We start from the raw sequence: 57,671 nt of genomic DNA on the forward strand, positions 1-57,671 counted from the left end.
TCAGTCGTTGAAAAATGTTCTTTTAAATTATGCTATTTACTACGCGCAATCAGAGATTGCTTGCGGCAGCCTACAAAAGGGTCTGTGCCCCCTCGTCCGTCAGGTTTTCGACCTCGGTGGAAGCCCGGGGTATCCGCTGCATGAAGAAAGCGTTAAAAGACAAATAGATATCAGCGATAATCATTTTTATTTGTCTTAGCTTTCGAGAGCTGAGCGGGTCGGGTTGGAGACGCAGTCTTGATCTTTTGTTTCGTTTTGCATCAAGGCAAAATGAAAAACAAAGCCGGGAGGCTGCGTTAGAAAATAGATGAACTTGAAAGCATAATTGAAAAGAACGTTTTATCAATCTAACTACTGATTGACATAATTTATAAAAAAGGTAACAAAAGTTACATCAAAATAACTCTTCTCGCATGGAACTTTTTTCTCTCATTCTGAACCTTTTCTCTATAGATAAAAAAGGATGCCAGTCCTCAAAGATAGCGAAATATTTATTTTAAGTTTCGTACCTTTGTTATGAAACAAACTATAACTCATAGCAATGGTTACAATCACTATAGAAGAACGGGAATTTATCGAGAAAACAATCAGGGAATGTAAAGAATGCTTTGCCGGTATGATTGATACCGAAGGGCTGCCCTATGTCATACCCATGAATTTCGGATACAAAGATGATGTGGTTTATCTTCATTCGGGACCTGAGGGGAATGCCGTGAGGTCTTTGACTGCTAATCCCGATATTTGTATCACATTCTGTACCGACTCGGTAATTACTCATCAGAACGAGGAGGTTGCATGTAGTTACAGGGTACAGGGCAGCAGTGTTATTTGTAGGGGGAGGGTAGAGTTTGTCGAAGATTTTGATGAAAAGGTCGAAGCTTTAAATATATTGATGGAGCAGTATACCGAACGCCCTTTTAAATATTCTGATCCTGCTGTCAGAAATGTAAAAATCTGGAAAATAAAAATAGATCGTATATCCGGAAAAATATTTGGTGTTCCATATAAAAAATCCCATGAATACAAATGAAAAAGATAGGTCTGCTTTCTGATACCCACGGATATTGGGATGATAAATTCAAAATTCATTTTGCTGAATGTGATGAGGTCTGGCATGCCGGAGATATTGGATCATTGAGTCTTACTGCTAAGTTTGAAGCCTTTAAGCCATTCAGGGCAGTATATGGCAATATAGACGGGGCAGATGTGCGCGCGGCTTTTCCCGAATTTCTGAGATTCTACATTGAGGGGGTTGATGTCCTGATTACTCATATCGGAGGATATCCCGGAAAATACGATCCTCGTGTTCGGGCGATTCTACAAACAAAACCTCCTAAATTGTTTATTTGCGGACATTCTCACATACTGAAGGTAATGTATGATAAGAAATTCGGATGTCTGGACATGAACCCCGGAGCTGCCGGTAAGTATGGATTCCACAAAGTGAGGACTTTACTTCGGTTCGTCATTGATGCGGGGAATATAAGAGATCTGGAAGTGATAGAATTATCCGATTAAGGTCTCAGAACAGAAATTAGGGGGAGAGGTTTTACTTCTCCCCTTTAGTATGAGGTAGAGTTGAATCCTATTTCTGAAGAAAATCACAAACCAGATCAAATGTTTTAACGAATTGCCGTGTTACTTCTTCTTTTATATTTTCGAGAGCCGGAAACGGGTCTTCATGTGTATATTTGTACGGAAACTCCAATGTATCTACACGGATAGGAATATCGCGGTTTGTACCTTGCAGGGTATTGATAACTTCATAAGCCGGAACTACAGTATCTTCACTTAGAGTAATAGCATATATCCGTTCACTCATTTCCCTGAACTTTTGTTCCCGATAGCGGGTCAGAGTTTTGTAATTGAGCATACTTCTGAAGTTAACACCTTCGGGATGTATTTCGCTCAGATAGTGGCGCAAAACTTCGTCCCGCTTCATATGGCTTTCGAGATGTTCAACCACATAAGAATATAAACTCACATTAGCTTCACTGTCGAGTATAAACTTAGATACGGGCGAAAGTCGATTAAAAACAGCACCTCCGCAAAATGAGATAAATCGGGAATTAGAAAAGTAAGCATCTTTGTTCGTCATCATCAGAATCTCAGATAGAAAACTTCCGATAGAATAAGAGAATATATCGAAACCGGCATTCTTGTCGATGTATGGATGCTTATCGTCTTTAATTTCAGTAACCAGATCTATTACATCATAATAAGTTTGCAATCCCGACCATATAAAACGCTGTGGTTTATTGTGCAGGCGGGTACTTATCGCAACATTCGAAAGACTTGATCCGATAACATCCGGATGCCTTTTCTTGCGTTGCTGGCTTATAGTGTACATTTCACGGGTGTCACTCCATATGGCAGGAGCACGATTCATGTGGAATGCTATAGGAAATAAGATAACCGATTTTCCGGTTTTCTCGACTATGTAACGAGCCCACGGAAGATACTTATTCCAATGTTTTTCATTAAACCCATGAAACATAAGCACCACACCCTTGGTTTTGGCTTCGGACTTAGGCATAATCATGTGATACCTGAATTTGATATTTTCAAGTATTTCCGCATCCCTTTTGTTCAGCATCTCCTGAATAATATCAGGTTCGCAATCTGGTTCAGCACCTAATGGGTATTCGTATTCGTCCAGATTACCTGCTCCGCCTGGAAGGATAAAACGGTATTTGGACTCGAAATTGAAGTTTCTTAATATTGTTTTATCGTCAATATCGACCTCGTTTTCATCATATGATTCGATGTCTTTGAGGTGTTTATATAAATCAATGTATTCCATTTTTAATATGTTACTAATATCAATGAGTAGGTCTGAGACCTTATAACTTTATTCTGTAAGTATCATATACAATACCTCTGGCTCCGAACCCTTCTTTTTGAGAGATTAATCCTTCGTTCAGAATTGTTCCTCCATGCTCTGTGGAAGTTCCGAAATCGAAGTGTTTACATGCCGATTGAGCTTTTTGGATCAAGTGGTCAAACAGATAATCTAAAGCACCCTGCTGTCTTCCCTCTTCGGATGCCGATATATACTGGATATGTACAACTCTATCTGTATCGAAAGCCACACATCCTCCAATCGTCTGGTCTCCGTTCTTAACCTCAAACAGTCTGATCTGAGCCGGAAATTTTGATTTGAGATATTCTATTTCAGCCAGAGAATGTACAGGCTCTGCATTATGCCTCTGCATAAGATTAGTCTCGAGTATCTGCCAGAACATAGCAAAGTTATCACTTTCCGAGATAGACAGACCCTTATTTTGTGCCTTTTTTATTCCTCTTTTTCTTAGTTGTGCATAACTGATTGAGGTATCATAGTATATACACGATGAGATGTTTCTGCTTATAAGTTCGGCTTGGTTTCTATAGAGAGCGTATAAGTCTTCTTCCGAAGGTATCCGGTGATATATATGTGGAATAGGTTTGTATATAAACTCTTTAAATCCCTGCTCGGAAAGAAAAGCTTTTAGTGTACCGAAAAGGTCTAGCATAAGTGATGCCGACATACTTTCGTTAGTAATTATGCCCCCATAGGTTAATCCTTGATGCGAGTATATTGAATCGTGATTTATACTGTTTGCCGGAAGTAATCCTATTATCTTACCTTTTATTGTGAAAATCAGAGAGAAATCAGTTATTCTATCTTTATGGTATTCGATAAAGTCTCTGTGCATGAGGAATGTGGCATTTTTCGAAGATTTTACGAATAGATCCCACTGTATAGATGATTCTTTATTATAGATTGCTGGTTTTATTTCCATAAAGCTGCTTATAATCACTGTATTTGCGAATATAATCCTCTTCTGTATATCTTTCTGATGCAAGGACAAGGCAAATTGCTCCCGAAGAGTAATTAAATTCTTTAGACCATATACCCGGCAATATATGAATTCCTTCTGTAGGACGGTTCATATTTACTTTCTTTTTTTTATTTCCATCATCAATTTCGATGTCGAAACTGCCCGATGCAGCTATGATAAACTGATGGCAGTGCCTATGTGCATGTATTCCTCTCTTTTTTCCATAAGGAATATCATATACAAAAAAGATGCGTTTGACATCAAAGGGAATATCTACCGAATTGTGAATCGGAGTAAGGCTACCCGCTCTATTGTGCTGTATAACAGGCAGACTGATCGTATTACAGTCTTCGACCGAACTGTATTGAATATCGGCAGGTATAATCACTGACTGATGAGGTTGAGGGATTATAGCCGGATTCGGAATATCATTCTTAAGGTATTGTTTGAATTGCTTAAAATTGCGTATGTATTCGTCCGGATCATAACTTCCGGATGAGATTACGAGACATACCGAGTTTGTAGAGAAGTTGTCTATATGTCTCCACATCAATGGAGGCACATACAGTGCTTTGTATGACCTGTTGAGGGTGTATCTGCGTTCTTCCTTTCCGTCATTTAAAACTATATCGAAACTGCCCGAAAGGGCAATGATTATCTCATGCTGTGTTTTGAAAGCATGGCTTCCCCGCTTTCGTCCTCCCGGAACGTCATATATCCAATATATACGGGCAATACTGAAGGGGATATCTCCTCCTTCTTCAAGAAAAGAGAGATTACCTCTTGCGTCTTCAATTTTGGGTAGATCGAACAGGTATTCCGTATGTTTTATTTTCTGAGCCATGGTTCGGGATTCAATTTGGTTGTTCCCTGCCAAAGCTGGAAGTGCAGCTGTGCACTGCCTGTATCCGAATCGGTATAAATCTGACCGAGAGCCTGTCCTGCTGTAACCTTTTGCCCTTGTCTTACGCTTATCTGTTGTATGTTTCCGTAGAACGTGTAGTACCCGCCATGCCTTACGATGATACAATTATTATATCCGGGAAATGCCACAATACGGGTAACTTCGCCATTGAATACAGCTCTGGCCTGCGCTCCGGGCTGTGCTTGTATATCAATACCTCCGTTGTTGGTGGTTACTCTGAAGCGGCTATGTTGATGGGTTCCGAAACGTCCGATAATACTGTATCTTCCGGTTACCGGCATAGGCAGTTTTCCTTTATTAGATGCAAAATTAGACGAAAGGGTAAAATTTTCTTTTGTCACTACCGTTTTGGCTGTACTCAGTTCTTCCACCTCAGGTATGTCTGTATCTTTATCCGGCTCCGGTTCTGTTTTGGTCTCGGTTTTTTCTTCCGTTTTTGTGGTTTTATTTGCTCTTTTTGCCGCCTCGGCTTTTCGTTTGGCTTCCTGTTCGGCCCGGCGTTTTGCAGCAGCTTCTCTTTTCGCTTTTTCCTGAGCCAGACGGCGTGCTTCACGCTCCTGTCTTTCTACTTCCTGTGCAATAAGCTTTTCGATCTGGGCATTCAGATTATTTGCCTGTTTTTGTTTGGTGGTCAGTATATCCTGTAGTTCTTTTTGTTTTTTTCCGGCGTCGTCTACTTCTTTCTTATGAGTTTCTTCTTCTTTTTGCAGATTTGTTTGTTCTTTTTCTCTCGAAGACATCAGAGAGAGTTTATCGGCTTTTGATTTTTCGAGGGCTTCTCTTTTTTCCTGAAGGATTCGCTGTTTTTCCCTTATATCTATGATTTGCTGGTTTCGCCAATCTGAGTAGTCTCTCAGGTATTTCATACGGCGAAGAGATTCTCCCAATGATTTTCCCGAAAGGACAAATAGCAATTTATTCATGCCTTGCTTTCTCAAGACAATACTCTCAAGAGCCTTAGCGTATGATTTCTGCTGATCTTTTAATTTTAATTCAAGGTCTTTTATTTCAGCCTGTGTGATAGCCTGCTGCCTGCTTATTGCGTTTACTTCATCACCGAGAAGAGATATTACCTTCTGGCGGGAATTGATTTGTTCGCTCAGCATATTTATTCTGTTTAGCAGAGTCGACGTGCTTTTTTTCGTTTGGTTTAGGAGTAATGTTGTATTCTCTATCTCACGTAATGCCAACTTTCGCTTATTCTCCAAATCTTTTATTTTATTCGTTTGGGAAAAAGCCGATAGTACCGAAAATACTAATATTGCAGATAGAGTTAAAAATGATTTCATTTTTATTTATATAGGTCTATGCCCTTACTTTATGTAATTCTTTAAAATATCCAGAACCGAAACTTTCTCGTATTTGCTTGGCAGGCTGTTGTCTATAGTTAATTCCTTATCGAACTCTAAAGACGAAAACGCCATATTTAGTTTCACGCGTTTCTTTTTTACCGTAACATCTGCCTGCATCAGTGATGGATAAGTATATCCTGATTCTTTGATAAAATCTTTGTAATTCCAAAGCAAAGCATATTCATTGGATGTTCCGCTAATATTAGTAGATGTTACTCTGTCGTTTGCATCTATAGAGAAGTGGTACTGTATGCCTTTCTTATCTTTAGTCAACAGATAAAATAGTCCGCCTTGCATTGTTATGCTGAAAGAGTCATAATCTTTTTTTTCAACAGTATTTTTTCCGGGAACGAACAGTGCATTTGTAAATAATGCCTGCATATTATTGAAATTGAATTGTATGCCTTTTTGCTTGCCCAATTCTCCTATATTTTCTGCCGCATATTTTTTTGATAAACGGTCTATTACAAATACTGAATCGGGGGTAATATTCAATCTGAATACTTCCGAATTGATAAAAGGAGCACGCAGAGATAATTGAATTTCCTGATCTTTAATCAATTTCAGTTGACTGTTTACTTTCATGCCCGAAGTCTGGTCACCTCTCATTAGTTCGAGGGAGACTTTGCCGCTGATTGTTTTATAATTGATTTGTGCAGCCAATGCGTCATCGAGGAGCTGCTCCTGCGATTTCGCAGCCACAGAACCGTCTGTAGATATAATATTCTTTTTGCTTCCGCAACCGCTAAATGCAATAGCTAGTAGTATTGCAAATAGAGCCTTATGTATAAATATTCTGTTAGATGTTCTCATCTTTTGTAAAATACGTTCTTACTTTGTGGATTCGGCAATATATGTTTTCGTCTCGATTTTTTTCTCTAATGTTTTGGACTCGGATCCTTTTTCTTTTGCTTTTTGCCAATATTCAAGAGCTTTCTCTTTTTCGTCGGTCATATATAATACATCTCCGTAGTGTTCAAGTACTTCGGCTGAGATTTCTTTTTCTTTTTCAAGACTGTATTTAACCGCACTTTCAAGATAAATTTTGGCAGTTGTGTATGCTCCCTGAACGAATAAAACCCATCCGTAAGTATCAAGATATGTAGGGTTTGTCGGCTCAGCCTTGATCGTTATACTGCTCATGCTCTCAGCTTTAGTCAGATCTTTTCTTTTCAGCGAAAGATAGTAGCTGTAATTATTCAATACTCCCAGATTCTGAGGATTGTATTTAAGAGCCATTTCGTAATCGATAAAAGTGCTGTCTTCGTTATTCAGCTCATGATATATATTGCCTCTCTGGCTGTAAAATTCCGAAAGCAGATTGGCATTAGATGGATCGGCAAACTCTATTCCTTTGTTTATTGTGCTGAGTGCTTGCCGGTATTCTTTTTTCTGGAATTCGCCGATAGACTGATAGAAGTAGAAAAGTGCTTCTTCAGGAAGATATGATATAGCCGATTTGCAGACACTGATAAGCTCATCTATGCTGTCCATATCTGTCGATTGGAGCAGCTGCTCCCAACCCATTGGATTTGTGGGGTCAGACTCGGCATATATACGGTATTGGAAGTTGGCTTCTTTCTTTTTGTTCTGAACCATCAGCAAATTTCCGTATAGCAAATTGAATTTAGCTTCCTGCGGATATTCAATCATCAGAGAATCCAACAGTTTATTTGCTGGCTCCAGATCTTGTTTATTTTGTTGCAGGATACCGATATATTGAGTGAGCACGTTGATCTTGGTATCGGCATCGGTCTTCGAGTTAAAAAGTGAAGCTCGAAGTTCTTTCTCTGCGGCTGGCTGGTCTCCTATGGCCTGATAATAGTTAGCCATCGAAGTTATAAGGAATGTATCGTTCGGATCTATCGCTTTAGCCTTGTTGAATGATGCCAGAGCTTCTTTATTTTTACCGTCTTGCAGGTATAAGTTACCCAATAGGATATAGTAACGGATATCTCCCGGATTTTTATCGATATACTTTTGTACTTCGGCGTAAGCCTTTTTCTTATCGTTCAGAGCCGAGTATAGTTTAAATTTCTGGATGGTAATTTTTTCATTCATTCCCATTGTCCGTTCCAAGTCATTGAGGGCTTCAATAGATTTTGTGAAATCTCCGTCCAGACGATATACTTCCGATAGATACATATACAGTTCTACCTTCATCGGATTTTCATTAATCAGTTTCTGATAAATGGCAGCTGCTGTCTTGAAATCCTGTTGTTCGATAGAGCTGCCCGCATACGCCATATTGTAAAAATAATTGTCGGGGCTGTATTGTACGGCTTTTTTATAGAAATGGTAAGATTGGTCTTTATCCTTGAGAGAATTATAAAAATTACCCATCTCGAACAATACATTTGCATTGGTCGAGTCTATTTTCATGCAATATTGCAGATAGTCATATGCTGAGGTATATTGCTCCAGAGATTTGGCGTTCATCGCATCGTAAAAGAAGTTGTCGAACTTGCGTCGGTCTTCTGTTGATAATTTGTCCTCACCGGGAGCTGTATTTACTTTTTGGGCAAAAACAAAAGAAATCCCCATCAAGCAGGCTATAAAGAAAGATACCGAAATTTTAATCTTTTGCATAAAGTAAACATTAAGGTCTCAGACCTCTTTTATTAATTAATCAAGTATAAACAAATATAAATGTATCGATAGCTATTACTCTCAAAAGCGCATCATTAAATATCTGCTTTTACCTGCAAAATTTATAGTTGTGTGTAGTATAGCTCTTTATATGTGAATGGAGCACTTACTTTCCGGTATGGCCGAAACCTCCTGCTCCTCTTTCTGTTTCATCGAGATTGTCTGTTTCAACCCATTCCACCCGTGCATGTGCGGCTACGACCATTTGACAGATCCGTTCTCCGTCTTTAATAACAAAAGGATCGTTAGAAAGGTTGACCAGAATGACACGAATTTCGCCACGGTAGTCAGCATCTATTGTTCCGGGAGAGTTTAGTACGGTCAGTCCATGTTTTAAAGCCAATCCGCTGCGGGGTCTTATTTGGGCTTCGTATCCTTGCGGGAGTTCAATATACAATCCTGTCGGGATTAATGCCCGTTCAAGGGGTTGCAATGTTACATCACTCTCGATATTTGCTTTCAAATCTAATCCTGCCGAATATTCAGTTGCATATTCAGGTAGTGTATGGCGTGACTTATTTATAATTCTGACTTTCATCGACGATAACTTTATTTTTATATTAAGATTTCAGACCCTTTTATTCAATTACATCGGTCGTTTATCGCGATTCGGCAAAGTTCAAGTAAACTTGACTCTGCTCTCACTGCTTTAAACGTTGCTTTGGTAAGCAAAACGACCAAAGTGCGTCCTGTATAGAAATATATCATTAAATACTTTCTATTACTTATACTTAATTAATTAGACCTGTCGCCTTAATTTCTATTGCGAAATTAATTAATTCTTTATCAAAGATAACCGAATTTGGTAAAATCTTAACGTTTAATGAGATTTTGACGGCTTAAGATAAGAAATATTCATTATTACTACTGCTAAAAGTATCAGGATGATACCCAAAAGCTGAGAGATATTTATCTGTTCGCCTAATACTATCCGTGCCATAGTTACTGATACAGGTAATTCGATGGAAGCCAGAATGCTGCCCAATCCTATACCGATAACAGGGATTCCTTTTGTAAATAGCAGGGGAGGAAGTACCGTTCCGAATAATGCGATGGGGATTCCCCATTTCCACAATACGCTGGGATCAAACTGATTGAATAACGAATATCCCCAAATAAGTGTAACCACAGTAGCCGATCCGGCAATGATATATAGAGAACGGCTTAAAGGAGGATATCCCGTTGCCACATTGTTCGATACAAGCAGACTGACCGAATACGATAAGGCAGCCATCAGTCCCCAGAATATTCCGCGCCAGTCTATGTCAATGTCTGACGAAAAAAGATTGGTTGCCAGTATTGTCCCTGCCAATACTATTATGATTGCGATGATTTTATTGGGTGTCGGTTTGTTTTTATTGATGACAAAATCTATGACAGAACCAATCCAAACCGACTGCATAAGCATGACAATACAAACCGAAACCGATGTATATGTTAATGACAAGTAGTAGAATGAGCTTGTGAGACCAAATGGAATACCGCCCAGCATCAATTTCCATTTTTGAGCAACCGGTATTTTTCGTTGTTCAACCTGAGGTTTTGCAACATTGCGTCCCATATTAAAAAATAACAAAAGAAGTAAGCCTATAAACGATTGAGAAAAAGTTAATTCTCCTGTAGAGTATCCATCTTGTCCACCAAGTTTTACCATTACTGCAAGCACTCCGTACGAGGCTGCTCCCATTGATACAATAAATATCCCTTTTATAATTTTAGTATTCATCTAATATTTTGGTTTTCCTTTAAATAACTATATAAACCTTCGCAGGCATCTTCAAGTAAATCGAGAACTAATTCAAAGCCATCAGCACCCATATAATAAGGGTCGGGGATATGGTCATATCCGTATTCCTTTGAAAAATCGACCATTCGATGGACTTTTTTCTGTGATTCCAGATCAGGGCTTAGCTTCATGATGTTATCATAATTGTTGTCATCCATTGCTATGATCAGGTCGAAATCATCGAAATCGTCTGCTGTAAATTTCCGTGATATAGAATCGAACTTATACCCCCTGCGGTTTCCGTGACTACGCATCCTCCTATCGGGTAGATCCCCGTCATGGTATCCTGATGTTCCTGCAGAATCGACAGCAATAAAATCGGTCTGATTATTCTCTTCTATTATCTTTTTCATAATACCTTCTCCGGCCGGAGAACGACATATATTTCCAAGGCAGACGAAGAGTATTTTATATTTGTTTGACTTCATGCTTTTTTGACAATTTGTTAGTAAAGTAACGACAAAGATACAATTTATTAAGAAAATAAAGTCGGTTTTCCTTGTTGCTCGAAATATCTGTCGACAAGACGTGATATTGCATAGTCTCCGACAGAAGAAGTTGAGGTCTTGATATATTTATCTTTTAGCTCGGTATCGTCTGTAATTTCTATTCTGTAAAATCGGGCGTAAATAATACGGTGAGACAGTACGTGTTTCATCGAAAAACTCATAGGGTGGATCGAAATTGTTCCTACATTTTGTAAAATAGCATGAAAAGTTTCAGTATTCTGAAGTTCTTCTATTGTAATATCCTTGTCAGTCTCAATCAGTGGCAATTCGTAGAGGTTTTTCCATATATCGTTACCTGTCCGTTTGTGGAGATAGGTATTTGGACCGAAATGAATATCCAGATAATTGAAGAATCGCTCTTTTACCTTTGTTTTTCCTTGTTTGACAGGGTATAATGATACTTGTTTATGAGACAGAGCCAAGCATCTGTCGGCAAGAGGGCAGATAGTGCAATCGGGGGATACCGGAACGCATTGTATAGCCCCGAAATCCATAATAGACTGATTGTATTCTCCGGGTTGTTCCTTGTCTAGTAATTCATTTGCAAGATCTGTGAATAATCTTTTTCCGGCAGATGTATCTATTGGAGTGTTAATTGCGAATAGCCGTGATAGCACGCGGAACACATTTCCATCGACAACAGCATAGGGGAGGTCAAATGCAAAAGATGCAATAGCTGCGGCTGTATAATCACCGACACCTTTCAATGAAAGGATATCTTCGTATCTGTCGGGGAATTTCCCTCCAAAATTATCTCTTACCTGCTTGGCTGCTGTGTGAAGGTTACGGGCTCGGCTGTAATAACCTAATCCCTGCCACAATTTAAGAATTGTATCTTCGTCAGCATTAGCTAATTGAACAATGTCCGGAAATGTTTCAATAAATCGTACATAGTAGTCGTATCCCTGAGCAACACGGGTTTGCTGCAAGATAATTTCGGAAATCCATATTTTAAAAGGATTTTTTGTTTCTCGCCAAGCCAGCTCTCTCTTGTTCAGGTTATACCATTCGATTAAGGTTTGGCTGATAAATAGTGAATGCTGATCCATAGATAGTTACTCTTTTTCTCTTTTAGTTGAGATATACAAAGATACTTATAAGATATGGATGTTTTATAGAATTTATTTATTAATGTGATGTTTGTGATAAGTATTTTTTTATAGAAAGGTTATTTTAAATAAATATTTTGTTTTACTTTTGTGCTACCAAAAACAAAAGACTCCGTAGCTCAGTTGGTAGAGCAAATGACTCTTAATCATTGGGTCGAGAGTTCGAGCCTCTCCGGGGTCACTTGGAAAAAGCAATTACAGAAATGTGATTGCTTTTTTTGTTTTCATTCTATTCATAGAATAGATGTATGATATTGTCTTAAGTAATAAGGCTCTACTTAGCAGAAAGACTTCGAATAGGCACTTACTCTATTGAAAATAGAGTCATACAAAAGAAGATCCTAACATTCTGGAACGTATTGGTTTTATCCGAAAAATAACATATATTTACAAAGCAATCTAATTTTACAAAACATTAAAGACATACACTAGACCGATTAATCATTATTTTCAATCATAAAACATCGTTTAGACTTGATTCATTGGAGTAGTCACAATGAACAAAACTATAAATACAAACTTGAAAACAACTAAAATATACAGTATATGGAGTTTCGCTTTACTGCTATTCTGTTATTGTCCATTCCGCTGACAATAACAGCGCAAATCGTACAACGTTATAACAGTCCCCGTTCCGGCGATGAAATAATAAAACAGCAGGTCGAATTTAAAGATCCCGGAAGAGAAGGAGAAAATGTCATCTGGGATTTTGGAAAACTCAAATCCATTAATAACCGGTACTCTCTGACTTATTCTTCTCCTGATCTATTGGACAATCCTACTATATATTGGGACGTGACACCATACAAGCTAATAATGATTCTGTCCGGTATCTGATCGGAACAGAGCACAGCACCATGTATTATCTACAGGTAAAAGATAACAGCCTGTATGTTCTGGGTCATGAAAATGCGACGACTTCCCTGAAGTATACACCTTCACTATTATCGATGGCATATCCTACTAATTATAACGAACCGCATCAAAAGCAATACCAGTCAAAAGGACTATATTCATGTCGTATCCCTTTCGAATCACAAGGAGAAATTAAACAGACAGCTGATGCTTACGGTGTAATGATTCTTCCGTCAGGAGATACTCTGAAGAATGTCATGCGGGTAAAAACCATACAGACCATCAAGGAGACCATTTATGATGTCAATAACAATATAAACACAGTCTTGAATATGAATGTCGAGAACTATAAGTGGTTTTCGAAAGGGTATCGTTATCCTATATTTGAAACGATAAAGACAATCCCTCAGGATTCTACTGCTAATGAATTTTTGACGGCTTTTTTCTTTCCTCCTCAGGAACATTTTTATTTGGATACAGATCCTGATAATCTGGCAGTGTTGGATAGTTTATGGAATATCGATCATAAAATACCGGATGTGACAGATCCAACCGAAGAACAGCCCAATGCAAATCTGTCTTACAATTTCTATCCCAATCCGGTCGAAACCACGCTTACCGTAGAGTATTACATGGAAAAACCGTCCTCTGTTACTATTTCATTGTATAGTCTTGAAGGTCGGCTTATAAAAACTATAGTTAAACCTATTTCATCCAGTGGAGTATATAGTGAACAGATCGATTGTTCATCCTTAGCTAAGGGTACTTATATTATAAGTATAGGTACGGGTTATAAAGTGTATTCTGATAAAATGATTAAGAAATAGAGTGTTTTTATTATGAAAAAGTATTTATTAGTTAGTTACATCTTATTGTTGTTTAATATTATGTATTTACTATCTTCAATGGGCAGCAGTCTTAAAGCCGACAATTATACTGTTGAAAGTCCAAAAGTGATTCCTCCAACGCCCGAAACTGCTAGCTTATTTAGATATTTAGAGAATTCTCTAGACCATTCTAGAGGAGCATTGACTATTGATATACCTGTATATGAAATTCAGTATGGAAATTTGAGATTGCCTATAACACTAAATTATGATGGCAGTGGAAGACATACTTCGGATATGACTGGTGCTATTGGAATAGGATGGTCTTTAGGTACAGGCGGTGCCATATCTTGTATGATTAAAGGTAAACCAGATTGGGTTTGTCCTGTAGATTCAGGGAGAGTCAAAAAATTAATAGATTATAAGACTAAAGATAAACCTCTGGTTTATTCCGAATTAATCAAAGAACTGTACTCCGAAAATAGCAATTATGATACAGAGTATGATATATTTAACTATTCAATAGCTGGGTTCTCTGGAAGTTTTATACTCTCTAATTTTGATATTTTAAAGATGGATAATAATCCAATTTCTATTTACCGGAGAAATACTGATTTTGTGATTGTTGATGACAAAGGGATTCAATATAAGTTTATTGCAACAGAGCATACACATATGTCGAAATATGGAATTCAACCTGTAGGATGGTATCTTGCAAACATTACATCTGCTGATGGTATATATTCTATATCGTTTAAACTGAAGAGTGGTAAAGCTAATATTAAAGCAATAAGTCCTGTTGAAACTTTAGAGATTGTCGACCAAATAGAAGATCCTAGAATTTCAGGAGCTTATAATACCATGATGACACCTGTTGTAAGCCGTTCTAATATTGAATATGAAAGGAAAATCATAGAAGAGATTCAATTTGGAGATAAATCTCTATTTTTTGAAAGTAATGATTCCAATATCGTCAAAAAAATTGTGGTTAAGGATAATAGCTCTGTAGTAAAGCAATTAAGTTTAAAACATTCAGTTTTGGATCAATTGTATTTTGATGGTTTTTTACAAATAAATTATAAATTAGATGAGGTCATATGGCAAGATTCTAAAGGGAAAGACATTGAAAAGTATAGACTTGAATATAATCCGTCTTCTTCTTTTTTTGGTTCAAATATAGATTGGTGGGGATTTCGCAATGGCTCAAATAGTCAGAGTGTATTTCCTCCTATGAATATCAAACGAATATCTTTTAATACGGGTACAACTAGTACTATTAATACTATAATAGGAAATAGTAATCGTAAGCCATCTTATCAGGAGTGCTTAAAGGGAAGTTTAAAGAAAATTATATATCCCACAGGAGGATTCTCTGAATTTGAATATGAACCTAATTTGTACAGCCGAATAGGATATGGCCAACCTACTGTTGATAAAGAAGGAGGAGGTATTCGTCTGAAAAAAATTGTTACATCCGATCAAAATTTGAATCAAATAACTAAAACATATGACTATGATTCCGGCATAATTAAATATGATCCAAATCGATTAGTAGATAATATGAGTGAGTCTTTTAGTATTAATTACGAGGATAAATCTAGCCAAAGTTTTGTCGTATCATATGCATTTCGTCGTCGCATATTTTCGTCCGAATTTGGTTCGGAATTATCCTATTTTGGAAACCTACCAGTATTTTATGAGTCGGTTACTGAATATACGAATATCTCTAAAGATCAGAAATTTAAAACAAAATATACATATACTAATAAAGATGCCAATACAAGTACAAGTGAATGGCCTATTCCTAGTTATCCAAATCAAGGAGACAGTTCCCCTTATTTTAAGGGACTAAGATACTATCCTTTCAGTCATGGGACTAACCAGAAATCATACGGCTCTTATTATGATTATTTCTGGAAGCAGAATTATTTAGTTAGTCAGGAAGATTTTGGAGTTAATGAACTAGGAGAATATAAACTGATAAAAAGAACATCCTATAATTATAATTACACTCCGGAAGCCTATTTTCATTGTGCAATATTAACATTAAATGTAGAGCTACCTTATGCTAGCTATGAAACTCAGTCTTTAGAGTATGCTTGGCAAAATATTTTGCTAGATTCATATGGCAAATTTCCACTATTTATCCATCCTAGTTATATTTTAGTAAAAGGAAAGACCGAATTAAAATCAGTATCAGAAATAACATATCAGGATGGAGGAAACATTACATCTAGCAAGAATTATACTTATAATGAACAGTCTTTACCTGCTAAAATAGAAATAACCAATAGCGGGGGCCGTACTTTTACTGAGACTATGTTATATCCTATTGATTTTAAATCAATATCTCCTTACAAAGAAATGGTAACTCAAAATATATTGTCTTCGGTTATTAAACAGACTAAAAAAAATAGTCTAGAAGAATTGGTTTCAATAGAAAAGGCATATCGACAAGAAGGATCAATGTTTCTCTTAGATAAAGTTGCTTCCGGAAAAAATAACGCTTTAGAAACTCGCCTTATTTACCACAATTACGATCTCTTCGGCAACCCTCTTTACATTTCTAAAGGTGATGCGGATAAAATAGTTTATCTGTGGTCTTATTCCGGTCAGTACCCCATTGCCGAGATAAAGAATGCCAGTTATGCCGATGTATTAGCAGTTGTGAAGACCGTTTTTGGTGTATCTGATATTGATGCACTATCTAAGCTAGTAGTCCCCAATGAGAAGACTTTAAAAGGAGATAATCTCCAAAAAGCCTTACCTAATGCTCTCATTACCACCTACACCTACAAACCCTTAGTGGGCATGACTTCCATGACTGATCCTCGGGGGGGAACCACTACTTATGAGTATGATTCATTCGGACGATTATCCAAAGTAAAAGATGCCAATGGCAAAGTAATCAATACATATGATTATCATTACCAAAGACCATTATCATTAACACCAATAATCAATCCTTGATTTATGAAAAAACAATTAATCATATATACAGCGTTATTGAGCAGCCTGTTTGTTTATTCGCAAGGAGAGGTCACATTATCCTCTGCTTATACCGGAGGGTCAGTAACAGCCTGCAGCAAGATCAGTCTTAAACCGGGTTTCTCTTATAAAGCCACTTCCGGTAAAAATATCAGTTTGAAGGTGTCCCCTTCTACCTGTGACCCATTCGAAGGGAAAGATATAGATGCCATGGCTGCCAAAGAGCAGAATTATATCCGAACTAAAACTTACCTCAAAGAAGATCAGAGCCGTTACCTGGACGAAATCCAATATTTTGATGGTTTGGGACGTCCCATTCAGGTTGTACAGCGAGGTATTACTCCCGGTGCAAAAGATTTGGCTACATATCAAAAGTATGATGAAGTCGGACGCGAATCTATCGCTTGGTTACCGGGTATGATAGATGGGAATAATGGAAAATTTGTTGTAGAATCGATTGTTGCAGACAAATCGAAGATAACCAATGCAGATACCCGCCCTTATACAGAGCCGGTTTATGAAGCATCTCCACTGAACCGTATAACAGCGCAATTTGGTCCCGGGGAGGCATGGAAGAGCAACCCTGCGAAAACCGAATATCTGGCTAATGACCAGACAGCCTTATTGTCGTGTCTGCTCTACACGGTAACAGGTACACGTCAAGCTCCCACCCTTAGTTCACCTACAAAATATGCAACAGGAGAACTTTATGTTATAAAAGTAACAGATGAAGATAATAATCCATCGTACGAATTTAAAGACAAACTAGGGCAGGTTGTATTGACCAGGCAAGTTGCCGCAGGAGTCAATTACGATACCTACTATGTATACGACGATTACGGAAATCTATGCTTTGTAATACCTCCGCTGGCTGCCGGAAAAAACGATGCTGCTACTCTTAACTTATATGCTTATCAATATAAATTTAATGATCGTAACCTGTGTATCAGTAAAAAACTGCCCGGATGCGACTGGATTTACTATGTCTATGATAAAGCAGACCGATTAATTCTGACTCAAGATGGAGAACAAAGAGGATCTAACAAATGGAGTTTTACCAAATATGATGATTTCGGGCGGATTATCCTGACAGGTATAGCGGCTATCTCCGGTCAAACCCATGCATCATTACAAACAACATATAAAAGTGTAGTAGTAAAAGAGACGCCTAATATAAATCAATCATATGGATATACATGGAGTACTTTAAGTGAGGTAACCTCTAGCTCGGTATTGACAGCCAATTATTACGATGATATAGAGCGAATACTAAGTCGTAGTACAGACTTTAAAACCAAGCTATCCTATTCTGCTCAATCTGGATACGGAACAAAGCACTCTTCCGATAAGGGTTTATTGGTTGGAACACGGGTAATGTATACCGATGAAACAGGGAATGTTGCCGGAGAAATAACAACGGCGATGTATTACGATATAAAAGGGCAGCTTATTCAAACTCAAAGTATCAATCATAAAAACGGAACAGAATCGGAATATATAGCCTATAACTTCACGGGTCAGCCTACCCAAAAGAAACATATTCACAAATATCCGGGATTAGATGATCAGACCGAAACTTATACTTATGAATACGACCATGCAGGACGTCTTCTGACTACTACACACAAACTAAATACAGGAGCAGCGGTTATTTTAGCTCAAAATACGTATGATGACCTTGGTCGGTTGAGTTCGACAACAGCAAATAATCAGACTGCTCTCAAAACAAACTATACTTACAATGTCCGTTCATGGACAAAATCGATCAGCAACCCGCTATTTAGCCAGACCTTGTATTATAACGACCAAGTGAAAGCCCATTCCTACGGTGATTACCAGCCATCGTATACCGGTAATATTTCGGGCGAAGAATGGAGTATACAGGGCGAAGCCAAACGAAGCCACCGTTTTAAATACGACGGACTGTCTCGCTTGATTCATTCCGCATACAATGGAGTCGTTTCCGGAGGAACTTATAATACCGCATACACTTATGACAAGCATGGCAATGTACTGACATTGGTTCGCAATTCGGGAACCAAAGGTGCTATTGATAATCTGACCTTCAAATACGATGGTATGGGAAATCAGGTTAAATTTATAACTGATGCTTATACAGGATCGTCATACTCTAATATAGCAGATTTTAAATACAATAAAAATAATACAGCTCCGTATGCCTACAATAAAAATGGGGCAATGAGTTATGATCCCAATAAAGGGATGACCGTTGTTTACAATCCGTTGAATCTTCCTCAGGAGTTACTAATCAACAACGAAACAGCGAGGGGTAAAAACTATTATAGCTATACCGCAACAGGAGTAAAATTGAAGGTGAGACATCTATCGGATCCTACACTACAGACTGTACCTGTTACCGGAACGTCTGCCGACAGCAAGTATCAAGTAAAAAATACAACCGACTATATCGGCAATAAGATTTACGAAAATGAAGTCTTAAACAAAACTCTGATTGACAATGGATACATAGAAGGAAATAATTACTATTTTTACATCAAAGACCACTTGGGTAATAATCGTATAGTGGCAAGTGCTGGTGGCACGGTTGTTCAGCGGAACAACTATTACCCTTTCGGTATGTCATTCGGAGAAGAAACCGATGCAGAACAGGGAAAGCAGAACTTTAAGTATAACGGCAAGGAGCTGGATAAAGAGCATGGCTTGAATCAGTATGATTATGCGGCGAGGTTTATGGATCCGAGTATAATAAGGTTTACAAGTGTGGATCCCCATGCTGAGAATTACTTTAGTTGGAGTCCGTATGTGTATGTGGGGAATAATCCGATGAAGTTTATTGATCCTGATGGAAAAGATTGGAGAGATTTCTTGAATGGTATTATTGATGGAGCAAAACAAAGAGTTGATAACATTGTATCTGCTGTAAGTAATCCTGGAAAAACTCTTGAAAATACTCTTAAACCAGCCGGATCTGTAGATCAAGTGATCTTAAATGCAGCAGATAACGCCTCAATGGGTACTGTATCTACTGTTATAAATACAGGTCAAGCGATGTATTCCGATATAAATGGGGGAGACGGTTCTGCAACAGGTCAGTTAATTGGTAGAACTGCTGTTGATGCGGGCGTTGCTGTAGCGGCCGGGAAAGCGGGGGAAGTTGTTGGAAAAGGAGTGTCTGCTTTGAGTAAGGGAGCGCAAGGAATGACACAAGAGGTTAATACAATAACAAAAAATGCTACATCTACAGTTTCTAAAAGTGGAAATGGAATCTTTACTGTAACTAAAGAAGGCGTCATTTTACCTAAGGGTACCAATATACCGGCAGGACTTGTTGAAAATGTAAATCGGAGTGGCAGTTATGGGACAATGCAAAATGGTAAATTTGTAGAAAAACTGAGGATTGATCCTGCGACAGCTCCTGGAACGAAAGGGCCAAATGTTAGTCACTTTCATATAGATGGTGGAAGCAAACACATATTCGATATTAGTAAATGGCCTAAATAAAGATAATAATATATTGTATGAAATTTGAAGATTATAATTGGCATGATAGTATTATAAAACTTATTAACATTGACAGGACTACTCCTGGTATAAAGGATGTAATAATTTTTGAAATAGAAAATTTAGATGGAAATAAGGATCTGCTAGAGTTTGAAGATGTATATTGGGCAAATCTAAATCTAAATTGGGGAATAGTCTCGGAAGATAGTGTATTAAGAGCTAATGTTTTAGATGAAAATAATTCGGATTTAATTGATTTTTATTTAAGATGGAAAGGATTGATGAATGACGTGGATTTGAGAACTTATCTAATAGAATTAAATTCTACAGGAAGTCTGATAAAAATAATTGCAAAAAATTTTAAAATATCACCAATTCTTTAGTTTTTTCTCGTCCCCTCGGATGGCATATCCGAGGGCTTGTAAACAAGGATTTGCAATCCTTCCTTTGGTCATAATTACATTTCATTTATCTATACATAAAGCGTTCTTTAAATAACGAAGCAACATTTTAATAAAGGAAAAGTAGACAACAGCAGAAATGCAATTTTCGTGTAACCTTTGTTACCTTTTGTGGTTGTTTAGCGGAATAACTATTATCCTTTCGGTATGTCTTTTGGTGAAGAGACGGACTTAGAGCAGGGCAAGCAGAACTTCAAGTACAACGGTAAGGAACTGGATAAAACACACGGTCTGGATCAGTATGATTATGCGGCTCGTTTTATGGATCCGGGGATGATAAGGTTTACGACGGTCGATCCCCATGCTGAAAATTACTTTAGCTGGAGTCCGTATGTGTATGTGGGGAATAACCCGATGAGGTTGGTGGATCCGGATGGGAAGGATTGGTGGAGTACGAATGATCCTAAAGAGATAAATAAAATTTGGACTATTCTTGCAAGTAACAGAGTGTCTAATAATGAATTTTCGACATTAGGTGAAAATTTTAATACATCATTATGGGATCATGTTTCCGATCAAAATTTTGTTGCTGGATTATCGATTAATGATGAGAATCAGACATTTTTCACGAGCTATGTATCCAAGGAAGGAAATGATTATGTTGTAAATGGAATCTCTATTTCAGCGACAAGTTTTAATGAAAACTCAGCTTATGTTGAATCAGATTTATATAAATCGTATAAAAAATCTTCAGGTCGAATAGATCCCATAAATATAGAATTTGCAATAGCAATGCCTTTAACAAGTTCTGGATGGAAGGCTGTCGAAGGTTTAGTTAAATTCCTTTGGAATACAATGTCTGGAGGTTATAATACAACTAATGCTTTTGATGCAGGAAAAAGCGGTTTTGCTTTTAAAGGAGGTAAGCAATCAGCTCGAGATGCATCCATAAAGCAATATCCTACTGCATTTCAGAGGTAGTATCATAAGTTCGACAAAGAAGGAAAGGTTGACGCCACAAGAGAAGAGCTAAAAGAATTATACGATGTATGGATGAGCCTTGGAAAACCAACTGTAAAATAATATATTATGAATAACTATTCAGAACACGAAAAACTATTAGATGATATTATCGAATATAAAGAAAATGCAATAAACAAATTATTGACTATTTTGTCAACTGAGGATGATCCTTGTCTTCTTAATAAAGTAGCTTTTGTCCTAGTTGACCACTTCAAAGATGACAATATAGCTACAACTCTCGAAAAAAGGATAAAATCTCAAAATCTTAGAAATAAGAATGGAACTTTATTGTATTTATTAGGAGAATACACAAATGATAAGAAATATCTTATATTCTTACTGGATTTAATCCTCGAGAATAATAATGACGGAGAAATCTTTATGTCGGCCTATAGTATGATTATAAATTTGCATCCACCTCTTGATATAGAAGATATCCTAAATGCATTACACCGTTTAAGGCAAGAAAAATCAAATCTAGATAATAGTCCAGAAAGGATGTTGTTAATACATTCACTTTTAAATTATTTTGAGGGACAAAAAGGTATAGCCGAATTTTATCAGCAATTTAATGCAGACTAATCTATGTGTTCCTCGGGATTTATAATTTTTCTAATATATATTAAAAATAATAAAGATGACATGTTAATTTTATCTGTCTAAAGGGTTCCGATGAAATTTATTGATCCGACGGGAATGCGGATTAATGATTCTTTTAGTGAAGAAGGAAAGTTTTTTGGAAGTGAGAACTCTAAATATTCTAATAAAGTTTTCGTCCCCTCAGATATGCCATCCTTTCTTTGGTACATAATTACATTTTATTTATTTATACCCAAAGCGTTCTTTAAATAGTAAAAAAAGCGATTCAATCAAAATAAAATCATAATCGAATATTTCTATAAAAAGCCCCTCTGGAATCAATCCAGAGGGGCTTTTTATAGAGAGTTGGAATTAATCTTCTTAGTAATTCGTATTAATTACCAACGGTAGGACCATTCACACTAAGGACACCATCCTTATCGATTGTTATTTTATCGATAAATACTACCCGTTGATTACCGCTGTCTCTTGTTCGGGCATGATACACACATAATTTTTGCTTATCAGGTAGTGTGAGTACCATATTATGACCTGTTCCTGTAACATTTCCTCTTTTTGAAGAGTTTTTTTGTAAAACAGGATTATTAGCAGCTTTCGCAAAAGGTCCCATCGGATGTTTTGAAGTAGCATAGCCAACCGCGTAATTCTGTCCTCCGAAATAATTTGCCGAATACATCATGTAATAAGTATCCTTGTTTTTAAAGAGAAACGAGCCTTCGGTCCATCTTCGGTTTACTTCCCGGCTGGTTACCGAACGACTTTCCCATTCGGCTTGTAAGTCGTTCATCTTCGATGGAGGCTGGAGCAGCAACTGAGGCTCTCCGATTATTGCAGAAAAGTCTGGCTTGACTTCTACTCCGTAAATCCAGCTTTCTTCTACATTGTCGAACCAGCCTTTTTCTTTAGCCCAGATTGATATTTCACTTTCAACAGGGTGTTTATAGCAGCATCTCGAATAATAGAGATATACTTTACCTGATTCGTCATCGAAATAAAGGTTAGCATCGATAACCGGATAACCCGGATCGAATACTGGATGATCGTACAGATCTCTGAAAGGCCCTGTTGGGCTGTCAGAGACAGCTACACCAATGCGGAAGTTCTCATCTTCATTGTTGGGGTTATGCTTCCAGTTGGCACTGTACCATAAGTAAAACTTGCCGTTGCGTTCGTATACCTCAGGAGCCCAGAAACAATCTGTTCCCCACGAGATTGCTTGTGTATTGTCGTAGATAATACCTTTATCGACCCAATGCAGCAGATCTTTTGATGCATATGTTTTAAATCCCTTTAACTTACCGGATGTTCCATACATATAGAATGTTGTATCCGAAGTATTGTATAATATAAATGGATCTCCAAATGAGATGGGTAAGGGATTGGATATCTGAACTTCGGTTTTATCTCCTGTTTTGCATGCAAACCCAAGACAAATAAAAAGGCTGTAAATCAATAGTTGTTTCATCATTTTTATTGATTTAAGGTTTTTCCGAAGAATCAATGTATTTACTTCTGATAGTCTCTTCCAATAAATCAACTTTGATTTCATACAATCCAAGTTTTTCTGCATCCACTGACCATTTGTTATCTCCCGGCAGATTCTCATAGATATATTCGAACTCGGGCAGTTTCTTTTTGGGTGTTTTAGAATGAAATGATATGGGGCCCCATTCGGGTTGACCTAGAAGTTTAAACATATTCCTGTCATTGCCAGACCCGTATTCTCCCAACACACCGGAAAAAACGAACAGGTTCGGATTATTCAAGTCTTTCTTTAAACGGATAGAGCGGCCTGAATCCCAACCAGATTTAGTTGCACCGCCTACGATAAACAAATCATCTCTGGCATTAAATATCTCACCGCTTAGCGTATTGGCTATCACATTGATCTTTATTTTGTAATAGTTGTCGGCTATACTTACGTGCCAGCCGGGAATATCTGTTCTGTCCGTAACGGAAATAAGAGAAGTGCCCGTAGCATTTTCTTCTTCTGATGCCGGAACGTAATACTTGGTATTTGGTTGTACTGTAGGTGTATTGATCATTTTGAATTCTCCCGGCTGAAGTTTTCCATGATAACCGAAGTACCCCGGTGATTGCACCGGATCTTCGGTTAATATTGCCACATTACCAGGAATTGCAGAACCTGTTATCCACAGATTAGAACCGTCCCAATCGTACCCCGGAACTAATTTTTTATAAGAATTACCTAAATCGGGATTCGGTACTTTCTTATCCTCGAGTATAAAATTTTTCCATGCTCTGATTTCGTCAACAGGTGCGTTGCCTATAGCAGACAGTTGATCGAAAGCTGTACCTAATTTTGTTTCGAAGTATTGCAATTCAGCTGTCATATTAAGCGGATTTTCACCGATCCGGTTTCTTGTTTCCACAAGTTTGGTGAAGAGTACGGGCATCTGACTGCCGATCTTTAACTTCAACGAATCATTACATTGTACCAACCGGGATAACTGACCCATCTTTCCGACAATCAGATTCTTAGATCCGGATTGGTTTGCATCATAATCAACAAGAACCTGTGTTTTAATTTTACAATTTTTCTGAGGAATATTAATGCAAACTGCCAGTTGTTTACTGTCATATGTCCAATATCCTTGCTTGGGGAGTTTCGAATAATTATATACTTTTCCGTCAACAATAATTCGCTTTGGAGGAAGTATCGATAGTAGTTTCAGTTCGTAACTTCTTTTCACAGGCATGTTATCAAAAGCTCCTTCACGGGCGTGTATTGTATAAACTCCCTCAAGGACATTTGTTTGCTGCGTAATTTTAGTTGTAGTATATTTTTCGTACTTGTATTTTTCGTTATCGCCTTCGTCTTCATAAAAGGAGAATGAACCGGATTCACCCGGAATAAACTGAATGACGAGAGTATCGGGTCTTTGTTTCAGGTGTTTGATGTTATCGGGATACATCGGTATGACAGATCCTTCTTTATAATAAAAAGGAATCTCATTTTGCGCAAAGCTCCTTAAATACTTTCTGTTCCCGTCTAGAATATTTCCCGTTTCGGCTTCCATCCATCGGCCCTCAGGCAGCCAGAAGTATTTATCGGATGTTCCTATAGCATCTTCGGATGCAGTAACTATAGGGGATACCAGAATTTCATCGCCAAACATATAAGATGTTTCTTGCTTATATGCTTCGTTTTCTTGTGGCGAATCATAATAAAGAGGTCGGCAGATAGACTCTCCCGTATCGTATGCTTTGCGTGCATATGTATATATATAAGGTATCAGCGCATATCTGAGTTTCAAAGCATCTCTCATAGAACTGAAATTAGGATATTTCCAGATTCGTCTTTCAATATGCGGGGCATTGGTTGCATGAGATCTAGTTACCGGAGAAAAGACTCCGAACTGTATCCAGCGCAGATATAACTCAGGATCGTTAGGTCCCGATTGGTTGTGTCCACCCAAATCGTGACTCCAATATCCATAGGCAACATTGGAAGCCGTAGAATTGAAATACACCTGAAATGCCAGAGTCGGGAATGTAGCCCATGTGTCACCCGAAAATCCGATAGGGTAGCGGTGGTTGCCCAGTCCTCCCCATCGATGAAATATCATAGGACGGCGTTCGGGGCGATTGATACGCATGTCGTTGTAATAAACATGATTGAGCCAGAATGTATTTCCAAGATCAGCCATTTCAGGCGCAATCAGCCACTGCTGCCAGTCGAGCCACCAGAAGTCAGCTCCGATATTTTCGTGAGGACGCAATATATCCTGGAAGAAGTATTTATAGAATTTCTGATTTTCGATATTCCATTTGATGGTTTTATCGTTAGGAAGTCCCAGATCGTTAGCTAATGTTTTGAAATTATCTTCGTCCGGAGCTATACCGTCTGCAGGATGCAGGTTCATCGTAACCTTGAGGTTCTTGCTGTGTAACCATCCGAGAAACTCTTTCGGATCAGGAAACAGACTTTTGTTCCATGTCCACCCTGTCCATCCTCCGCGGCCTGCGTCTCTTTTATCTCCGGCATAATGCCAATCCATATCCACTACCATCACGTCAATGGGTATGTCGTTCTGTTGTATTTCATTTACTATATCTTTAAAATCCTGTTCAGTATATCTGTCATATTTCGAGTACCAATATCCGAGAGAATAAAGAGGCGGCATAGGTATTTTCCCTCCTACTTTTGTAAAGTCAAGTAATGCTTTCTTATAATCGTTACCGTAAGCCATAAAATACCAGTCGATGGAGTTTCCGGGTTTGCGTTGTGCAACCCATTCAAAATCACCTCCCTGATTTTCAAGTAGGAGGCTTTTACTAGTATCACCATTCGGCTTGGATTCGTCTATCAATGCCCAACCTGATCGGGATAAGAGACCGTCTTCCATTACACTCCTCATATTATCGCCTTTAGAATGATCCAGAGTTCGGGATGTTCCTTTCAGATTAAGAGGATCTTTCTTTCCGGGGAACCAGTAGGTTGGTATGCCGTTGATATTGAAAGATACTTTTAGATTTTCGGAGCTTGCAGGATTGGTCTGTGGGTTAGTTCCTGTTTTGTATCTCAACTCCAGCTTTGCAGTCTTAATATACAGATAACCGTCTTTAGTTTCGCTGGTATAGGCAGGTACTGGTAAGTTTCTGTTTATGACAATGAAAGAGGCTCTGTCTTCGAATTGTTTAGAGTCACTCCATTCCATTCTTACCATTTCGGGCGTTAGAACTGTAAATCTCATATTCCCCGAGATAACAATTGCCCGAGGATCGGCGATAGGATTGTCTTTGCTGTGAACCTGAATAGATAAGACCAGAAGAAGAAACAAAAATGTTGTAGCTCTTTTTAAGATTGAGATCATATTTGTTGATTTTTAGTCTGATGATTTGAAAATATTTTCATAGTTTATTTTGATTAAGTAACAGAAGGTATTGAATGACATATTTCAATGCTATAATTTATGTTTTTATAGTCCATAAAAAGGTCTCAGATCTTGAGGTTGTAATTATTCCTTGTATTTATATCTATACATGTTTGATAGCAAAAAATACTTAAATCAAAAATAGTCTTATTGCTCCAGATACAGAGGTATAGTTTTTGTCAATTTCATGTAATTTTTAGCCAATAGCCAATAAAAGTGGAGTGTTTTGTAGTAGTTCTCAGGTAGTTTCTGAAATGATTTGTTTATAGAATATTAGATAGGTGAGTTGTGAAAAGGATGTGAAGTTATTCAGCAATAGTGTACAAATGGACATTCAGATGCTTAATAGAAAAAATGCTCTCCGAAGCCACGAAGAGCATTTTATTTTTAGAATTTTATTTTTTGAATTTTACCATTATATGAAATGGTTTTATGCGAAAACTGGCTTTTTCTGTTGTTTTCGAATACAATTAATCTGAATTGGCGAGACTTGAGCATGCCGGGGAAATCCCCTTCTCTGTTGCTTATAGTCAGAGTTTTTGAAGCATCATTCCAGTCGAATTTTATCGTGGAATAAATGCCTTTTTCATAATTATAGTTGTCATTTTCATCTTCATATAATGTAAAGCTTCCATTGGATCCCGGGTAGATACGTATTTCAATATCTTCCCATTTCTTTTCGGTTGCATATTGTACAGCCGGTCCGATGGGAAGTATAGATCCTGCCCGGATATATAAAGGTATTATATCGATAGAGGTTTCTTTGGTGATTTCTTGTCCTCCACTGAATCTTTCATTTGTCCAGAAATCATACCAGATTGATCCTTCGGGCAAATATAATGTCTTAGATTTTTTCGAGGTAAAATCGACAACAGTAGACTTTTCCTGAGCAATAGTCTGGTCTCTGTCCCATCCGTCTGTTTCGTTTACCTTCACAACTGTCTCGGGAGTATATTGAGCTTTTATAACGGGAGCCACTAGAATTGATTTGCCAAACATATACTGGTCATTCATATCCCAGACTTTCTTATCATTAGCGAAATCCATAACTAATGCACGCATAAAGCTAGATTGATTTTTGGTTACATCCCATGATGTGGAATAAATATACGGCAGCAGCGAATAACGAAGATGAATAGCCTTTTCGATAGCGTCATAAACAGGCTCACCTTTTTTTCCGAAATAATATATCTCTCGTTTGAGATCTGTACCGTGAGAACGCATCATCGGAGTGAAAGCCCCTTGCTGTATCCAACGGATATACAATTCCTGAAACATCTGGTTTTGGGCAGCAGTACCATCATTCCATTTTTTATTGTAAGATCCTGCGAAAAATCCTCCGATATCAGCATTGAAGTTGGGATTTCCGGTAAGAGTAAAATTTAATCCTGCGGGAATCTGATTTCTAAATGATTCCCAGGATGATCCTATGTCTCCCGACCATACATTGGCTCCGTAGCGTTGTTGTCCGGCAAAGCCCGACCGGGTCAGGATAAATACGCGCTTGTCTGAAGACTTTGCCCGCTGATGGTCATACACACCACCTACAGTCAACAGAGGATAAGCATTGCGTACCTTACGAAATGAGCCCAAATAAGTTTTTGTATCAAAGTCTTCAGATTTGAAGTCGAGATGATCGGGTTCTGTTGAATCCATCCACCAACCATCTATTTTCATGTCATGCAGGTGGTTCAGATATTTCCAGTATATATTACGGGCAGTAGGACTGTAAGCATCGTATACTCTTACTCCCGAAGGGTAATCCATATTGGGAGGCCAGCTTTCGAGCCCAGACTGAGGCCATGTAGAGAAATTAAATAACAATCCTTTTTCGTTGAGTTCTTTGTATTGCTTTGTCTGGGGACCGAATGAAGACCATATAGATATGATCATATGAGCGTTTTTTGCATGTACTTCGTCTATCATTTGCTGAGGATTCTGAAATTCAGGATTTAAGAAATCCATGGCATTCCATAAATAGTTATTTCCCCAATACTGCCAATCCTGAATAATACCATCGAGAGGTACTCCGAGTTCACGATATTTATTAACAACCTCTAAAAGTTCGTGCTGGCTTTTGTAACGCTCGCGGCTTTGCCAGAATCCATAAGTCCATAAAGGAAACATCGGAACCTGCCCTGTCAGGGTACGCATTTGTGCTATAACTCCGTCGGCATTTCCGCCGTACATAAAGTAGTAGTCGATACAGTCTCCGACTTCCGACTGGAAAGATGTTCCATCGGGGTTATCTTCGAATTTTGTCGGAGAATAGTTGTCCCAAAACAGCCCGTATCCTTTTACCGATTGGATAAATGTTACCACATCTTCCACATTGCCTTGTACAAGCTGTTTGGTTTGATTACGCTGCGACATTTTTCCATTCTGAAGAATTCCCAGTCCATAAACAGCTTCTTCTTTCTCTAATGCGAAAGATTGTTTTACAGAGAATGTTTTGGTTCCTGCATCATTGAAATCAATAAAATCAGGAGTCTTGTTCTCTTGTAATAAAGGTTTTGCTTTGATATCAGAGAAAGATATCTTTCCGGTTTTTAAGTTTAATAAAACTTCTATCCGTTTGCTTTTAAGTACCAGATCGTCATTTTTCTTATTCACGGTAAATGCTATAGTCTGAGGTTTTTCAATTACCGAAAGGCTCTCTTTGTTGTATTGCCAACCTTCAGGGGATTTTATGACCCTTATGGTTGATGGATTGTAAAACCGGAGTTCAATATCAATCTTGTTGATCGTTGTTTTAACTCCGTTCGCTGTTTTTTCATAGCTTTGTTGTGCTGTAATGATCAGATTGATACATAATAACAGCACTAAAAATGAAAGTCTTTTGATTCTTTTCATGGTTGCGTTTTTGGATAATAAATTGTTGAGACAAAATTATCGTAAGTGTAAAAGTCTGTAACAACAACCATGTTGAAACAAATGGTAATTATGTTGTTTTTCTTGTTTTTTCCGCATATTCAGTGGGGCGGCAGCCGTACATTTCCTGAAAACATTTACTTAGATAGCTGCCACTGCTGAATCCTACTTTATCGGCTATTTCGGCTATACTGAGCTCTTCTTCCAAAATGAGTTGGGCTGCCTTTTGAAGACGGATATTCCGGATAAAAAGAGACGGCGATTTGTCTAATAATGCAATAAGTTTGCGATACAGACCTGTTCTGTCCATACATAAGTCACGGCTGAGTGTTTCGACGGAGTAGTTTGGTTCATCAAGGTTTTTCTCAACAAGTTCTATTGCCCGGGACAGAAATTTATTATCTGCTGTACTTGGGTTCTTATTACTCTCGGGAAGTATTTCTTCTGATGTATTTTTTGTGTCGTTTGATTCTTTTTCCGCTTCAAGGATGTTGCATTGCTCTATCAGGTTTCGAATTCTGAGAAGGAGCATATCTTCTTTGTGTTGACGTTCGATTCTTTTTCGGCTGATCCGGATATACAGGTAGATGAACGAGAAAGTACCAATGACGAACAATGCCGCATATAGAGTGTAAGCGATGCCGGTTTTCCACCATGGAGCATGTATTGTTATTTTTAATTGCGTAACATCTCCTTTCCATTGATGATTATTTGAGGAAGCCATTACTTTGAGGGTATATTTTCCGTGGGGAAGATTGGTATATGAAATTCGTAAAATCCCATCAGAATCCTTATTATAGGCATCTTTAACGATCTCGCGCCAATCGGAATCGACTCCTTCCAACTGATAACGGTAATAGGTCTGGGATGGATTTTGATAATTTATTCCGGAAAATTCGAATGTAAGGAAGTTTTGATTATAAGAAAGATCTATTTCTTTAGTATAAGGCGGTGTTGAAGATAAAATAACATGGTGGCTGTAGGATTTTCCGGCTTCTATTTTTTCGCCATGCAAAAAGAAGTTCGTGAATACCGGACGAAAAGGCAGTTCAGCGTAGGAGATTTGCCGGGGATTTAGAATATTGAATCCGTTGATCCCTCCGAAATAGAGTAATCCGTCTGAACTTTCCATGACTGCTCCGTCGGTGTATTCGCCGTCTAAAGTTCCGTCAAACGAGTTGAATTTCAGAAAATGGATCTTTCCGTTCGACATATTTATTTCGGCTTTTGATATGCCGTAACTGGTCGTTATCCATACAGAATGACTTCGGTCTTCGAGTATACCATGGATAAAATTATTAGAGAGACCGTTTTCTGTATAGAAAATCTCTTCTTTTTTTCCGGGTCTGTCCAGCTTCAATCCATCTGCTGTTCCTTCCCATTTCCAACCCCGGCTGTCGTAGAGGAATGTATTATCGGCAGATCTGTTGAGCTTGTTCAAAATGTCTTCCGGTAGTATATTCTGTGAAATATTGAGCAGTCTTTTGTCACTTTCCGAAGTAGAATATTTATAGATGCCAAAATTACTTTTGATGTATATATTTCCGGCTTTATCTTCCGCAAACGAATATACGATAAGGTTTTTTATTTGCTGTTTGTCAGAAAAATACGCAGCTCCTATATAAGAGAACTTGTATCTCGATGGATGATAATACAATAATCCCTGATTGATTGTACCTAACCAAAAACCTCCTTGCCTGTCATAAAAAAGAGTACTTATTTCGGTCTCGATTATTTTACCGTCCACCATTTTTAATGTAGGTCGGTATTCTTTTTTATGATTCAGCAAATCTATTACCCAAAAGCCGGATGGACAACTGATATATGCTATATTTTCTTTGATAACTAATGTATTAAGGGTGTAATCTGTTTCGAGGAGTTTAGTCCATGCTTGTGTCTTGGTATTAAAAAAGAAGAAACCGCCTTTAGATCCGTTTTTGAGTTGATAGAAGCCGTTGGCTTCATTTACAACTAAAGATGTATTTCGGAAAAAAGAACTTTCTTTGTCTGAATAGGCGGTTTTACTGAATATCTTATTCTTTGTTTTCAGGTTATAGCATACAATCTCTCCCGAATCGTAAAATAAGTATAGATGATTCTTGTCTGCATCCAAATCCTGTAATTGTACCGAATGCTTGTTTATATTTATTTCGTAATCCGATCCGTCTATACTCAGAATACCCGAGTGTAGCAGCCACAGACGTTGCTCAGAGTCTATAAATATATCTTCGACAGGGTATTTGATACCTCTATTGGTGAAAAATTTGTTGAGATCCGGGATGTATTGTTCCCGAACAAGATCGACACACATCAATTTGTGGGTATCTTTTATCCAGAGCAGTGAATCTTTACTTTGATAAATCCTGTAAAATCCGTTGTATTCTCTTAGTGGGTAAATGTGCCGAGATGTGCGGTGAATATATTTAAAATATGCTCCGTCGTATAAGTTAAGGTTTCCACTTGTGGTGAAAACCATTCTCCCATCGGGAAGTTGAAGAATATAACGTATCTGATTGTCGCTTAACCCATGAGAGACTTCAATCGGGGTATATACAAAATCACCAGCCCAACAGGTAAGAATTGCCAGAAGAGACAAAAGGGTTATTCTTACTCGTCGGTTCATCATTCAGATATAAAGGTTTATGGTATTTAAACAGTTACTTAAAATATGGAGAAATCAAATATAAGCATTTTATTAGAAAACCGCCTTTTCGTCTCATAAAAAGCCTGCTTGGTCTCATTTTTTACAGCACTGATGGTTAAGAGTTTACTTTTGAAACAATTAAAAAAATAACTATCTAATGAATAAACGTGAATTATTAGCAGAAATATCAACTATGTCTGAGGTGGATACAGTCGATTGCGAAAAAGTGATAGATGCTCTGGAAAAAGTTTTGCAACGCGAGTTCAGCTCATCCGGATTATCGAGAGCCTTTGAGAAGTTTTGTAGCCTTATTAAAATGTTTAAAATTAAAATGATATGAAATTAGGTTCTTCAATCTATTTATTGATTTGGCAACTTGATTCTCAGTAAACAGTAAATAATAGGGCAGGCTACAATTCTTATCTAGGATCAAATTGGCTTTTCTCTTTTTTATCTATAAGGAAACAGAGGGTCAATACGAATATAAAGAAAAAAGTAACTTCTCAAAAAAGCAAAACGAATGTAACTTTTGTTACCTTTTTCATAAAATTCTCAGAAACACAGGTGATAAATGAAAGTAAGAGTACAGATTGGTGTAAGTTTATCGATATAACGGTCTGTTTGCCTTTTAACTACTAATTTGCATTATATATTTATCTTTACGCACACAGCGGTGACAGCGATTACTCTTACTTCTGCAAGATATTTTATTATCACAGAAGAATTTACTTAGCATGGGAAAACAATCTTTTATATATAGATTTTTATTAGACCGTCATTTTAGGATATGGAGGTATATTGTCTTATGTCTCTTTTTCGTTATTGTATCGATTAATGAGGCTTTAGTGGGATATATGGAGCTTATCCCCCATATAGGAGATAATATATATTGGGCTATAGGCGTGACAGTGTTAGTTTATATAATAAGTATACTCTTTTTTAGAAAATTAGTTATAAGCCATTTATTAAAAGGAAAATATCTCTTGTTTGCTGTTAGTGTTGTCCTGTGTGCCTTTTTATACACTTTTGTATCGAATGTCGTGTATGATCGGTATATGGAAGATTATGATTTTTTTTCGAAGGCTATGTTGATTGATAACTTATCGGCTATATCGTTGTATATATTATGCATATTAGGAGTTATTATTCCTGTCTTTCTCCGAAATTGGGGCCTATCTAATGAGTACCTTAGTAAATTGAAGATAAAACAAGCATCATCGCGGGTAGAGCAGTTTAAAGAGCAGATTAATCCCCCTTCTTTTTTCAAAATATTGAACGAAAGCAAAAAAACTGTTATGACTGATCCAGATAAGGCTTCGGTTATCCTGATAAAATTGTCTCAATTACTCCGGTATCAGTTATACGATTGTAACAGGCTATTGGTTCTCCTAACAGCAGAGGTGTCTTTTTTACGAAATTTTCTCGAATTGGAAAGGCTGTTTTCTTCCCGATTCAATTATAAGATAGAGACAGAAGGTAATATCAATGGAATTTTTGTTTTACCATCAATAATTTTGCCTTATGTACAAAGTGTAGTTAATAGCCTTGATCGGGATAAGGAATATCTGGATATTGGGATTCAATTCTTAAATCGGGATGAAATAGTATCTATTATTGTCAAGACATCCGATATCAGCAATAATATTCTGTTGCAGAAAGAATTATTGAAAGTCAAAGAGCGGCTTGCTGCTTTGTACCGAAGCCGGTATATATTAACAATCGAAAAAGATATAATTCCCCAAACTACAGAGCTAATCTTACAATTAAAGAAGGATTAAATACATGAAGGTAAGTAGTTATAATAATATTATTGTCAATTTGTTGGTATCCCCCCGATATAGGATATTACGTCATTTAGTATTGTTTTTTTTCATTCTTGCTCTTTCGGTAGGATTTGTTTATGGTATGGAAGAACGAGGTTGGAGTGCGGGATTTTTTGAGCAATTAATTTATTTCTCTAGCTTTGGAATTCTATTCTGGCTTGCAAGCTGTCTCAATATATATGTATTGACCCCAAGATTATTGTTGAAAAATAAATGGTGGCTGTTTTTTCTATCACTTGCGGTGCTTGTCTTATTCGTAATTACAATTATATTTATCATACAAATTACGAATATTGAATGGGAGGAAGATCCTTTGGATACGACTCATGCAACTCCTTATGAGTATTTCAAAGCGGTAATAAATCTTTCGTCAGCTTTTCTGTCTTTTCTCCTTCTGTTTGCGGGTACATCCTCATTTGTTCTTTTCAAGTATTGGATATTGGATATGCAGCAGTCCGAAGAATTGGAGTCGGAAACTTTACAAATGGAATTGAAATTATTAGAGAATCAAATCAATCCGCATTTTTTGTTCAATATGCTCAACAATGCCAATATTATGATAAAAAAGGATCCGCATACCGCTTTACATATTATTGAGAAGCTTGAGGAAGGAGATGCTAAACTATCTTATGAATGATAGTTTGAAAGAAAAAGTGTATTTACATGAGGAAGTCCTATTTTTGAGCGATTTTCTGGAACTTGAAAAAACACGAAGAGATTATTTTGATTATACCGTTTCTATTGATGGGGATATGAATGATAAGCAGATATCACCATTATTATTTATTGCTTTTGTTGAAAATGCTGTAAAGCATAATCAGGACAGTCAGACAGCATCATATGTTAATATTTCGTTTAAAGTATCGAAAGAATGTCTGATATTTATCTGTAAAAATTCAATACCAGCTAATCTTCCCAATAAACAGCAAGCGGGAGGAATAGGATTGGTTAATATAAAACGACGATTAGACTTGTTATATAAAAGCAATTACCATTTAGAACAGACTAAAACAGATGTAAGTTACACCGTAAAGTTGAAGTTATGAAATGTATTATAGTTGACGATGAGCCTATTGCTCGAGAAGGTATAAGGTTACTGATTAGTGAAATACCTCAATTGGCATTACTGAAAGGATTTAATAATGCGGGAGATGCGTCTTTGTTTATAAGTGAAACATCGGTAGACTTGATTTTTCTCGATATTAATATGCCCGGAGTTAATGGGATCGAATTTGCCCGTAGTGTACCTAAGCAAACACTGATTATATTTACTACTGCATATTCAGAGTATGCTCTGGACAGCTATGAAGTGGATGCGATAGATTATCTGGTAAAGCCGATTGATCCCGTAAAATTTCGGAAAGCAGTAAATAAAGCCATAGTATATCATTCGCTTTTGATTGATGAAGAGAAGAAGAGAATAGAAAGTGCTGATAGTGATTTTATCTTCGTGAAATCTGACCGGAAATATTTTAAGGTAAATTTTGAGGATATTCTCTTTATCGAAGGCTTAAAAGACTATATTATCATCCAGATCGAAGATCAGAGGATTATTACACGAATGAGTCTGAAAGCGATTCAGGAATTATTGCCTGAGACTCTGTTTTTCCGGATAAATAAGTCTTATATTGTCAATAAGAAGCATATCGAATCATTTGATAATAATGATGTTTTTATAGGCAAATATGAAATTGCCATAGGTAATACTTTTAGAGACGATTTTTTCAAAGCATTTACTAATAATAAGTTGATTTGATAGAAGAGGGGTTTAATATAGCAGAAAATGCTGCAATCGTATAGATTACAGCATTTCCCAATTTGCATATGAGAGAGTTTTCTCTCTGAAGGGTTAAAGTTTTTTCAATCCTTTGGTCTGGCTTTTGTCAGTTACCGGAACAAGGCTTATGGCATATCCTCCACCGGGAACAGATAATTGAGTCAGTTTCGATTTATTTGTTACGATTACCTTACGGATAGTGTAAGCTTGAGGATTTGTCTTATAATCCGCATTTTTTGCATCGGCATAGATAGTCGCAATGTATTCTTTATCAGAATCAAGGAAGTCAAAACCTATTTTAGAAGTGAAGGTATTATACCCCGCTGTGTTTCCAACAAACCATTTGTCCGTTCCTTTAGCTTTACGGGCTACAGTAACATATTCGGCAGGCTCAGCTTCGAGATATATGCTGTTGTCCCAATCCAAGGCTACATCTTTGATAAACTGGAATGCATCCGGAAAGCGATTGTAATTTTCAGGAAGATCAGCTGCCATTTGAAGCGGGCTGCTCATAGTTACATAAAGAGCCAGTTGGTTGGCAATAGTAGAGTTACAGTGAGAATGGTTGTTCGGATTGATTTTCTCGATATCCATTTCGAATATACCTGGAGTATAATCCATCGGGCCTCCGATCAGACGGGTGAAAGGCAGCACGCACACATGATTTGGTTTACTTCCACCGAATGCCTGATACTCAGTTCCCCGAGCAGATTCGTTCCCGATCAGATTCGGATATGTACGACAAATTCCGGTAGGGCGAACAGCTTCGTGGGCATTGACCATTATCTTATATTCGGCAGCTTTTTCTATTGCAAACTGATAGTGATTATTGATCCATTGACTGTAATGGTTCTCGCCCCGGGGAATGATATTACCAACGTATCCGCTTTTTACAGCCGGATAGTCGTATTTATTCATCAGTTGATATGCTTTGTCCATATAGCGTTCGTAGTTACGTACCGAGGCTGATGTTTCATGGTGCATGATCATTTTTACGCCTTTGCTTTTGGCATATCGGTGTATTTCTTCGATATCGAAATCAGGGTATGGTGTTTGGTAGTCAAAAACAAAGTCTTTCGAATGTCCGAACCAATCTTCCCATCCTGTATTCCATCCTTCTACCAATACTCCGTCAAAGCCATTCAAGGCTGCAAAGTCTATGTATTTCTTCACGTTTTCGGTGGTTGCTCCGTGTCGGCCATGAGGTTTTACTTTGCTATAGTCGGTAACACCCAGCTGAACACTTTTCAGGTCATTTGTATATGACCAGTCACTTTTACCGGTGATCATTTCCCACCATACACCCACATACTTCATTGGCTTGATCCATGAAGTATCGTCTATTTTACAAGGATCATTCAGGTTGAGAGTGATATTTGATGCTAATATTTCGCAGGCATCATCACTTACGATAACTGTACGCCATGGTGTTGTAGAAGGAGTTTGTAAGTGTCCTTTGGTTCCGTTTGCATCAGGGGTAATCCACGATTGGAAAATGAGGGTTTTGTCATCCAGATCGAGATGCATACAACCGTAGTTGATAAGTGCGGCCTCATGTAAATTGATATAAATACCATCAGCAGTTTTCATTTGTAAGGAAGTCTGAACACCTGTTTCGGAGAATCCTGTTTGAGACAGGTTGCTTGATCTGCCTTGCTGATTGATACTTCTTATTTCCGAAAGTTTCGATACATGGTAGTCGTACTCCTGAGTATCATAGTCACCAGGAATCCAATAAGCGGTATGATCTCCTGTCATGGCAAACTGGGTAAGCTCTTCTTTTATCACAAAGTAAACAAGATTGTCCTGTTGCGGAAATTCATAACGAAATCCCAGACCATCGTCAAACAAACGGAAGCGGATAACCATATTACGGTCTGTTGATTTCTGGTTCAGGGTTACAGCCATTTCATTATAATGGTTCCGTATATCCTTTGTTTCACCCCATACCGGTTGCCATGTTTCGTCAAAAGATGAATTTTTCACATCGCTAATGTTAAAACCATCGTACAAAGAAGTCTTAGGATCTTTATTCTTCTTTATCTTTGCACCAAATTCAGCACTTTCATTGCCTGTCAGTTCTAAACCCAGCTTACTAGGGTTGATAACACTTTTTCCTTTATATTTCAAGGAATAAATGGGTGATCCCTCCTTATTGAGCGAAAAGTTGAGCTCGAAGTTCCCATTTGGCGATTTTAATTCTTGTGCGTTTATTATTGTCATAACAAATAAATAACACAATGCCAGAGTTAATTTTTTCATTTTTTTTATTTTCCTATTAGAGTTTATACTTAATAAGTGTAGTATATTATTTGATAATAGATATTATGTTTTTTATGAGTTTATTGATCTCTTAGTATTTGTAATTTGTCACAGTGTAAGTTTTTCTGTCTTTTCCTACACCCTTTATTGATAATTTTTTCCAGTGTTTAGGTAATACTGATTTTTTCTGTATTATACCAGATGGGGTAACTTCTAATCCGCCAAAACCATTAATAACTGCTTGTAGTAGCCCTCCCGCACAAGTTGCAAAATATGGGTTTTGGCTTGTTGCGGTTTCTGCAAGCACATTAAATGGTGGTCGTACATTTGGTTGATAACACCGATAAAACATTTCGGTAGCTTTATCAATATCACCTAAATGCGCATATTGAACACAAAAGATAGAATAAGTCATCGCAGGTCCATGCACATTGTCTACTTTATGTTCGTAATATTCCAAGTCTTTTCTTAATCTTATAGTATCTGTAATAATATTTAAAGGATAACCCAGTAGGTTAGCATCAGCTTGTTTTATTATCTGCCCATCATAATCGATATACTCTTTGGTAACTCCATTTTCAAATGTGTGTATGGATATGTTTTTGCTTATATCAACCCATTCTTCAGGAGCTTCTTCTCCACAAATTTTGGCGGCTTGAGCCGCAAAGTCCAGAGCCTTTATTGCCGCACCATTGGTAAAAGCATTGTCTGTTTTACCCTCTGCATATTCGTCGGCTCCTACTACATTCTTTATAGAATAAGTTCCATCTGTATTTTTCTCGACACGGCTAACCCAAAAATCAGCCGCTTTCTTCATTAGCGGATAGCCTTTTTCTTTCAGCCATTTCAGATCTTTATTCATACAATAGTAATTCCAGCATGCAATGGCAATATCTGCCGTAATATGGTGTTCAAACTGTCCGGTAGTAGAATATATAGGTGTTGATTCTTCTCCAAAATCATCCGATTCCCAAGGAAACATAGCTCCTTTATACCCATAAGCATCTGCTTTTCGTTCTGCAGCAGCAAGTCTGTTTATCCGATAATTGATCATTGATTCGGCTATTCCCTGATTCAGAAATAACATTGGAGGGAACATCCATATTTCTGAATCCCAGAATATATGGCCATTATATCCCTGCGAAGATAATCCCATGGGGGATATACTAAGGTCAGATCCGGCACGGCAGTATGCATACAAATTGAATAATGCAAAACGGACAGTCTTCTGAGCCTCATCGTCTCCCTCTATTATTATATCTCCCTGCCATAAATCGGCCCAATGACGTTTGTGTGCTTCCATTATGGAGGGAATACCTTCATGCATGATATAAATAACCTGCCGCTCGGATTCGCTAGATGGGTCTACGAAATCGCGGGTCGAACAAATAGATCCCGCAAGAGAAAAAGAGATTTTTTCTCCTTTCTTCATATTTCCCGAAATGCTTGTTTGTTTTTTTTCTTTATTATCCAATTGAAATCTATCGGTAGGATAGATGAAAACAGAAGATGCAGCAACTTTTTGCATGTGCTTTTCGGATGATGCATTGACTTGCAGTATACTGACCTGTTTTCCTCCGGCATTTAATGATTTAAATACATGGTTTGCACCGACATATTCCTTTGGTATATCCATTTCATTTTCGATATTTAGAGAAATGTTGTCCAATGCGTTTACTGTAATATTTATTAAGCCCGAAAACGGAAGGTTTCTTAGGGCCGAGATAGTATATTCGATCTCAGCTGTTTTTCCTACTTTGAATGACGTGGTGTGGGTGGCTTCTTTCATGTTTATACTTTGTTTCCATCCACTAATGTTGGACTCTGTCACCTGTTCTCCATTTATACTCATCTTTAATATGAATGGATTTATACCTTTTAATACTCGAGTCACTCCATATTCGTCACTTATGTCAAATACATGATTCAATATTACATGGCGAATCGAAAAAGGTTCTTTCCATGGCAATATCCCGATTGTACCATTGGCTGTAGGTGCACCTGTATAATTCTGAGTATTCTTAGCTTCTATAATCCATCCTTGTTGTGATTCTTGAGCGGATAAATATTGAAGAGAATTTATACACAAAAAAATTATAATAAGTAGTTTATATTTCATATAATCAGTGTAATATTAGAATAGTTCTTTGAACAAGAGTTATTACTAATTATTTATTTGTATGTTGATTCTATTTCTTTGGTCCGGAATTTTTACCCAACATTCCATCGTAACCTCATTCCATGACCATTCGGTAGAAATTATATCCTTGTTCAAAGTCTCCGAGATAGATTGTTCTACTACATTTTTTATAACAATTCCATTTACAGTTACTGTTTCAGGCTTTTTATCCAAATGATATTTCAGTACGATATTTCTTTTCTGCGATTGAATAAACCCTTTGTCGTCCGGAGTTATACTTGTCGTATATCCGTCTTCAGAAGTTGTACACATAAATTGTGTTTTAGAGTAAATATCCTTCAGATAATCAAGATTCTCTCCATTATCCTCGTACAATTCAAAAGAAGTGCTTTCGTCCACATAATTCGGAAATATATGAACAAATACCGGATAATCCTTATTTTCGTGAATATACTGCATTACAGGCATCATCGGTATAATAGAGCCTTTTTTTACAAATATAGGAATTGTATTTAAAGGAGCCTTGTAAGCAATAGTTTGTCCACCCAGATAAACGGTTTTCTTATCATTAAAGTCGATCCATTCTCCATCAGGCAGATATACGCGTTTTACCCGTTCACCCTTTTTTAGAACAGGTGCGACCAAAATTTCTTCACCAAATATAAATTGATTGTCAATTTTAGCAGCTTCCGCATCGTTCGGATATTCCATAAACAGTCCTCTGGTAATAGGTAATCCTGTATCGTGGGCTTTGCGTGAATAAGTATAGAGATAGGGGAACAATTGATATTTAAGTTCGATTGCAGCCTTACTGTTCTTTTCCACCACATCGCCAAACATCCAGGGTTCTACAGCATTATCGCCTTCGTGATGAATACGGCTTAGAGGACAGAATACACCAAATTGCAGCCAGCGGGTATACAGTTCACCCATTGCCTTGTAATCGGTAATATCTCCGCAGTAACCCGAAATATCGGTTGTCCAGAAAGGAATACCTCCTAATCCTGCGGAGATACCGACAGCTACCTGATTCTCGAGTTGCCCCCATCCTTCAAGAACATCATTTCCGTTTCCGCTATCGTTAGTCCATCCAAAAGTATATCGTTGCAGTCCTGCATAAGCAGACCTTGTCATCTGGAATATACGGCGGTTTGGATTATGTTTCTCGAATTGTTCTTTTACAACTTTATCCCAAGTTAGTCCATAGATATTATGAACTTCATTGTGCATTCCGATATGATGTTTCATAAACAGACGGTCTACATCTTCTTCGTTGCTCCAGGCAGGTTCACCCATATCAGTCCAAAAGCCGCTTATTCCGTCATCTATCGGTTTTTGCTGATATTTTCCCCACCAGTCGGCAACTTCGGGTATGCTGAAATCGACCACACCGCAATTTCCACCCCATGGCCATGGCATATCATAAGATTTTCCTGTGCGGACGTCTTTAACGAAATATCCAAGTTTATCGGCCTCCTGCCATTGCTTCTTATTTGCCTGAGAGACAACTGGATCTTGTGATACAATCATCTTAAAACCTTGAGATTTTAAATTCTGAAGCATGCCTTTAGGGTTGGTGTAGTTGCCTTTTCGCCATTCAAAATCCTGCAGATTCTGAGTCCAGCCGATATCCTGATAAATAATATCACATGGTATCTGGCGTTTACGGAATTCGGCAGCTACCTGTAGAGCCTGATCTTCTTTAGTGTAAAGCCCCCGGCATTGAGCAAGCCCCAATGCCCATTTAGGAGGCATGATCGGTTTTCCGGTCAGGTCAATATATTGTTCCTGAATTTCTTTATAGTCTTTTCCGAATATGAAATAATAGACAAATGCTCCGTCGGGAGCTTCGAATGAATAATATTCGTCCGATTCCGTTCCGAATTTAAATTCAGTCTTATAGGTATTATCAAGAAATATTCCGTAACGGTAGCTGCTCATAAAGAAAGGAATACTCTTAGCTAAAGGGTCTTCCGTTACGCTATAGCAAGGGCGGTCGCTGTTCCACATCTTATATGAATGTCCACGGCGGTTAAGCGTTCCTGTTTTTTCACCTAATCCAAAGAACTGTTCGTCGTTTCTTAATACTTTATACGCTTTTACAGCAGAAGAATCAGATACATGCCCTTTATCTTTGAAGTCACTGAAAACCAATTTCTGCCATTTATCGAATATCTGTAACTGCATCGGGTTTTTATTAACCCTGATGCGTAATTTTGATGTAAATATCTCGTAGCAGGCAGGTTCTTCATTAACATTGACTTCTCCTACATTCTCGAGACTCTCATTCACCACGGCGTAAGAATGGTTTTTTCGGGTAAGTTTACCTGACTGATCAAACCATACTTTTACTACCGAATTACTATTGATTGTCAAAGACAGCTTAGCCCCGTCCTTACAATTAAATATTACTTCATTTCCTTTCTTTGTATAGGAAATACATTCCCCGGCGAATAGAACCGCCGAAGAAAGTATTATCCCGAAAACTAGTAAACCTATTTTTTTTATCATATATCTTTATTCTTTTAGGCTGCAGATGGCAACCTTTATTTTCAATCAGGTAAGGCAAAAAAGGTAACACCGAAACATTCTACTTACTATTTTGTTACTTTCTTCTGATATTTGTTTTCCAGCCTTTTAACCGTCAAAAGGTAACAAAGGTGACGAAAGAATGTACTTTTCGGATGTACCCTTTTTGTTCTGTTTTATACTTACAACTGTATTCTATTGCATAGATAAAATTTTCAGTTGATCAGTTTCGATACCGTTTAGTATTCCAATACAACCATATCCCAATATTTAAGAGAAGGCACGGTTAAATTGATTTCATTACCCGATTGAGTAAAGTCTATGCTCTGTGCAACTCCTCCATTGATATCGGGAGAGGCTATCCATACCTTAGAGACTGTTTTTCCTGAGGATATACTGATTCCGATTCCGGAAACGGTTGTTGCAGCTGTTTGATTTCCATTTGTATCACGCCATTCCATCGAATTTGCATTCGTAAAGTTTATCAGGTGTAATACATCCCTGTTTGTAAATCTTTTCGAAACAACTGCTACTTCACCTTGCGATGCAGGCCAGTTATTGAATATCAGTTTATTGTCGGTAGATTGTACCTTGATGCTGGAAAAAGTTCCGCCATCACGCAACAGGTTCTGATAGGCAACCAGAAAATCGTAATAATAAGTCAGATTCTGTTTTGTCTCCCTTTTCATTTGTAAGTTCGAATTCGGGAAATATTCATTCGACAGATAATGTTCTCCTAATTCGAGGTGGGCACCTCCAAATGAGAATATGACCGCATTGGTCAATAATATACCTGGCATATTTATGAATCCTGAATTTCCGGACTTATCATAATTCATATAAGCTGCTAAAACAGTTTGTTTAGCGTTGTTACTATACGAATTGTTATTGATAATTACCTGAGCAAGGTCTTCGTAGGTTTTACTTTCAGACCAGACTTCAGTATATAAGAAGTCTATGTCCGATTTGGAGATGCTTTTCTCTTGCCCGTATTGGCTGACTGCATTCATCACCAGTCTTTTTTCCGGGTTAGCCTGTTTCATAGCGGCTATAAATGATTTATATGTTTCATCGAGTTTTACATCTTCACCGTTGTAATTATATACTGTTCCTCTGTCTCCTAACTGGTCGATGTGATATCCGTCGAAATTAAATACCGAGTATACATCTTTGTTTCTTCCGGCCAGATATGCCTGCCACTCGGTATTACCCGGATTGGTCAAATAAATGTTGCTGCGGAAAGGAGCATCTAACGGATGGTTGTCTTTTTCTGTATGATTTTTGTCCTTGAATAAGTACCACTCTTCTTTTACTCCGTCAGAAGCAGCATTATCCAATGCCCCGAAAGCAAGATTGTAAAACATAGCCTTCATTCCTTTGTTATGAGCTGCATCAATATAACCTTTTACGGTAGACTGATAGTTGGTACGTCCGATGAGGTCGAGCCACGATTCAGCAGGATTTTCAACTGTTCCGGCTAATGGGCGTTGATGATCATACATCCAGTCATAGAATTGAATACCATTGATGTGATACCTGTTTAATACTTCCACATTGTCTATGATGGTTTTGTCTGAAAGTTTACCGTATGAAGATAAAAATCCGTAACGAGGGAATTTCTTCCAATCCGACGATACGTCAACAGCTATACTCTGATATACCTTTTCTGTTCCGTCTTCAGTAGCATAAATATCTACCATGTAACCTTTGTAATCATCGGCAGGAGCCTGCCAGCTCCAAGACTCGGACGATAGGCTTTCTTCTTTCAGAACTTCACCTAAGTGTGAATATCTGACTTTGAGATTTCCCGAGGGTTTATCTTTCAGGGTAAACTGTACGGTTTCGCCCGGTTGATAACAAGCCTTGTCGGTTGTTAGTGTTGCATTGAAATATGTCTCTCCGTATATTACCGGATCATTTTTTGTATCGTAATAATCTTCACAGCCGGTGGTTAGTATAGCCAGACCAAAAGCCAAGGATAAATACGTCTTTTTCATGTTATTGTATCTTTAAAAGAGGAGTTTCTTAATCTGAGACTCCTCTGCTCTTGTTATTTAAAGAGGTCTGAGACCTTATTTTTTGATAATTACAGTTTGTTGCAGCTGATCCAATTCGATAGTATATGTTCCCGCACTGGAGATTTTCCATTTATTATCGGGATTTGCTCCGCCGGCACTGAAAATCATTTGCTCGGTAGTGCCTGTTGGTTCTTTTCCGTTTTCACTGGCTAAAAACCAATCGCCGTTCCAGTCACTTTTCTTGTCGCAGGTAAATTTTAATTCTCCGGCGTTAAGAGTTCCTGTCCAAGTGAATTTATATGGATTACCCGATACAACTGTCATTGGTGTCGCACTATCGATACTCCATCCGTTAGGAGCTGCGTCTCCTATCAGATAGATGAGTTTATATGGAGTGAACGGAACGATATCTATTTTCATGTCACGTGTATCGAGTTTTATCTTATAAACCCCTCCGGCAATGTTCCATTTATTGTCGGGGTCTCCTGCCCATTTGCTGACTTCAAGATTAGTTCCAGCTCCTGTTTGATCTACTGTAGGACGGAAAAATGCAGCATCCCAGTTTTGGGCTGTAGCTATTTTGAAATCACCTCCGGCTGATAAATCAGCGTTATAATGGAAGATAAACGGATCGGATGGATCTACAGTCATTGCTTTGAAGTTCCATCCTGTAGGGTTTCCTACCAGCCACAATTCGCTGTATTCAGGAGCATCCAGAGTCTCAATGCTAATCACCATATTAATGATGTTGAGTGAAATTTTATAGATACCAGTTGCAGGTATTGTGAATTTATCGTCTGCATCTTTATCCGATTCACGTAAAGAGAGTTTAGTATTATCACTTCCCTTATTGTATGATGGAAGGAAACTGCCCAATGTGGTGATAAATTTCAGTTCTCCGGCATTTAGTTTTCCTTGCCATACAAAACCTCCCGCAGCTCCTGATACGGTATTCATTTTAGTGGCGTTATCTGCACTCCATCCATTGGGTGCTGCGCTGCCGATAAGGTAAAGGGTAGATGATACGGGTTTATAAGTTTTAACTGAAACTTTTAGTACTTCTGAAACTTGGGGATCTATATTTTCCTGAAGAACTTTTGCTGTAACACGGGCTTCCAACTCAACCGAAGTATTGGTTTCGGCTCCAAGTTGATTGATGATTATTGCATTTAGTTCTTCCGTCTTATAAGAAACAGATGTTTTACCCTGAGTTAGTTTAACTTCTATTTTTTTGTTGAAATCAGTACCTCCGAGTCCAAGTTCGAATGTATATGTAATAGCTGCATTTGTATTGAAGTTAGATCCGGGTGTCCATTCGAAAGTAATGGCATTACTTTGGGGAGCGGTAACATCCAGTTCCAGCGAGGTATTATCCGCTGATAATGTCAACGGTTGATTGCCGAGATCTGTTTCTTTATAGTCATCATCACAAGAGATGAATAAAGCCGGAATAGTCAGAAGTATTCCCAACAGTATATTAGTTATATTTTTCATTTTGAATTCAGTTTTTAATATAAGTAAGAGACCTTAATAACCCGGATTTTGTTTAAGATTGGGATTAGAGTCTATTTCTTTTTGAGGAATAGGTAATAATAAATGCTTCTTCTGGGCATTGACTTTTCCTATTGAGTGCAAAAAGTTAAGAGCATATTGTCCATTATCCCAACGGATCATGTCAAACCATTGGTGGCCTTCGAATGCCAATTCAATACGGCGTTCATGTCTAATCTTTTCACGCATTTCCTCCTGCGATAGGTTTTCAATGTCACTTCTGTTAGTCAGTCCGGCACGTTTTCTTACTTGATATAGAGGTTCTATGGCATCAGACGTATTGCCCAATTCATTTTCTGCTTCTGCTTTCATCAACAATATATCGGCATAACGAAGAACGATAATACTAGCCGAATTGGTGTTGTAATCAGGTGAAACAGATGTAGGAACTAAAAATTTCCTGACATTATAACCTGTAGAGGACATGGTGCTTTTGTATTGCTTACCATCGAAAGAGGGACCTCCTTCGTAAAGGATTGTTTTATCTTTACGTAAGTCTCCCGATTCGTATTGGTTCACAAATTCTTGAGTAGGTTGATTCCAACCATAGCCTCCGCCAACCCATCCGGAGTTGCGAGGACCCATATAGGTGCTTAACCAGCAAGCCTGATTTTCATCGTCCCAGAAACCGGCTTTTGTCAAGCCATAATACTGTATTTCGAATAAAGATTCTGCTGTATTCTTGTTCTTCTCTTCTCCTCCGAAGCAGTCACTGTAATCAGAATTAAGAACGTACCCAAGGTTTTCGACCATATTGCACATTTCCAGGCTCTTTTGATACTGACCTATAGTAAGATATACTTTTGCTAACATTCCCGCGGCAGCTCCTTTGCTCGCTCTACCAAGATCTTTACTGCTGTATTCTTCGCGGCGAGGAAGTTTGTCTATTGCATCCAGGAGATCGGGAATGATGACTTCGTTATAGATACGGTCTTTACTTACTCTCTCAGGGAACAAGTCGTCTCCCGGTTTGGTGGGAGTGAGGCTTAATGGAACATCTCCGAATAATTGAACTAAAATAAAGTAATAACTCGCCCGTAGAAATTTAGCCTCACCGATACATCTGTTTTTGATACTTTCGCTGATGTTCATGTTAGGAACATTCTCTAATACCGTGTTACAGTAGAGAATGCCGGGATTGGGTCCACGCCACAAATCGAGAGCAGCAAAATTATCGGGACCTGTAACAAAGTTGGCCAGTTGGATCGTTTCTATTCCGTCGTCACCGCCGCCTGCTCCGACTTCACTGTTTCCGGCGACAATATCAAGTGCCCACATACGCATATTGTACAGTTTGGGGCGTTGCATAGGTTGATATGCTGCATTGGTCATGGCTATTGCCGATGCTTCATCCTTCACATTCTCGGCTGTAGGATCTTCGTAAGGTTCTTTATCCAAAAAATCGGAACAAGAAGAAAACATACATGCCAGCAGGAGACATCCTGTATATATTATTTTTTTCATGATTGTATTATCTGTTTTAGTAATAATTAAAACTTAAGATCAACTCCGAAACTTATTGTACGGGTCAGAGGATAATTACTGTTATCGACTCCGCCTTGTATTTCCGGATCAAAACCAGAATATTTAGTAAGGGTCAGCAGATTCTGAGCAGACATATAAAAACGAAGACTGTTTATAGAAGCTTTCTTAATCAAAGATTCCGGTAAGGTATACCCTAAAGTAAGGTTCTTCAATCTCAGATAAGATCCGTCTTCTATAAATCGGGTCGAAGTACGTGTGTTTTTGTTCGGGTCGCTGTAAATAGCACGAGGCATAGAATTGCTTGTTCCTTCTCCTGTCCAGCGATTCAGAACCTTTTTGGTTTGATTGCGAACGGTATACATTCCCTCAAGAGTAACACGGTTGGCATTATAAATATCATTACCAGCCACTCCTTGGAGAAATACCTGCATATCGAAATTCCGATACGAGAAGCTGTTAGTCATTGAAAAATTCCATGCAGGAGTTGGATTTCCGATATAAGTACGGTCGTAATCGTTTACAACTCCGTCGTTATTTATATCTAAAAACTTAATATCTCCGGGAGCTGTTCCATTAGCTGCATCTGTTCCCTGATATTGATATGCGTAACTGTTTACTTCGTTCCAATTTTGGAAGATACCATTTGTAATCCATCCATAGAACGAACCGACCGGAAGTCCTACTGTATGTTGTTGATATCCACTGTATATGGAGACGTTGTTGTTTAGTTTGATTATCTTATTCTTATTATAAGAGATATTGAAATCGGTATTCCATTCGAAATCTCCTTTTATATTCTGTGAAGCAACGGTTAGTTCCCATCCCGTATTACGAACCTTTCCTGCGTTGATCATAGGAGTGTAGATATCCGAATATCCGGTTGTGATCGGCACTACCATACTTACAAGCATATCGGTTGTGTTTTTGACATAAGCATCAAACGTAACATTGATGCGTTGTTTGAATAATGAAGCATCAAAACCGATATTGCCTTGTTTCACCGTTTCCCATTTTATATCGGGATTAGGCATCACCAATGGATATAATGTAGATACGGGTGTTCCGTTAAATACATACTGAGATGTTTTGAGACGGGTAACAGCTGCATAGTTATCCAAAACTCCCTGATTACCTGTAACACCATATCCCATACGGATTTTAATATCGCTCAATATATTGTTCCTTTTGTAAAAAGATTCTTCCGATAATCTCCATGCACCAGAGAATGAAGGGAATGTACCCCATCGATTTGCCTTAGTGATACGTGAAGTTCCGTCACGGCGAACCGTTGCAGTTAGTAGATATTTGTCATTAAATGAATAGTTTACGCGTCCGAAGAACGAAAGTAATGCCCATTCGTTTTTGCTGCCTCCGACAGTCGGATCAAGTAATCCATTGTTCAATTGATTATTACTGTCCGAAAGAAAACCCTGAATGCTTGCTTTCGAATAGTTATATGTGTTATTCTGGGCACTGGATCCTATCATTACATTCAGATTGTGTTTCTCGTTGAATGTATCCATATAGGTAAGGGTATTGTCCCATAAATAAGTTAAGCTTTTGTTTGACTGTTCGCTGCGGTAAGAATTTACAACCGGAATCGGCTGCCAATCGTATTTCGGAGTGAAATTATTTTCATCCCAGAATTTGAAATCAATACCTCCGGTCATTTTATAGGTAACCTTATCGAACAGAGAGGCTTCTCCATATAGATTTCCTAAAACATTATAGCCCTTGGTCGTTGTATTATTTAGGCGTGCGGTTCCGATCGGGTTGCGAAGGTCTCCGTAATATTGAGCTTCGGTTCCGGGTCCCGAATACGTGCCGTCTTCGTTGTATATCGATTGAGTAGGCAGAGATGCTAATGTATTTAATATACTGTAATCTCCATTCTTCTTTGTATCGTGGCTTAGAGTTACATTGTTTCCGAATTTCAGCCACGGGCGGACTTTCGATTCGTTATTGAACTGAAGAGTATAACGGCGGTAAGATGTATTTATTACAATACCATTCTGATCGAATACACTTCCCGATACGTAATAATTACTTTTGTCTGTTCCTCCCGAATAAGAAACAGAATAATTTTGCATTGCGGCTGTACGAAGCAAAGCATCAGTCCAGTCTGTTCCTTTTCCCCATGAGGTCGGATCTTCAAAATCGGGGCGTTGAGTCCGGTTGTTATTAGCCATCATGTCATTATGCAGTGATGCGAATTGCGAAGCATTCAACATTTTCGGAACACTTGTTGCATCTTGTATGCCCCAGTTTGCACTGACAGATATAATACCGTCTCCGCTTTTTCCTTTTTTAGTCGTAATCAGAACAACACCGTTTGCTCCACGCGACCCATAGATAGCGGTAGCGGAGGCATCTTTTAGTATATCAATTGTTTCTACATCGTTTTGGTTTAAAGCGTTCAGCGGCATATCAGTAGGTACACCATCTATTACCAGTAGTGGGTCGGTGCTGTTGATAGAACCAAGTCCTCGTATACGTATGCTAACATTGCTGCCCGGTGCTCCGGCATTAACGACCTGTACTCCGGCAGCCTGTCCTTGAAGGGCCTCTCCGATATTTGCCACAGGCTTGTCTTTAAGTGATTTTGCACCCACAGACGCAAGAGACCCGGTTAGGTCTTTCTTTCTCATAACACCGTAGCCGACTACTACAACTTCGTTTAGCATTTCGGTGTTATCTTTCATAATAATATGGAAATCAGATCGGTCATTTACGATAATTTCCTGAGTTAAGAACCCCAGATAAGAAACAACGATAACAGCACCATCCTTTACTTCCAGCGAAAACTTTCCGTCTATATCTGTTGCTGTGCCCGAAGTTGTGCCTTTTTCGGAAACCGATGCTCCGATTACACTTTCTCCTTTCTCATCGACAACAATTCCTGTTATCTTTTTTTGAGCAAACATCGATGATGATAAGGTTAAGACCAGCATAAGCATAAATGCTTTCCTGAAATAATCCCATCTACTTTTTTGAATTTGTTTCATGGTTTAACTTGATTAAGGTCACAGACCTATTTATTATTTAGGTAAATAAAATAACCGGGAATGGTTACTGAAGATATACAGCCAATTTTTATCCGTATTTTAAAACATACAATAACTAATAGTGGTTCTGACTGAAAAAAGACTATATCCTCTTCAAAACAAAAATATGAGAGACATGTATTTAAATAAAATTCACATTGACAAAATATAGATACATGATAGGATTAATCATCTTATATATAAGTGATTATTTATTTTTTTACTGCGAAAAATATAGATTGAGTATCTGTTATTTTTTCTTAACGGAGCTTATTTTCATTACCCTGTTTTCGAAATCGTCACGAGGTACTGCAGCCTTATTTCTTACTCTGGTGCGATAGCTGTAAATTGTATTTGCGGAATAATGGAGGAAACTGGCTATTTTTGAACTATCGGTGATACCCAGACGGATAAGAGCAAATATACGTAATTCTACGTTGAGTAACTCATTGGGTTTCAAAACAAATTTTTCTTCATCGAGGAGTAGCGAATTGAATTCTTCGACAAAGTTTGGATACAAATGTAAGAAGATATTATCGAAATTCTCATAAAGTTCTTTCAACTCATTGTTAATCATGTCGCTGGATTTTAGCATCTTGTATAATTCATCCAGCTTTTTTTCCACGGCCTTTTTGTTTAAGGTGTTCTGATACTTTTCCAATTTGTTGATGTATGTTGAACACAAATCGAGAAAATGTCCTATATAAGCTTCCTTTATCTGGTTTGCTTCGGATAAATTGGTGTTAGCTTCCGATAATTCTTTATTTACAATATGTAACTGGCTGTTTGTCCCTTGTAGCTCATCGTTTAGTTCGTTCAGCTTTACGTTTGTACGATATAATTCTTTCCTGATACGGGCAACCCTTTTCATTTGCCTGTAAGTGTATACAATAGCTAAGACCAGAAAGAACGATAAGATACATGCCAGCATGAGATATGACCGTAATTCGGAGTTCTTCCCATTTATCTTTTCCTTGTATGCCAAGTCGATGATCGGGAATATCTGAGAAGCTTCGTATGCCCTGAATCGTGCATTCGAAAACATAGCGTCTTCCATTGATGAGCGTATGCAGTCATATGCCCGTTCTATATCGCCTGTTTCATACAGAACAGTTGCCAGAGCTTGCATTGAGGCATTTTCTTTGATTGAGTTTTTTATATCGCATATTGCCGATATGGCATAATATCTCTTTTGTAAGTCGGTATTTCCTTCCTTCATATAGATATTTGCCAGAGCATAAGCCAATACTGCTTTCTCGTGGGTATCAGTTTTGGTCTGATTGAGCATGGTTTGCAGCATTTGTTTAGATTCGTTCAGCTTTTGCTGGTCATATAGCTTTTCGGCGTATACAATTTTATAGTGGTTGGATTTTTTATCCAGAATATTAAGCAGTGAATCTCGGTATAGATCACTAGTTGCTTTATAAGACCGTGTATAAGGATTATTTTGTGAGTAATTGCTATATAACAATTTATAGCAATCGTAATATTTAACTAATAACCAATCAGGCAAAGTTTTTTTATCGATAGACTTCAGGCTGTCTTTCGATTCTATATACATGCTCGAAAATATATACAGAGAGATAAGATCGAGTTTAGACTCGTTTATCCGGGTGATATCGTTTCTTTTCCTTGCGATTTTAAGGTTTTGCTCGGTATAGAAGATAGCCGAATCGGAGATGAAGGTCTTATATTCATCGTACAGTTGGTGGTTGATATCGTAACGCTGGCTATCGCTTATATCGGGTACTGCCAGCATCGATTTGACACGTGATATCTTATCTTTCTTTTGCTGCACATATATTCCCTTCTTTTCTATCAGTTTATATAGGGTACTGTATATTGTATCGGAGGTGGTATGAGCCTGAGATACAAAGGATATGAGAAGTAATAAAATTACAGGTGAAAATCTTTTCATAATCGCAGCTCTTCAATAGTCCAATCATTCTTTGCTGCCAAAGATAGTGGTTTTCATCCGATTTTTATCTTTGATGCTTATGACTATAAGATTCAGATTATGATTAAAAAAGAAAAGAGCCATCTAAGATTTTCTTAAATGGCTCTGCTTTCACTGCATTTTTATTTAAAAGCTGTTGCTATATTCCATTCTGTCTGCCAAGGAATATCGATCTCTCCGTTCTCTTTGAAATGGAGAGGCAGCCATATATAACGGGAGTTTATCAGGTCTGTTTTATTCCATTTGTCGAACATCGCGATATAGGCATTTTCTTTACCTTCGATTTTTAAGACATTGGTGCTTTGACCATAGAATGTAATGTCGGCATCTTTACCGGAGCAGGGATTACCTTTCACTGTCCATTCTCCAAGCATTGAATCTGCGACAGCGTATTCAGCCTGATTCGGGTCCCAGCCGGTACAACCCGATGACAGGATATAGTACTTTCCTTGATGTTTAAATACTGCCGGAGCTTCTCTGGACTGATCTATAAAATTACGGGTGAATTGTCCTGCAGGTTTAAGATAGTCGTCTGTAAGAAGGCTTATGTATAACGTCTTGTTTTCTTCCGAAGAATATATGTGATACGCCTTACCGTCATCGTCCTTGAATAGGGTCATATCCCTACTCATTTGTCCGTTAGGACGCATCGATCCGAGATACTCGAAATTCCCCGAAGGAGAATCCGATATGGCTACTCCGGCGGCTGCTTTAGCATAATCATGAGAATCGACATGAAGCCACATAACGAACTTTTTGGTCTTTTCGTTATATATTACTTTAGGCCTTTCAAGAACATTTGATGGATGGAGTTCCGAATTGATATCGGTTGTGTCGGGCTTAAGTACAACTCCTTCGAATTTCCAGTTGGTAAGGTCTTTTGAAGAGTAGCAAGAAACGCCTCCGGCCTCTGTCCTGTAGCATTCCCAGCTCGGAACTTTCGGATTCCAGTATGTCGAATCGCCTTTGTATTCTCCGTACCAATAGTAAGTACCATCATGGTATAGAATGCCACCTCCGTGTGCGTTGATTCGGTTCCCATCGGTATCGAGCCATTCTTCTCCCGATATGATCATTTTTGTATTGGGCTCAGTCGCTGCATCCGGAGCCTTTTTCTGTCCGCAAGCGACAATGACCAATAGAATGATCGAATAAAAAAAGATCTGTTTTTTCATATGATTAGAGTTTAAATGGTTTTAGTTTCAAATATACTCTGTAATTTTTAATCATACCTGTTTGATTCGATTCTGCACGAGGCAGATAAGAGAATCCTGTGATAACCTTTTCTTCATTCAGATCTATAACTATCTGATGAGGATGTTTCATCTTGGTTGTTGAGTAGTTAGTATGCCAGAATGTCGATTCTTGAAGATCAAATACATTACTTGCTATATTATTGGCAACCTCTGTTTCTTCGCTATCGGCATATACTACCTTCCAATGTTGGCGTGAAAGAGGTTTGCCGTCTTCACCTAGAATCTCGAGTTCGGCAATTGCAGAATAATCATCTCCACCGAATGAGTCAAGGGCTTCAATACAAAAATAACGGGCATTTTGTTTTTTATCAAACTTGATATGCTGCCAGCCGTTTCCAGGTTTGAAAGAGGATTTATAGAACGGAGTTTCGTTACTCAGATCAAGATTTTCGCCTAATTTGCGATGACTATATGCTGCATTTCCGGTAAGTACATCAAGTATCGGTTGACGTAATCCTTCTATTTTAGTTGCTCTTGGTGATGCCAGATCAAATACTATAATTTCGTTTTCGCCTTCTTTCAGCCAGCATCCCGGAACGTATAAAGTCTGTTGGGGTCCGATTTCCCAATAGCGACCCATTGCATGACCATTGACCCAAACCAATCCTTTGCTCCAGTCGCTCATGTTTAGGAATGTATCTCCTGTTTTTGCTAAGTTGAATGTTGCTTTGTAATAAGCAGGATGTTTCTGAGTATTCGAATCTTTCTTATAGATCTTGTCTTTAGCAAAACTGTAATCCACAGGAATATTGAATACCTGCCAGTTTTTAAGATCTTTAGTATTGCCATCTGAAGACAATTCTACTTTCTGGGTGATTCCTTTCCAATCATAAATACCTTTACCGAAATTCATACGTCCCATTGCTTCAACTAAAATATCCAGAACAGCTCCTTCTTTTACAGGAGGCAGGCTTACTATACCTTCACCTTTTAAGCGGCTTAGAGTTGCTATCTTCTTTCCATCGATATATACCTGTGTCCAGTCGTGGGCTTCGGTTATAGTCAGAGTTTGCTCTTTGTCGGATTTCTGAAGTTTGGTTCGATAAAGGATACTTCCCCATCCCTGATCGAAAAATTCCATAGGCTTGATATCTTCACTGAATTTGGGTGCAGGAAGATTCTCAAACAGATTAGCAACCTGAGTAAATTCGATTGCGGGTATGCTGATTGTTGGAATAGAATCCGGAATCTGAGGTAGTGATTGCCCTTCAGGCAGATAATTCTTCAATAATTCCCTAACTTCATAATATTTAGGAGTTGCTTTTCCTGATTCGCTGATTGGCGCATCATAATCATAAGATGTACAAGTTGGCGAGAAGTTTGGAAAGTTGGCTCCACCCCAATGTCCGAAACTTGTTCCTCCATGTGTCATGTACAGACTGAATGAAATATTCTGATCAAGCATTTCCTTTAATCCGTTGACTAATGCCGAGGCACTTCGGGTTTCATGTTTTGCTCCCCAGTGGTCAAACCATCCCGACCAGAATTCGCTGCACATAAGAGGAGTATCGGGTCGAAGTTCTTTCAGTCTGCGGAATTGGTCTCCGATATTTGCTCCTGTTCCGAAATTGATCGTCCAAAGCAAGCCTTCTAAGGCATTATTTTCGAAGTTGGAGTTCCAGTCGCATTGGAATAATGGAACTTCGTTGAATCCTGCTCCTTTTACTATATCCCTTATTTCGGCGATATATGGTTTGTCAGTACCGAAAGATCCGTATTCGTTTTCGACCTGTACCATGATGATATTACCGCCTTTGCTTATTTGCAGGTCAGCAAGCTGTTTTCCTACTTCGTTCATAAATAGCTTAGTGCGTTCCATGAAATAAGGATCTTGTTCACGCAGGCGGATGTCTTGTTTCTTTAACAGCCACCAAGGTAATCCTCCCATTTCCCATTCGGCACAAACATAAGGGCCGGGACGAACTATAACATACATTCCGTGTTTTTGGGCAAGGCGGCAAAATTCGGCAACATCTTTATTTCCCGAAAAGTCGTATTTGCCTTCCTCCTGTTCGTGCAGATTCCAGAAAATGTAAAGGCATATCGTATTCATGCCTAAGGCTTTGCTCATTTCTATGCGGTGTTCCCAATATTCTTTGGGTATACGCGGATAATGTATTTCTGCTGCCTTAATAACAAAAGGCTTATTGTTGAGTAAAAATGTTTTGTTGCCAACTTCGAATTTACCGGCATTCTTGCCCGGCGTGCAGGCAAAGGTGCTCAGAAGTATAGCAAACAAACATACTAAAGATAAAAAGGTCTTCTTCATTGGTATATTTTGTTTATGTAAGGGTTTTAGGTTTTTTATTGTCCGGTTAAGTAACTGTATTGATTATGCCAGTCTGCGAGCTCCGTCTTTAATGACAACATCGTATACTTTGGGTTTTATCTTGAATTTTTGTTCGTAAGCTTCTGTTGCTCTTTTTATAAAGCCATCATGTAATTCGTCTTTTACGAGGTTGATGGTACAGCCACCGAATCCTCCACCCATCACTCGTGAACCGGTAACTCCGCATTGACGGGCTACATCATTCAGAAAGTCAAGTTCGGCACAGCTCACTTCATATTTCCGGCTTAGACCGATATGGGTTTCATACATTTTTTTACCTACTGTTTCGTAGTCTCCATTTTTCAAGGCTTCACAGGCATCCTGCAGGCGTTGTATTTCTTCGATTACAAACTCAGCACGCATGTAATCTTCGGCACTAACTTCGTTGGCTACTTCTTTCAACATATCCAGATTGGCATCTCTCAGCAATTCTACTTCGGGATGATATTTTCTGATGTATGATGCTGCATTTTCGCATGATTCTCGACGCTTGTTGTATGCTGAAGATGCTAGCTCGTGAGCGACACATGTATTGATAAGCACCAAACGATAGCCTTTCGGATCGAAAGGAACATATTCATACTCTAAAGTACGGCAATCTAAACGGATCAATGAACCTTCTTTTCCGAAACAAGACGCAAACTGATCCATGATTCCGCATTTAACTCCTACGTAATTGTGTTCGGTGGCTTGTCCTATTTTAGCCAATTCGAATCGGTCGAATCCGCAATTGAATAAGTCGTTTATGGCAAAACC

39 protein-coding genes, 1 tRNA gene and 1 pseudogene (1 of these 41 running past the window's edge) are annotated in these 57,671 nt (G+C 38.1%); 16 read left to right on the top strand and 25 right to left on the bottom strand.

The features are described from left to right. The 3 genes from K322_RS21070 to K322_RS0108315 form a co-directional block, all read left to right on the top strand. A partial coding sequence (locus K322_RS21070; RefSeq protein WP_035331728.1) for a hypothetical protein occupies positions 1–199 on the top strand: 199 nt, incomplete at its 5' end. Positions 200–541: 342 nt separating this feature from the next. Next, on the top strand, positions 542–1,030 hold the full coding sequence (locus K322_RS0108310; protein WP_026626470.1) for a pyridoxamine 5'-phosphate oxidase family protein: 489 nt from the start codon (positions 542–544) through the stop codon (positions 1,028–1,030). Then, positions 1,027–1,518 (top strand): metallophosphoesterase family protein, encoded by a 492-nt coding sequence (locus K322_RS0108315; RefSeq protein WP_026626471.1) that lies wholly within the window; start codon positions 1,027–1,029, stop codon positions 1,516–1,518. The genes K322_RS0108310 and K322_RS0108315 overlap by 4 nt, the downstream gene beginning before the upstream one ends. A 67-nt stretch (positions 1,519–1,585) precedes the next feature. On the opposite strand, the gene K322_RS0108320 is transcribed toward K322_RS0108315, so the two are convergent. From K322_RS0108320 to mutY, 10 genes are all read right to left on the bottom strand, one after another. Further along, on the bottom strand, positions 1,586–2,803 hold the full coding sequence (locus K322_RS0108320; protein WP_026626472.1) for a DUF6051 family protein: 1,218 nt from the start codon (positions 2,801–2,803) through the stop codon (positions 1,586–1,588). 40 nt (positions 2,804–2,843) lie between these two features. Further along, entirely contained in the window at positions 2,844–3,785 is a 942-nt protein-coding gene (locus tag K322_RS0108325; RefSeq protein ID WP_026626473.1) for a GNAT family N-acetyltransferase, read from the bottom strand. Continuing rightward, the gene (locus tag K322_RS21155; protein WP_026626474.1) at positions 3,760–4,668 is read right to left on the bottom strand and encodes a sugar 3,4-ketoisomerase; all 909 of its coding nucleotides are present in this window, start codon (positions 4,666–4,668) and stop codon (positions 3,760–3,762) included. The genes K322_RS0108325 and K322_RS21155 overlap by 26 nt, the downstream gene beginning before the upstream one ends. Next, entirely contained in the window at positions 4,653–6,038 is a 1,386-nt protein-coding gene (locus tag K322_RS0108335; protein ID WP_035331730.1) for a murein hydrolase activator EnvC family protein, read from the bottom strand. Before K322_RS0108335 ends, K322_RS21155 begins: the two co-directional genes overlap by 16 nt. Positions 6,039–6,062: 24 nt before the next feature. Next, positions 6,063–6,914, bottom strand: a complete 852-nt coding sequence (locus tag K322_RS0108340) for a DUF4292 domain-containing protein (protein WP_026626476.1) — start codon at positions 6,912–6,914, stop codon at positions 6,063–6,065. Positions 6,915–6,932: 18 nt separating this feature from the next. Then, the gene (locus K322_RS0108345; protein WP_026626477.1) at positions 6,933–8,690 is read right to left on the bottom strand and encodes a tetratricopeptide repeat protein; all 1,758 of its coding nucleotides are present in this window, start codon (positions 8,688–8,690) and stop codon (positions 6,933–6,935) included. 166 nt (positions 8,691–8,856) lie between these two features. Beyond that, positions 8,857–9,288: a dUTP diphosphatase gene (gene dut, locus K322_RS0108350; RefSeq protein WP_026626478.1), complete on the bottom strand. Its 432-nt coding sequence runs from the start codon at positions 9,286–9,288 to the stop codon at positions 8,857–8,859. A gap of 282 nt (positions 9,289–9,570) precedes the next feature. Next, positions 9,571–10,476: a DMT family transporter gene (locus tag K322_RS0108355; RefSeq protein ID WP_026626479.1), complete on the bottom strand. Its 906-nt coding sequence runs from the start codon at positions 10,474–10,476 to the stop codon at positions 9,571–9,573. Then, positions 10,473–10,964: a low molecular weight protein-tyrosine-phosphatase gene (locus K322_RS0108360; RefSeq protein ID WP_026626480.1), complete on the bottom strand. Its 492-nt coding sequence runs from the start codon at positions 10,962–10,964 to the stop codon at positions 10,473–10,475. Before K322_RS0108360 ends, K322_RS0108355 begins: the two co-directional genes overlap by 4 nt. A 47-nt stretch (positions 10,965–11,011) precedes the next feature. Beyond that, positions 11,012–12,094: an A/G-specific adenine glycosylase gene (gene mutY / locus K322_RS0108365; RefSeq protein WP_026626481.1), complete on the bottom strand. Its 1,083-nt coding sequence runs from the start codon at positions 12,092–12,094 to the stop codon at positions 11,012–11,014. Between the two features lie 168 nt (positions 12,095–12,262). On the opposite strand from mutY, the gene K322_RS0108370 reads away from it, so the two are divergent. From K322_RS0108370 to K322_RS0108405, 8 genes and pseudogenes are all read left to right on the top strand, one after another. Then, positions 12,263–12,335, top strand: a tRNA-Lys gene (locus K322_RS0108370). Between the two features lie 365 nt (positions 12,336–12,700). After that, positions 12,701–12,991 carry a hypothetical protein gene (locus K322_RS20235; RefSeq protein WP_026626482.1) on the top strand — a complete coding sequence of 97 codons (291 nt, stop codon included), beginning with the start codon at positions 12,701–12,703 and terminating at the stop codon, positions 12,989–12,991. Then, positions 12,943–13,836, top strand: a complete 894-nt coding sequence (locus K322_RS18960; protein ID WP_157279400.1) for a T9SS type A sorting domain-containing protein — start codon at positions 12,943–12,945, stop codon at positions 13,834–13,836. The genes K322_RS20235 and K322_RS18960 overlap by 49 nt, the downstream gene beginning before the upstream one ends. Before the next feature lie 12 nt (positions 13,837–13,848). Next, positions 13,849–16,806, top strand: coding sequence for an RHS repeat protein (locus K322_RS0108385; RefSeq protein WP_084158542.1), 2,958 nt, complete (start codon positions 13,849–13,851; stop codon positions 16,804–16,806). A gap of 3 nt (positions 16,807–16,809) precedes the next feature. Further along, the gene (locus K322_RS18965) at positions 16,810–20,307 is read left to right on the top strand and encodes a DUF6443 domain-containing protein (RefSeq protein WP_051290712.1); all 3,498 of its coding nucleotides are present in this window, start codon (positions 16,810–16,812) and stop codon (positions 20,305–20,307) included. 17 nt (positions 20,308–20,324) lie between these two features. Then, complete coding sequence (locus K322_RS18970) at positions 20,325–20,690, top strand: hypothetical protein (RefSeq protein ID WP_035331732.1); 366 nt, start codon at positions 20,325–20,327, stop codon at positions 20,688–20,690. Between the two features lie 222 nt (positions 20,691–20,912). After that, a pseudogene (locus K322_RS0108400) lies at positions 20,913–21,689 on the top strand (RHS repeat-associated core domain-containing protein); the annotation flags it as partial. Positions 21,690–21,797: 108 nt separating this feature from the next. Next, positions 21,798–22,313, top strand: coding sequence for a hypothetical protein (locus K322_RS0108405; protein ID WP_026626487.1), 516 nt, complete (start codon positions 21,798–21,800; stop codon positions 22,311–22,313). A 391-nt stretch (positions 22,314–22,704) separates the two neighbouring features. On the opposite strand, the gene K322_RS0108410 is transcribed toward K322_RS0108405, so the two are convergent. The 4 genes from K322_RS0108410 to K322_RS0108425 all read right to left on the bottom strand — a co-directional run bounded on the left by K322_RS0108410 (position 22,705) and on the right by K322_RS0108425 (position 32,726). Beyond that, on the bottom strand, positions 22,705–23,799 hold the full coding sequence (locus tag K322_RS0108410) for a glycoside hydrolase family 43 protein (protein ID WP_035331754.1): 1,095 nt from the start codon (positions 23,797–23,799) through the stop codon (positions 22,705–22,707). Between the two features lie 10 nt (positions 23,800–23,809). Then, the gene (locus K322_RS18975) at positions 23,810–27,169 is read right to left on the bottom strand and encodes a glycoside hydrolase family 31 protein (protein ID WP_084158543.1); all 3,360 of its coding nucleotides are present in this window, start codon (positions 27,167–27,169) and stop codon (positions 23,810–23,812) included. A 447-nt stretch (positions 27,170–27,616) separates the two neighbouring features. Continuing rightward, positions 27,617–30,082 carry a glycoside hydrolase family 31 protein gene (locus K322_RS0108420; RefSeq protein WP_026626489.1) on the bottom strand — a complete coding sequence of 822 codons (2,466 nt, stop codon included), beginning with the start codon at positions 30,080–30,082 and terminating at the stop codon, positions 27,617–27,619. A gap of 88 nt (positions 30,083–30,170) precedes the next feature. Continuing rightward, positions 30,171–32,726: a helix-turn-helix domain-containing protein gene (locus K322_RS0108425; RefSeq protein ID WP_026626490.1), complete on the bottom strand. Its 2,556-nt coding sequence runs from the start codon at positions 32,724–32,726 to the stop codon at positions 30,171–30,173. A 175-nt stretch (positions 32,727–32,901) separates the two neighbouring features. Here K322_RS0108425 and K322_RS0108430 point away from each other — a divergent pair, with 175 nt between their 5' ends. From K322_RS0108430 to K322_RS0108445, 5 genes are all read left to right on the top strand, one after another. Then, positions 32,902–33,084: an HU family DNA-binding protein gene (locus K322_RS0108430; RefSeq protein WP_026626491.1), complete on the top strand. Its 183-nt coding sequence runs from the start codon at positions 32,902–32,904 to the stop codon at positions 33,082–33,084. 394 nt (positions 33,085–33,478) lie between these two features. Beyond that, positions 33,479–34,522: a histidine kinase gene (locus tag K322_RS0108435; RefSeq protein ID WP_035331735.1), complete on the top strand. Its 1,044-nt coding sequence runs from the start codon at positions 33,479–33,481 to the stop codon at positions 34,520–34,522. A 4-nt stretch (positions 34,523–34,526) separates the two neighbouring features. Beyond that, positions 34,527–35,204, top strand: coding sequence for a histidine kinase (locus tag K322_RS20600; protein ID WP_084158544.1), 678 nt, complete (start codon positions 34,527–34,529; stop codon positions 35,202–35,204). Next, a complete protein-coding gene (locus tag K322_RS20605; RefSeq protein ID WP_084158545.1) occupies positions 35,197–35,613 on the top strand; it encodes a LytS family sensor histidine kinase in 417 nt (138 codons plus the stop codon). Before K322_RS20600 ends, K322_RS20605 begins: the two co-directional genes overlap by 8 nt. Next, positions 35,610–36,323: a LytR/AlgR family response regulator transcription factor gene (locus tag K322_RS0108445; RefSeq protein ID WP_026626493.1), complete on the top strand. Its 714-nt coding sequence runs from the start codon at positions 35,610–35,612 to the stop codon at positions 36,321–36,323. The genes K322_RS20605 and K322_RS0108445 overlap by 4 nt, the downstream gene beginning before the upstream one ends. Positions 36,324–36,416: 93 nt before the next feature. Here K322_RS0108445 and K322_RS0108450 read toward each other — a convergent pair whose 3' ends face one another. The 11 genes from K322_RS0108450 to galK all read right to left on the bottom strand — a co-directional run. Then, positions 36,417–38,606, bottom strand: a complete 2,190-nt coding sequence (locus K322_RS0108450; RefSeq protein ID WP_035331738.1) for a glycoside hydrolase family 97 protein — start codon at positions 38,604–38,606, stop codon at positions 36,417–36,419. A 91-nt stretch (positions 38,607–38,697) separates the two neighbouring features. After that, entirely contained in the window at positions 38,698–40,725 is a 2,028-nt protein-coding gene (locus tag K322_RS0108455) for a glycosyl hydrolase family 95 catalytic domain-containing protein (protein ID WP_026626495.1), read from the bottom strand. A 45-nt stretch (positions 40,726–40,770) separates the two neighbouring features. After that, entirely contained in the window at positions 40,771–43,257 is a 2,487-nt protein-coding gene (locus K322_RS0108460; RefSeq protein ID WP_026626496.1) for a glycoside hydrolase family 31 protein, read from the bottom strand. Positions 43,258–43,514: 257 nt separating this feature from the next. After that, the gene (locus K322_RS0108465) at positions 43,515–45,272 is read right to left on the bottom strand and encodes an endo-dextranase (RefSeq protein WP_026626497.1); all 1,758 of its coding nucleotides are present in this window, start codon (positions 45,270–45,272) and stop codon (positions 43,515–43,517) included. A gap of 75 nt (positions 45,273–45,347) precedes the next feature. Continuing rightward, positions 45,348–46,787, bottom strand: a complete 1,440-nt coding sequence (locus tag K322_RS0108470) for a SusF/SusE family outer membrane protein (RefSeq protein ID WP_026626498.1) — start codon at positions 46,785–46,787, stop codon at positions 45,348–45,350. A 33-nt stretch (positions 46,788–46,820) separates the two neighbouring features. Beyond that, positions 46,821–48,308, bottom strand: coding sequence for a RagB/SusD family nutrient uptake outer membrane protein (locus K322_RS0108475; RefSeq protein ID WP_026626499.1), 1,488 nt, complete (start codon positions 48,306–48,308; stop codon positions 46,821–46,823). A gap of 26 nt (positions 48,309–48,334) precedes the next feature. Continuing rightward, positions 48,335–51,334: a SusC/RagA family TonB-linked outer membrane protein gene (locus K322_RS0108480; protein WP_026626500.1), complete on the bottom strand. Its 3,000-nt coding sequence runs from the start codon at positions 51,332–51,334 to the stop codon at positions 48,335–48,337. Between the two features lie 289 nt (positions 51,335–51,623). Continuing rightward, complete coding sequence (locus tag K322_RS0108485; RefSeq protein ID WP_026626501.1) at positions 51,624–53,291, bottom strand: DUF6377 domain-containing protein; 1,668 nt, start codon at positions 53,289–53,291, stop codon at positions 51,624–51,626. A 161-nt stretch (positions 53,292–53,452) separates the two neighbouring features. Then, positions 53,453–54,505: a glycoside hydrolase family 43 protein gene (locus K322_RS18985; protein WP_035331740.1), complete on the bottom strand. Its 1,053-nt coding sequence runs from the start codon at positions 54,503–54,505 to the stop codon at positions 53,453–53,455. Positions 54,506–54,509: 4 nt separating this feature from the next. Continuing rightward, the gene (locus K322_RS0108495; protein ID WP_026626502.1) at positions 54,510–56,855 is read right to left on the bottom strand and encodes a beta-galactosidase; all 2,346 of its coding nucleotides are present in this window, start codon (positions 56,853–56,855) and stop codon (positions 54,510–54,512) included. A 63-nt stretch (positions 56,856–56,918) separates the two neighbouring features. Then, on the bottom strand, positions 56,919–57,671 hold the 3' portion of the coding sequence (gene galK / locus K322_RS0108500; protein ID WP_026626503.1) for a galactokinase. The gene runs 393 nt beyond the window's last position; 753 of the gene's 1,146 nt are visible here — the last part of the coding sequence; its start codon lies beyond the right edge, outside the window; its stop codon occupies positions 56,919–56,921.

Source organism: Indolivaga capnocytophagoides DSM 22835 (genome assembly GCF_000426485.1).
Classification (GTDB): Bacteria; Bacteroidota; Bacteroidia; order Bacteroidales; family Dysgonomonadaceae; genus Dysgonomonas_A; species Dysgonomonas_A capnocytophagoides.

Bases quoted from the DNA above. Each gene is read 5' to 3' on its own strand.
- K322_RS0108310 (WP_026626470.1), top strand. From the start codon at position 542: ATGGTTACAATCACTATAGAAGAACGGGAATTTATCGAGAAAACAATC.
- K322_RS0108315 (WP_026626471.1), top strand. From the start codon at position 1,027: ATGAAAAAGATAGGTCTGCTTTCTGATACCCACGGATATTGGGATGAT.
- K322_RS0108320 (WP_026626472.1), bottom strand. From the start codon at position 2,803: ATGGAATACATTGATTTATATAAACACCTCAAAGACATCGAATCATAT.
- K322_RS0108325 (WP_026626473.1), bottom strand. From the start codon at position 3,785: ATGGAAATAAAACCAGCAATCTATAATAAAGAATCATCTATACAGTGG.
- K322_RS21155 (WP_026626474.1), bottom strand. From the start codon at position 4,668: ATGGCTCAGAAAATAAAACATACGGAATACCTGTTCGATCTACCCAAA.
- K322_RS0108335 (WP_035331730.1), bottom strand. From the start codon at position 6,038: ATGAAATCATTTTTAACTCTATCTGCAATATTAGTATTTTCGGTACTA.
- K322_RS0108340 (WP_026626476.1), bottom strand. From the start codon at position 6,914: ATGAGAACATCTAACAGAATATTTATACATAAGGCTCTATTTGCAATA.
- K322_RS0108345 (WP_026626477.1), bottom strand. From the start codon at position 8,690: ATGCAAAAGATTAAAATTTCGGTATCTTTCTTTATAGCCTGCTTGATG.
- dut (WP_026626478.1), bottom strand. From the start codon at position 9,288: ATGAAAGTCAGAATTATAAATAAGTCACGCCATACACTACCTGAATAT.
- K322_RS0108355 (WP_026626479.1), bottom strand. From the start codon at position 10,476: ATGAATACTAAAATTATAAAAGGGATATTTATTGTATCAATGGGAGCA.
- K322_RS0108360 (WP_026626480.1), bottom strand. From the start codon at position 10,964: ATGAAGTCAAACAAATATAAAATACTCTTCGTCTGCCTTGGAAATATA.
- mutY (WP_026626481.1), bottom strand. From the start codon at position 12,094: ATGGATCAGCATTCACTATTTATCAGCCAAACCTTAATCGAATGGTAT.
- K322_RS20235 (WP_026626482.1), top strand. From the start codon at position 12,701: ATGGAGTTTCGCTTTACTGCTATTCTGTTATTGTCCATTCCGCTGACA.
- K322_RS0108385 (WP_084158542.1), top strand. From the start codon at position 13,849: ATGAAAAAGTATTTATTAGTTAGTTACATCTTATTGTTGTTTAATATT.
- K322_RS18965 (WP_051290712.1), top strand. From the start codon at position 16,810: ATGAAAAAACAATTAATCATATATACAGCGTTATTGAGCAGCCTGTTT.
- K322_RS18970 (WP_035331732.1), top strand. From the start codon at position 20,325: ATGAAATTTGAAGATTATAATTGGCATGATAGTATTATAAAACTTATT.
- K322_RS0108405 (WP_026626487.1), top strand. From the start codon at position 21,798: ATGAATAACTATTCAGAACACGAAAAACTATTAGATGATATTATCGAA.
- K322_RS0108410 (WP_035331754.1), bottom strand. From the start codon at position 23,799: ATGATGAAACAACTATTGATTTACAGCCTTTTTATTTGTCTTGGGTTT.
- K322_RS18975 (WP_084158543.1), bottom strand. From the start codon at position 27,169: ATGATCTCAATCTTAAAAAGAGCTACAACATTTTTGTTTCTTCTTCTG.
- K322_RS0108420 (WP_026626489.1), bottom strand. From the start codon at position 30,082: ATGAAAAGAATCAAAAGACTTTCATTTTTAGTGCTGTTATTATGTATC.
- K322_RS0108425 (WP_026626490.1), bottom strand. From the start codon at position 32,726: ATGATGAACCGACGAGTAAGAATAACCCTTTTGTCTCTTCTGGCAATT.
- K322_RS0108430 (WP_026626491.1), top strand. From the start codon at position 32,902: ATGAATAAACGTGAATTATTAGCAGAAATATCAACTATGTCTGAGGTG.
- K322_RS0108435 (WP_035331735.1), top strand. From the start codon at position 33,479: ATGGGAAAACAATCTTTTATATATAGATTTTTATTAGACCGTCATTTT.
- K322_RS20600 (WP_084158544.1), top strand. From the start codon at position 34,527: ATGAAGGTAAGTAGTTATAATAATATTATTGTCAATTTGTTGGTATCC.
- K322_RS20605 (WP_084158545.1), top strand. From the start codon at position 35,197: ATGAATGATAGTTTGAAAGAAAAAGTGTATTTACATGAGGAAGTCCTA.
- K322_RS0108445 (WP_026626493.1), top strand. From the start codon at position 35,610: ATGAAATGTATTATAGTTGACGATGAGCCTATTGCTCGAGAAGGTATA.
- K322_RS0108450 (WP_035331738.1), bottom strand. From the start codon at position 38,606: ATGAAAAAATTAACTCTGGCATTGTGTTATTTATTTGTTATGACAATA.
- K322_RS0108455 (WP_026626495.1), bottom strand. From the start codon at position 40,725: ATGAAATATAAACTACTTATTATAATTTTTTTGTGTATAAATTCTCTT.
- K322_RS0108460 (WP_026626496.1), bottom strand. From the start codon at position 43,257: ATGATAAAAAAAATAGGTTTACTAGTTTTCGGGATAATACTTTCTTCG.
- K322_RS0108465 (WP_026626497.1), bottom strand. From the start codon at position 45,272: ATGAAAAAGACGTATTTATCCTTGGCTTTTGGTCTGGCTATACTAACC.
- K322_RS0108470 (WP_026626498.1), bottom strand. From the start codon at position 46,787: ATGAAAAATATAACTAATATACTGTTGGGAATACTTCTGACTATTCCG.
- K322_RS0108475 (WP_026626499.1), bottom strand. From the start codon at position 48,308: ATGAAAAAAATAATATATACAGGATGTCTCCTGCTGGCATGTATGTTT.
- K322_RS0108480 (WP_026626500.1), bottom strand. From the start codon at position 51,334: ATGAAACAAATTCAAAAAAGTAGATGGGATTATTTCAGGAAAGCATTT.
- K322_RS0108485 (WP_026626501.1), bottom strand. From the start codon at position 53,291: ATGAAAAGATTTTCACCTGTAATTTTATTACTTCTCATATCCTTTGTA.
- K322_RS18985 (WP_035331740.1), bottom strand. From the start codon at position 54,505: ATGAAAAAACAGATCTTTTTTTATTCGATCATTCTATTGGTCATTGTC.
- K322_RS0108495 (WP_026626502.1), bottom strand. From the start codon at position 56,855: ATGAAGAAGACCTTTTTATCTTTAGTATGTTTGTTTGCTATACTTCTG.